Genomic DNA, 44,010 nt, shown 5'->3' on the forward strand with positions numbered 1-44,010 from the left:
GACGATCGAGCGGACGTTGGGCGCCTCGACGATCTCGTCGACGATCGCGAACTGCACGTCGGGGTTCGCGGCGGCCTGCTCGGCCGTCGCGGCGGCGAGCTCGTAGCCGACCGTGAGGACGAAGCCGCAGCCGGTGTCGACGGCGGCCTGGACGTTCGGCGCGAGGTCGCTCTCGGTCGTCGAGACGAGCACGTTGGCCTCGACGCCGAGCTCGGCCTCGGCGCGCTCCATGCCGGCCCAGCTCGTCTCGTTGAAGGAGCGGTCGTTGAGGCCGCCGGAGTTCGTGACCATCTGCGCGCACTCGAGCGACTGCTCCGCATCGCCGGACGCGCCCGGCGCGGCGGTCTCCGCGGGCGGCGGTGCCGAGCAGCCGGCGAGCAGCAGCAGGGCGGCGAGCGCGGGGATGGCGAGCGAGCGGGCCACGGTGTCTCCTTCGAGCGGGTCGGCGCCATCGTAACCGGCGCGCGAGGCGCGCGGTGCCGCCCCGTCGCGCGAGCGCGCTCGCCGGCGCCGAGCGGGGCGGATGCGCCCACGAGGGGCCGGCACGCCGGCCCCGGTCGGGCGCGGCCGCCCCGGTCGAGCGCGGGAGCGCGGCGGCGGCCGCTCAGAGCACGTCGGTGTTGCCCGAGAGTCGCACCGCGTCGACGACCTTCTTCACGCGCTGCGCGTTGGCGGTCGTCGTCACGAGGAGGGCGTCGGGGGTGTCGACGACCACGACGTCCTTGATGCCGACCACCGACACGATGCGGTTCGACTGCGACACGACGATGCCGCTCGCCGAGTCGGCGAGCACCGTGCCGGCGCTGCCGAGGATCGCGAGCCGGCCGCGCCGGCCGCCGTTGTGGAGCTTCGCGACCGCGGAGAAGTCGCCCACGTCGTCCCAGTCGAAGTGGCCCGGGACGACGACCATGTTGCCGCGCGCGGCGGCCGGCTCGGCGACCGAGTAGTCGATCGCGATCTTCTTGAGCTGCGGCCACAGCCGGTCGACCGCGGGGCCGCGCTTCGCGGGCTCGTCCCACACCTCGGCGAGCTCGTCGATGTGCGCCGCGAGCTCGGGCTCCTCGCGCGCGAGCTCCTCGAGCAGCACGTCGGCCCGCGCGATGAACATGCCGGCGTTCCAGAAATACTCGCCGCTCTCGACGTAGCGCCGCGCCCGGTCGGCGGAGGGCTTCTCGACGAACTCGCGCACGATCGCCGCGCTCGGGGCGCCCTCGATCTCGGCCGGCCCGTTCGTGCGGATGTAGCCGAAGCCGATCGCCGGCTCCGTCGGGGTGATGCCGATCGTCGCGACTCTGCCCGATCGCGCCGCCGCGACCCCCTCGGCGACGGCGCGCCGGAACGATCGCTCGTCGTCGATGACGTGGTCGGCCGCGAACGAGCCGACGACGACGTCGGGCTCCCGCCGGCGCAGGATCGCGGCCGCGAGCGCGATCGCGACCGTCGAGTCGCGCGGCTCCGCCTCGAGCACGATGCTCGCGTCGTCGAGCTCCGGGATCTGCGCCTCGACCGCCGCCCGGTGCGCGCGCCCGGTGACGACGACCGTGCGGCCGGGGCCCGCGAGCGGCTGCAGCCGATCGAAGGTCGCGCGCAGGAGCGTCTTGCCGCTGCCGGTGAGGTCGTGGAGGAACTTCGGGGCGTCCGCGCGGGAGAGCGGCCACAGCCGCGATCCGACGCCGCCGGCGGGGATGATGCTGCAGAAGTCGTCGAGGGCGGGCATGCCGACGACTCTAGGGGCCGAGCGCACGGGAGCCGGAGTTCACCCGCCGTTCACCGCTTCCGCGTGACGCGGTCAGGCATCCGCCCTACCGTGGGCCTCGTGCGCATCGAGCGGGTGGCCATCGTGACGGAGAGCTTCCTCCCCACCGTCAACGGCGTGACGACGTCGGTGTGCCGGGTGCTCGACCACCTCGTCGACACCGGCCGCGAGGCGATCGTCATCGCTCCGCGCTGCGGCGCGCCGCTGCACTACCGGGGCGTGCCGGTGCACGAGGTGCCCTCGGTCGCGTACCGGCAGTTCCCCGTCGGGCTCCCGAGCCCGCAGGTCGCCGCGCTCCTCGCGCGCTTCCAGCCCGACGTGCTCCACGCCGCGAGCCCCTTCATGCTCGGCGGCCAGGCGATCGCCGAGGCCGCCCGCATCGGGCTGCCGAGCGTCGCGGTCTACCAGACCGACGTCGCGGGCTTCGCGCGCCGCAACCGGCTCGGCGCGGGCGCCGCCTTCGCGTGGCACGTCATCCGCCTCATCCACAACGCCGCCGACCGCACGCTCGCCCCCTCGAGCGCCGCGATCGCCGACCTCCGGGACGCGGGCGTCAAGCGCGTGCACGCGTGGGTGCGCGGCGTCGACCTCGCCGGCTTCCACCCCGACAACCGCCTCGGTCCCGCCGCGGCGAGCCTCCGTCGCCGGATCGCGCCGGACGGCGAGACGATCGTCGGCTACGTCGGCCGCGTCGCCCCCGAGAAGGGGCTCGAGCGCCTGCGCGCGCTCGAGGGGCTCGACGGCATCCGGCTCGTGATCGTGGGCGACGGCCCCGGCATGGCCGACACCCGGCGGCAGCTCGCTCCCCTCGCGCCGGTCTTCCTCGGCCAGCTGCAGGGCGCGCCGCTCCGCGCCGCGTACGCGGCGATGGATGCGTTCGTCCACACCGGCGCGGAGGAGACGTTCGGGCAGACCCTGCAGGAGGCCGCCGCGAGCGGCCTGCCGGTCGTCGCGCCGCGCGCGGGAGGCCCCATCGACCTCGTCGACCACGCCACGACCGGCTTCCTCTTCGAGCCCGACGACGCATCCGAGCTCCGGAGCGCGATCCGGGCGCTCGTCGAGGACCCGGCGATGCGGTCCCGGATGGGCGAGGCCGGTCGGCGACGCGTGCTCGGCCGGTCGTGGTCGGCGGTGTGCGACCAGCTGCTCGACCACTACCGAGCGGCGGCCCGGCGCGCGCTGCGCGGCGCCGACGGCCTCGTGGACGCCTAGGACGCTCGGGCCCGCGACCGTCCGCCGAGAGCGTCCGCGCCGTCGACCCCGGATGGGGAGCGGACCGGAGCAGCGTGCCCCGCGGGCATAGGATGGAGGCACTAGCCCGGTCAATCCTTGGAGGGAACGCGCGTGTCTGAGACATCGAGCAGCCTCACCCTCCCCGACCCCGCGCCCCAGAAGACCTCGTTCAGCGGCACGCTGTATCGCGGCAACGAGGGCATGTGGTCGTGGGTGCTGCACCGCATCACCGGTGTGGCGATCTACTTCTTCCTGCTGGTGCACGTGCTCGACACGGCACTCATCCGCGTGAGCCCCGAGGCGTACAACGCCGTCATGGCCACCTACAAGAACCCCATCATGGGGCTCGGCGAGACGGTGCTCGTCGGCGCCGTCGTGCTCCACGCGCTCAACGGCCTGCGCGTCATCATGGTCGACGTCTGGCCGTGGGCGACGCGCAACCAGCGCCCGCTGTTCTGGATCGTCATGGGGCTCGTCGTCGTGCTCATGGCGTACTTCGTGCCGAACCACCTCATCAACGTCTTCTCGCCGATGGAGGGTGGCCACTGATGACCGCCACGATCGAGAACCCGAACTACGCCTACCCCGCGCGCTCGAAGCGCGGCCCGAGCTTCGAGAAGGCCGGCTGGATCTTCATGCGCGCCTCGGGCGTCGTGCTGGTCGTGCTGATCTTCGGCCACCTCGCCTACAACCTCATCTGGACGCCGGGCGGCATCCACGCCATCGACTTCGGCTTCGTGGGCGGCAAGCTCGCCGACCCGTTCTGGCAGTGGTGGGACGTCACGATGCTCTGGCTCGCGATCCTGCACGGCTCGAACGGCATGCGCACCATCGTGAACGACTACGTGCACAAGCCGCGCATCCGCCAGATCGCGCTCGGCGCGATCGCGGTCGCCGCAGTGATCCTCATCCTGCTCGGCACGCTCATCACGTTCACGTTCGACCCCTGCCCGCCGACCGCAGACCCCTCGCTGCTGCCGTCGTTCTGCGCAGACCTCTAAGCACGAGATCCGGAGATCCCCAGGTACATGGCTGAGACGAGTTCCGTCACCGACGGCATCCACTACCACCAGCACGACGTCCTCATCATCGGCGGCGGCGGCGCGGGCATGCGCGCCGCGATCGAAGCCGCCCCGAAGGCGTCGACCGCCGTCATCACGAAGCTCTACCCGACCCGCTCCCACACGGGCGCGGCGCAGGGCGGCATGGCCGCCGCGCTCGCGAACGTCGAGGAGGACAGCAACGAGTGGCACACCTACGACACGGTCAAGGGCGGTGACTACCTCACCGACCAGGACTCGGCCGAGATCCTGACGCGCGAGGCCATCGACGCGGTCTACGACCTCGAGAACATGGGCCTGCCGTTCAACCGAACGCCGGACGGCAAGATCGACCAGCGCCGCTTCGGCGGCCACACGCGCGACCACGGCAAGGCGCCCGTGCGCCGCGCGTGCTACGCCGCCGACCGCACCGGCCACATGATCCTGCAGACGCTGTACCAGAACTGCGTCAAGCACGGCGTCGAGTTCTTCAACGAGTTCTACGCGCTCGACCTCATCATGACCGAGACGCCCGAGGGCAAGCGCGTCGCGGGCGTCGTCGCCTACGAGCTCGCGACGGGCGAGATCCACGTCTTCCAGGGCAAGGCGGTCGTCTTCGCGACCGGCGGCTTCGGCAAGATCTACAAGACCACCTCGAACGCCCACACCCTCACGGGCGACGGCGTCGGCATCATCTGGCGCAAGGGCCTGCCGCTCGAGGACATGGAGTTCTACCAGTTCCACCCGACGGGCCTCGCGGGCCTCGGCATCCTCCTCACCGAGGGTGCGCGCGGCGAGGGCGCGATCCTCCGCAACGCCTCGGGCGAGCGCTTCATGGAGCGCTACGCGCCGACCATCAAGGACCTCGCGCCGCGCGACATCGTCGCGCGCTCGATGGTGCAGGAGGTGCTCGACGGCCGCGGCGCCGGTCCGAACAAGGACTACGTCTACCTCGACTGCACCCACCTCGGCGCCGAGGTGCTCGAGACGAAGCTGCCCGACATCACCGAGTTCGCCCGCACCTACCTCGGCGTCGACCCGGTCGTCGAGCGCGTGCCCGTCTACCCGACCGCGCACTACGCGATGGGCGGCATCCCGACGAACAACGACGCCGAGGTGCTCGCCGACAACGAGACGGTCATCCCCGGCCTGTACGCGGCCGGCGAATGCGCGTGCGTCTCGGTGCACGGCGCGAACCGCCTCGGCACGAACTCGCTGCTCGACATCAACGTGTTCGGCAAGCGCGCCGGCAACAACGCCGTCGCCTACGCGAAGACGGCCGACTTCGTCGACCTGCCGGCGGATGCGGCCGACGGCGTCGTGAAGATGCTCGCGCAGCTGCGCGAGGGCACGGGCACCGAGTCGGTCGCCGAGATCCGCAAGGCCCTGCAGGAGACGATGGACCGCAACGCCCAGGTCTTCCGCACCGAGGAGACGCTGCAGACGGCGCTCGCCGACATCGCGAAGCTCCGCTCCCGCTACCCGAACGTGCGCATCCACGACCGCGGGCGGCGCTTCAACACCGACCTGCTCGAGGCCGTCGAGCTCGGCTTCCTGCTCGACCTCGCGGAGGTCGTCGTCGTCTCGGCGATCAACCGCAAGGAGTCGCGCGGCGCGCACATGCGCGACGACTACCCCACGCGCGACGACGTGAACTTCATGCAGCACACGATGGCGTACCGGACGGCCGCCGAGACGGGCGCCAGCCAGGGCATCCGCCTCGACTGGAAGCCGGTGCGCGTGACCCACTACCAGCCGACGGAGCGGAAGTACTGATGAGCGACACCCAGCTGCCACAGGGCGACCCGAAGGGCCAGGACTCGGGCGTGCACCCCGCGCACAGCGGCCCGACCGGCGCGCCGACGCCGATGGCCGACCGCCCCGACACCGCCTCGACCGACGACCAGTCGAGCGCGCACCAGGTCGCCGAGGCCGCCGCGCAGTCGTCGACCGAGCCGAAGCCGGTCGAGAACGAGTACGACGGCGCCGACCGCGAGACGCAGCCCGCCCCGTCGCACGACGTGCCCGAGTCGTTCAACGTGACCGTGATCGTGCGCCGCTACGACCCCGAGGTCGACGACGAGCCGCGCTGGGTCGACTACGACGTCCAGATGTACCCGACCGAGCGCATCCTCGACGCCCTCCACCGCATCAAGTGGGAGCAGGACCCGAGCCTCGCGTTCCGCCGCTCGTGCGCGCACGGCATCTGCGGCTCCGACGCCATGCGCATCAACGGCAAGAACCGCCTCGCCTGCAAGGCGCTCGTGAAGGACTTCGACATCTCGAAGCCCATCTACGTCGAGGCGATCAAGGGCCTGCCGCTCGAGAAGGACCTCATCGTCAACATGGAGCCGTTCTTCGACTCCTACCGCGAGATCCAGCCCTTCCTCCAGGCGGCCTCGAAGCCCGAGAAGGAGCGCCACCAGACGATCGCCCAGCGCGAGCGCTTCGACGACACCACGAAGTGCATCCTGTGCGCGGCGTGCACGACCTCGTGCCCCGTGTTCTGGACCGACGGGCAGTACTTCGGCCCGGCCGCGATCGTGAACGCGCACCGCTTCATCTTCGACTCGCGCGACGAGGCGAGCCAGGTGCGCCTCGACATCCTCAACGACAAGGAGGGCGTGTGGCGCTGCCGCACGACCTTCAACTGCACGGATGCGTGCCCGCGCGGCATCCAGGTCACCAAGGCGATCGCAGAGGTCAAGCAGGCGCTCATCTCGGGCGTCAAGCTCTAGCGAGCCTGCCTTCGAAGGGCCCAGGAGATTGTTAGCCTGGCAACGTATCGTCGCGGCCATGGCTACCGCATCCGAGACCAGGGCCGCGCACTCGAGGAACGGCGCGCCGACGAGCGCCGACCGCGTCCGCGCGTGGGCCGTGCTGCTCGCGCTGCCGATCACGATCGCCGCCGCCGCGCTCGGCGGCGGGCTCTTCGGCGGTCGGGAGATCGGCTCCTCCGCGGGCGGCGCCCTCTCCGACGCCGCGACGCCGATCGCGCCCGACGGCCCCGCCTTCTCGATCTGGAGCGTCATCTACTTCGGCCTCGCGGCCTACGCCGTGTGGCAAGTGCTGCCGAAGCAGCACGCCGACCGCCGCCAGCGGGCAACCGGCTGGCTCGCGATCGCCTCGCTCGTGCTGAATGCGGCGTGGATCCTCGCGGCACAGACCGACGTGCTGTGGCTCACCGAGGTCATCATCGTCGTGCTGCTCGCGGTGCTCATCACGATCTTCGTGCTGCTGCGCCGCGGCCGCCCCGACTCGTGGATCGAGGCGCTCGTCGTCGACGGCACGTTCGGCCTCTACCTCGGCTGGGTCTCGGTAGCGACCGCCGCGAACACCGCGGCGTTCCTCGCCGACCTCGGCGTCGCGCCCTCGCCCTTCGAGCCGTGGGCGATCGCGGTGCTCGCCGTCGTCGCGCTCGTGGGCGTCGCGCTCGCCCTGTGGAGCCGCGGGCGCGTCGCGCCGGCGCTCGCCATGACGTGGGGCCTGTCGTGGATCGCGGTCGGGCGGTTCACCGGCGAGCCGGAGTCGGCGCCGACCGGCATCGCGGCGATCGTCGCCGCCGCGCTCATCGCGATCGCGACCGTCGTCGCGCGCCTCCGCGACCGGCGCCGCTGAGCGGCGCAGCACGGGACGCGGAGCGCGCGATGGGGCAGACTGGCGGCGTGACCAAGACGATCGCCGCGCTCGACCGGCTCGACGCGCTGCGGGCAGCGCTCGACGGCGTCGCGCTGCCGCTCGCCGTCGCGGGCGCCGACGCCGCGCGCGACGCGCGGAAGGCTGCGGTGCGGCAGATCGACGACTACATCCAGCCGCGGCTCGCGCACCTCGACGCGCCGCTGCTCGCGGTCGTCGGCGGCTCGACCGGCGCGGGGAAGTCGACGCTCGTGAACGCGCTCGTCGGGCATCCCGTCACGCGCACGGGCGTCATCCGGCCGACGACCCGGCAGCCGATCCTGCTCCACTCCCCCGCCGATGCCGCGTGGTTCGCCTCGACGCGCATCCTGCCCGGGCTCTCCCGCATCACCGGCGTCGTCCGCGAGGCGCCCTCGCACGAGGCCGGAGACGACCCGGACGCGGCGCTCGTCGGCTCGGTCGTGCTCGTCGCCGACGAGCGCGTGCCGCGCGAGCTCGCGATCCTCGACGCGCCCGACGTCGACTCGATCGCCGACGAGAACCGGCAGCTCGCCGCGCAGCTGCTCGCCGCGGCCGACCTGTGGCTCTTCTGCACGACCGCGAACCGCTACGCCGACGCGGTGCCGTGGCGGCTGCTCGACGACGCCGCGGCGCGCGACATCACCGTCGGCGTCGTGCTGAACCGCGTGCCGCCCGGCGCCGAGGCCGAGGTCGAAGCCGACCTGCGGCACATGCTCGCCGCGCGCGGGCTCGGCGCCGCGCCCGTCTTCGTCGTCACCGAATCCCCGCTCGACGAGCGCGGCATGCTGCCGGCGGGCGCGGCCGCGGCCGTCGGCGGGTGGCTGCGGGGCATCGCCGGCGACCGCGCCGAGCGCGCACGCGTCGCGGGCCGCACGCTCGCCGGGGCGGTCGAGCGGCTCGCGGTCACCGCTCGCGCGGTCGCCGAGGCGCGCGACGAGCAGCTCGTCGTCGTGCGGGACCTGCGCGCGACCGTGCGCACGGCCCACGACGACGCCGCCGAGCGCGTGCAAAACGCGACGCGCGACGGCGTGCTGCTGCGCGGCGAGGTGCTCGCCCGCTGGCAGGACTTCGTCGGCACCTCCGACGTGTTCCGCACCGTCGAGTCCTGGTACTCCCGCACGCGCGACCGCGTCGTCGCGTGGTTCCAGGGCCGGCCGCCGCCCGCGGTCGAGGTCGAGCACGAGATCGAGAGCGGCCTGCACGCCGTCATGGTCGACGAGGCCGGTCGCGCCGCATCCGACGCCTGGTCGCGCGTGCGGCAGAGCGCCGTCGGGCGGCAGCTGACGAGCGGCGTCGACCTCGCCCGTCCGTCCCCCGACCTCTCGGAGCGCGCGAGCCGGCTCGTGCGCGAGTGGCAGCAGGGGCTCATCGAGCTCATCACCGAGCAGGCTGCGGGCAAGCGCACGAAGGCGCGCGTCATGTCGCTCGGCCTCAACGTCATCACGGTCGCGCTCATGGTCGTCGTGTTCGGCTCGACCGGCGGCCTCACGGGCGCCGAGCTCGCGATCGCGGGCGGCTCGGCGGTCGTCGGGCAGAAGCTGCTCGAGACGATCTTCGGCGAGGACGCGGTGCGCCGCCTCGCGGCGCAGGCGCGCGACGACCTCGACGCGCGCGTGCGCGCGCTCATGGACGCCGAGGCGGCCCGCTGGGACGCGCTGCTCGAGCCCGTCGAGCGGGGCACGACGGCGGATGCGCTGCGCGACCGGGCGGCGGAGCTCGAGACCGCGATGCGGTCGGTGGGCGACGCCGCGAGCGAGCCGTCGCGAGAGGTGCAGCGCAGCGACCTCGTCGAGGCCGAGGTGCTCGACGACGACGCCGAGGCTCCGCTCGAGGCGGAGGCCGACGAGGTGCGCGAGCTCGAGCGGCGCTCGGGCTGGGCGCCGCCCCCGGTGCTGCCGCGAGCGCAACCCGGCGCCGACGAGGCGGGCCGGTGAGCGAGCCGACCGTCGACGCGCTGCTCGGCGCGCTCTCGGAGGCGGCCGAGCTCGGCGCGGGCCGCGTGCCGGAGGACGAGCTCGAGGCGGTGCGGCGCATCGTCGCGAGCGCCGCCGAGCGCCGCGCGCTCTCGTCCGAGCACACGGTGGTCGGCTTCTTCGGCGCGACGGGCTCCGGCAAGTCGTCGCTCATGAACGCGCTCGCGGGCGAGGCGATCGCCGCGACGCACGTGCGCCGCCCGACCACGTCGGTGCCGCTCGCCGCCGTCTGGAACCCGACGGGCGCATCCCCCCTGCTCGACTGGCTGCAGGTGAGTGACCGGCGCATCATGGAGCGGCCCTTCGCCCCCGGGCAGGAGCTCTCGCTCATCCTGCTCGACCTGCCCGACTTCGACTCGGTCGCGCTCGAGCACCGCGCGATCGCCGAGCGCCTCGCCGGTCAGGTCGACGTGCTCGTCTGGGTCGTCGACCCGCAGAAGTACGCCGACGCGGTCATCCACCGCGACTTCATCGCGCCGCTCGCGAGCCACGCAGCCGTCACGGCCGCGGTGCTCAACCAGGTCGACCGGCTGCCGGAGGGCGAGGTGGGCCGCGTCGTCGAGTCGCTGCGCGGGCTCCTGCGCCGCGACGGGCTCGGTGACGTGCTCGTGCTCCCGGTCTCGGCGACGACTGGCGCGGGCGTCGACGACCTGCGGCGCGTGATCGCGCGCTTCGCGGCGGAGCGGAAGGCGGCGTCGCAGCGGCTCGCGGCCGACATCCGCACGGTCGCGGGCCGGCTCGAGGCGGCCGGTGTGCCGGGCAAGGTGCGTGCCGCCGACACGCAATCGCTCGAGCGCGGGCTCGCCGCGGCAGCGAACGTCGACGCGGTCGCGAACGCGGTCGCCGGCTCCTATCGCAAGCGCGCCGGGCAGGTGACCGGCTGGCCGCTCACGTCGTGGATCCTGCGGCTCGCGCCGGACCCGCTGCGCCGCCTGCACCTCGCCCCGGGCCGCGACGCGCGGCGCGACGCCGAGCTGCACCGCACGAGCCTGCCGCCGATGAGCGCGGCGCAGCGCGCGCAGGCGGGCACGGCGGTGCGCGCCTACGCCGACACGGCCGCCGCGGGGCTCGGCGACGGGTGGTCGGCGGCGATCCACGAGCACGCGGCGGATGCGCTCGAGTCGCTGCCGCCGGAGCTCGACCGGGCAGTCGCGCGCACCGACCTCGGCGCCCGCGCGTCGTGGTGGTGGCCGCTGCTCGGGGCGATCCAGTGGATCGCGCTCACCGCGGCGGTGCTCGGCGGCGTGTGGCTGCTGCTGCCCGTGCTGCTGCCGCTGTGGGGCATGGTCGCGCCGGTCATCCCGCAGGTCGAGGGCACCGCGACGTGGCTCGACGGCTGGCCCGTCCCGCTCGCCCTGCTCATCGGCGGGCTGGTGCTCGGCGTCGTGCTCGGCATCGTCGCCGCGATCATCGGCGGCGCCGTCGGCGCGGCGCGCCGGTCCCGGGCGAGACGGCGGCTGCGCAAGCAGGTGGCCGCCGTCGCGCGGGAGGTCGTCGTGCTGCCGATCGAGGTCGAGCGCGAGCGGGCCCGCGAGTTCGCGGCCGCGATCGCGCGGGCGCAGGGCTCGCGGAAGCGCTCCCCCGGGGTGGGCTGAGCCTCAGCCGGCGGCAACGGCGGCAGCGAGTTGCCGTGCCTCGGCCGCCGAGCGGGCGCCGAGCACGCGCTCCGCCCGTGCCCGCGCCTCCTCGAGCGTGACGGTCAGCAGCTCGGCGCGCACGTCGGCGATCGCCGCCGCACTCATCGAGAGGGTCGTGACGCCGAGCCCGACGAGCACGACCGCGAGCGCCGGGTCGGCCGCCGCCTCGCCGCAGACGCCCACCGGCTTGCCCGCGCGAGCCCCCGCATCCCCCAGCATCTTCACGAGCCGCAAGACCGCTGGGTGCCACGGGTCCTGCAGCGCCGCGACGGAGCCGAGCTGCCGATCGGCGGCGAGCGTGTACTGCGTGAGGTCATTCGTGCCGATCGAGACGAAGTCGCACGCCTCGACCACCTGGTCGGCGACGACCGCGATCGACGGCACCTCAGCCATCGCGCCGACGACCTCGAGCCCGAGCTCACGGCCGAGCGCGACGAAGTACTCCGCCTCCTCGACGTCGGCGATCATGGGCGCCATCACCCACAGCTCGGCGTCGGTCGCCGCGCCGGCGTTCGCGAGCGCCGTGAGCTGGTCGCGGAGGATCGCCTCGTTCGCCCGCAGCGCGCGGATGCCGCGCAGCCCGAGCGCCGGGTTCTCCTCGTGCGCGTCGTTCAGGAACGAGAGCGGCTTGTCGGCGCCCGCGTCGAGCACGCGCGCGACGACCTTCTTGCCGGGGAACGCCTGCAGCAGCTCGGTGTACGACGCCGTCTGCTGCTCGATGCTCGGCGCGCTCGAGGAGTCGAGGAAGAGGAACTCGGTGCGGAAGAGCCCCACGCCCTCGGCGCCGGTGGCGACCGCGGCCGCCGCGTCCTTCGGCGACCCGACGTTCGCGAGCAGCGGCACCTGGGTGCCGTCGGCGAGCGCTCCGGCGGTGATGGGCGCGGAGGCCGCGGCGAGGCGCGCCTCGCGCTCCGCGAGGGCGGCCTCGACGGATGCGTCGTCGGGCTCGAGCTCGACCGTGCCGGCCCGCGCGTCCACGATCGCGCGCTGCCCGTCGGCGGCCGCATCGAGCAGCCCCACGACGCCGACGACCGCCGGCAGCGACTTCGAGCGGGCGAGGATCGCGGTGTGGGAGGTCGGACCGCCCTCCTGGGTCACGAGCGCGAGCGTCCGCTCGAGGTCGAGGGTCGCGGTGTCGGCGGGCGCGAGGTCGCGTGCGACGAGGATGAACGGCTCGTCCGAGACGGGCACGCCGGGCGCCGGCACGCCGCGGAGCCGCGCGACGACGCGCTGGGCGACGTCGTCGAGGTCGGTCGCGCGCTCGGCCATGTAGCCGCCCATCGCGGTGAGCATCTCGCGGAACTGGGCATACGCATCCCACGTCGCCCGCTCGGCGTTCGCGCCGCCGTCGAGCCGAGAGCGCACGTCGTCGAGGATCGCCGGATCCTGCGCCATGAGCGCCGCTGCCTCGAGCACCTGCTGCGACTCGCCGCCCGCGGCGGCGGCGCGCGCGTTGAGCTCGTCGGCGACGTGCGCGAGCGCCTGCTGCACGCGGGCATGCTCTGCATCGACGTCGGCGGCGAGCGGCTCGTCGCTCGGCAGCGCGAGCGGCTCCGGCATCCTCAGCACCTTCGCGGCAGCGATGCCGCGCCCGACCCCGACTCCTGCGAGCGCACTCATGCTGCAACACTACGCTGGGCTCGCCGAGCGTTGCCACGAGCGTGCGAGGGGGGCCCATGAAGCAGCTGGTCGACCGCGTGATGCGGTCGTGGCCGGTGCGGGCGTGGCAGCGCTTCCTCGAGCTGCGCGGCCCCGTGCTCGCGCAGGGCATGACGCTGCAGGCGTTCCTCTCGCTCTTCGCCGCCCTCTTCCTCGCCTTCTCCATCTTCATGGCGGTGCTCGGCGACAACGTCGTGCTGCGGGAAGCCGTCATCGAGTCGATCGGCGCCGCGATCCCCGGCCTGCTCGGGCCAGAGGGTGCGCTCGACGTCGAGCAGCTCACGGGCTCGAGCATCGTCGGCTACACCGGCCCCATCGCCTCGGTCACGATCCTCATCACCGCGATCGCGTGGATCGCGGTGAGCCGCGAGGGCTTCCGGGCGATGTTCGACCTGGGCCCGGCGCCCTCGAACTTCTTCCTGCTGAAGCTCGGCGACCTCGGCGTCGCGATCGGCATCGGGCTGCTCGTCGTCGTCTCCTCCGCCGTGCTCGTGGTGACGCAGAGCCTCGCCGACGCGCTCGGCCTCGGGTGGACGGCGCAGCTCATCGGCTACGCGGTGCAGCTCGTGCTCGACTCGACGGTCGTGCTGCTGCTCTACCGCTTCGGCGGGCGGCTGCGGCTTCCCGCGAAGCAGATCGTGCCCGCTGCTCTCGCGTGCGGCGTCGCGTTCTTCGTGCTCAAGCAGCTCGCGACCCTGCTGTTCCGCGGGGTCGAGAACAATCCGCTGCTCGCGGGCATCGCCGCGCCCGTCATCATCCTCATCTGGCTCGGCTTCATCATGCAGGTGCTGCTCATCGTGCTCGCGCTCGTCGCGGTCACCGACACGGGCCGCGCCTACACGCGGCTCGTCGAGATCGGCGGGCTCGACGCGACGCTCACGCCCGAGCGGGCGGCGGAGCTGCTCGAGGAGGTGCGGGCCGCTCGCCGCGACGGCGACGACGCCGCGAAGGTGCACCGCCGGCTCGCGAAGCGGCTCCGCTGAGCAGCGCGGGCGCGCCCGCCGCGGCGCCGCCCGTCGGCGCGCCTCGGTAGGCTCGATCGCATGGTCCGCATCGCCTCCGTCAACGTCAACGGCGTGCGCGCCGCCTTCCGCAAGGGCATGGGCGAGTGGCTCGAGGCCGGCGGCTTCGACGTCGTCGCCCTGCAGGAGGTGCGCGCCCTCGACGAGGACCTGCTGCCGCTCGTGCCGGGCTGGCACGTGCTGCACGACCCCGCGACCGCGAAGGGCCGCGCGGGCGTCGCCGTGCTCTCGCGCGAGCCCTCGATCGAGCACCGCACCGACATCGGCCTGAAGACCTTCGACACGAAGGGCCGCTGGCTCGAGGCCGACTTCCTCATCGGTGAGACCCTGCTGGCGGTCGTCTCGGCTTACGTGCACTCGGGCGGCGAGGTCGGCAGCCAGAAGCAGGACGACAAGTACCGCTTCCTCGACTCGATGGCCAAGCGCCTCCCCCAGCTGCGGCAGCACGCCGAGCACGTCGTGGTGATGGGCGACTTCAACGTCGGACACACGCCGCTCGACATCAAGAACTGGAAGGGCAACCAGAAGAACGCCGGCTTCCTGCCCGAGGAGCGCAGCTACCTCGACCGCTTCTTCGGCACCGGCATGGTGACGGGCGTCGACGGCAAGCGCGGCCGCGGGCACGGCTGGGTCGACGTCGGCCGCGCCGCGCACCCCGACCAGGACGGCCCCTACACGTGGTGGTCGCAGCGCGGCAAGGCGTTCGACACCGACACCGGCTGGCGCATCGACTACCACATGGCCTCCCCCGCGCTCGCGGCGGTCGCGCGCGACTACCGGATCGACCGGGCGAGCGCGTGGGACACGCGCTGGTCCGACCACGCCCCCGTCATCGTCGACTACGACCTGTGACCACAGACACGAGGAACGCATCCATGCCCAACCCCCGCCTGTACTCGGGGATGCAGCCCTCCTCGGGCTCGCTCCACCTCGGCAACTACATCGGCGCGCTGCAGCAGTGGCGCGCGATGCAGGGCGATTTCGACGCCTTCTTCTCGATCGTCGACCTGCACGCGATCACGGTGCCGCAGGCTCCGGATGTGCTGCGCGAGCAGGTGCGGACGCTCGCCGCGCAGTACATCGCGGGCGGCATCGACCCCGACCGCTCGTGCCTGTACGTGCAGTCGCACGTCGCCGCGCACGCGCAGCTGCAGTGGCTGCTCGCGACCATCACGGGCTTCGGCGAGGCGAGCCGGATGACGCAGTTCAAGGACAAGACGGTCAAGGGCGGGCAGGAGGCGGCCTCCGTCGGCCTGTTCACCTACCCGATCCTGATGGCCGCCGACATCCTGCTCTACGACACCGAGGTCGTGCCGGTCGGCGACGACCAGAAGCAGCACGTCGAGCTCACCCGCGACCTCGCGGAGCGCTTCAACAAGCGCTTCGGCAAGACGTTCACGGTGCCGAAGCCCGTGATCCTCGCGGGCGGCGCGCGCATCTACGACCTGCAGTCGCCCGAGTCGAAGATGTCGAAGTCGGCCGACAACGACAAGGGCGTCATCTGGCTGCTCGACGAGCCGTCGAAGACGGCGAAGAAGATCCGCTCGGCGGTCACCGACACCGACGGCTCGATCCGCGCCGACCGGGCGTCGAAGCCCGGGGTCACGAACCTGCTCGACATCCTCTCGGCGATGACCGGCACGCCCGTCGCGTCGCTCGAGGCGGAGTTCGCGGGCGAGGGCTACGGCGTCTTCAAGACCGCGGTCGCCGATGCGGTCGTCGCCGAGCTCGCGCCCGTGCGCGAGCGCACGCTCGAGCTGCTCGCCGATCCCGCCGAGCTCGATCGGCTGCTCGCGGCGAACGCCGAGCGCGCCGCCGAGGTGGCCGACGCGACGCTCGCCCGCGCGCTGGGGGCGATGGGGCTGCGATGAGCGCCGCGCCGCTCGCGGGTCCTTCGCTGCCGGTGCTCGGCCGCAAGGTGCTCCTCACGGCGCTTCGCGAGGACGACGTCGACCGGGTCGTCGAGGCGTGCTCGACGGAGCAGGCGCGGCGCTTCCTCGACACCCCCTGGCCCTACGCGCGCGCCGACGCGGAGGGCTTCGTGCGGGGGTTCGCGCCCGCCGGCTGGCGCGGCGAGCACGACGAGCGCGTGTGGGCGATCCGCGAGTCGCTGCGCGGACCGCTCGCGGGCGTGATCGGCCTCCGCACCGAGCGCGGCGAGGTCGGCTTCTGGCTGCACCCCGATGCCCAGGGCAAGGGACTCATGGCGGATGCGCTGCGCACCGTCGTCGGGCACGCGGAGGGCTGCCTGACGTGGCCCGAGGTGCACTGGCGCTGCTACGACGGCAACGTCGGCTCGATGCGCGTCGCGAAGGCGGCCGGCTTCGCCTACCTCGGCACGCTCGAGGGCACGCAGCGCGGCGAGCCGGTGCTGCAGCATCACGCCGTGCGCGTCGCATCGGGCATGCCCGCCGACGCCCGCCCCTGGCCGCCCCTCGACTGACAGCCGCGCTCTTCCGCCCCGCCCGCCGCAGAGTGCCGGAACTCTGCTCTCAGCGTGCCCGTTCGGCGCAGAGTGCCGGAACTCTGCGCTCAGCGGGCCGGTTCCGCGCAGAGTGCCGGAACTCTGCGCGAGGCCGGGCTGCGTCGGGCGGGAATGGGGCGTGCTCGAGGCGAGTTGTAGGGTGGCAAGTGCAACGTGCCCGGGGTCAGTGCAAGTCTGAACCGGCGGTGACAGTCCGCGACCCGAGAGGCCCGCTCGAATCCGAGCGGCCGATCGGCTGAGCTGGTGGAATTCCAGCACCGACGGTGAGAGTCCGGAGGGGAGGCGCACGTGGGGTCGCTCGCGACCCCCGTTCCCCGCGCGCGTTCGGAAGGGAACGGCATGGCAGGCAACGGCACCGCGGGCATCACCGCGGCGGAGCGCGGCGCGATGGCTCGCGCGCGCGAGCTCGCCCTGCTCGGCCCGCGCGGCGTGAACCCGCAGGTCGGCGCCGTCATCCTCTCCCCCGACGGCCGCGTGCTCGCCGAGGGCTGGCACCGCGGCGCCGGCACGCCGCACGCCGAGGTCGACGCGCTCTCGAAGGTCGCGCCCGGCGAGGCCCGCGGCGCGACCGCCGTCGTCACCCTCGAGCCCTGCAACCACACCGGCCGCACCGGCCCGTGTGCGCTCGCACTGCTCGAGGCGGGCGTCGCCCGCGTCGTGCACGCCGCCGCCGACCCCGGCGAGGCCTCCTCCGGCGGCGCAGCGCGCCTCGCGGCAGCGGGCGTCGAGGTCGAGCGGCTCGACGAAACTGAGGGCGAAGCCCTCATCGCCGACTGGCTCTTCGTGCAGCGCACCGGCCGACCGCGCGTGACCGTCAAGTGGGCCCAGTCGCTCGACGGCCGCGCTGCTGCCGCCGACGGCTCGAGCCAGTGGATCACCGGACCTGAGGCGCGCGCCCACGTGCACCGCGAGCGCAGCGCGCACGACGCGATCGCCGTCGGCACCGGCACGGTGCTCGCCGACGACCCGAAGCTCACCGCGCGCATCCCCGGCGTCGACGACGCGCCGCAGCCGCTCCCCGTCGTCTTCGGCGACCGCGCCGTCCCCGACGGCGCCGCCCTCCGCAACCACCCCAAGGGCTTCCGCACCGCCGGTCGCGACCTCGAGGCCGAGCTCCGCGCCCTCGCCGCCGACGGCATCCAGTCCCTCTACGTCGAGGGCGGCCCGACGCTCGCGAGCGCGTTCATCCGCGCGGGCCTCGCCGACCGCTTCACGATCTACCTCGCGCCGACCCTCCTCGGAGGTCCGCGCACCGCGCTCGACGCCATCGGCGTCGGCACCATCGACGAGCAGCGCCGCCTCGCGGTCACGCGACTCGAGCAGCTCGGCCGCGACCTCCTGGTCGAGGCCACGACAGAGAGCGAGCAGTGATGTTCACCGGCATCATCGAAGAGCTCGGCGAGATCGTCTCGTTCGAGCCGCACCGATCCGAGCAGGGCGAGGCGTGGCGCCTCACCGTGCGCGGCCCCCTCGCCGTGAGCGACGCGTCGCACGGCGACTCGATCGCCGTCAACGGCCTGTGCCTCACGGTCGTCGAGCAGACGACGGATGCGTTCACGGCCGACGTCATGCAGATCTCGGTCGACATGTCCACACTGGGCGACCGCCGCGCGGGCGACCGCGTGAACCTCGAGCGCGCCGCCGCGGTCGGCGACCGCCTCGGCGGCCACATCGTGCAGGGGCACATCGACGGCACCGCGACGGTGCTCGCGGTCACCGACGGCGACGGGCAGCGCACCGTGCGCTTCTCGCTCGCGCCGGAGCTCGCGCACCTCGTGGTGCGGAAGGGCTCGATCGCCGTCGATGGCATCAGCCTCACGGTCTCGGCCGTGAGCGAGCCGGGCGAGCCCGAGCAGTGGTTCGAGGTGTCGCTCATCCCCGAGACGCTCGAGTCGACGACGCTCGGCTTCCGCGGCGTCGGCGACCGGGTCAACATCGAGACCGACATCGTCGCTCGCCATGTCGAGCGCATGCTCCAGCGGGAGGACGCACGATGAGCATCACCACGATCGACGCGGCGCTCGAGGCGCTCCGTGCCCGGAAGCCGATCATCGTCGTCGACGACGAGGGCCGCGAGAACGAGGGCGACCTCATCCTCTCGGCGCAGCTCGCGACCGCCGAGTGGATCGCCTTCATGGTGCGCCACAGCTCCGGCTACCTGTGCGCGCCGCTCACGGGCGAGCGGGCCGACGAGCTCGGGCTGCCGCTCATGGTGCTCGAGAACGAGGACTCGCGGCAGACGGCGTACACGATCACGGTCGACGCCGCCGATCGCGACAGCACGGGCATCTCCGCCGACGACCGCGCGCACACGCTGCGCGTGCTCGCGAACCCCGCCGCGACCCCGGCCGACCTCCGCCGGCCCGGCCACATCGTGCCGCTGCGCGCCGTCGAGGGCGGCGTGCGGCAGCGCGCCGGGCACACCGAGGCGGCCGTCGAGCTCATGCAGCTCGCGGGCCTCGAACCGGTCGCCGCGATCGGCGAGCTCGTCGAGGACTCGGGCGAGATGCGCCGACTCCCGTCGCTCATCGCCTTCGGCGACGAGCACGGCCTGCCCGTCATCACGATCGCCGACCTCATCGACTACCTCGACGCGGGTGGCCTGCCGACCGCGTGCAAGGGCGCGAACGAGGAATCGGCGCGCGTGTCGTTCGAGGTCGAGACGAACGTGCCGACGCGCTGGGGCACGTTCCGGATGGCCGCCTACCGCGACCGGCAGACCGGCGCCGACCACGTCGCCATCATCGCCGGCCGGCCTTCGGACGGCGCGCTCGTGCGCGTGCACTCCGAGTGCCTGACGGGCGAGGCGCTCCACTCGCTCAAGTGCGAGTGCGGGCCGCAGCTCGACGCCGCGCTGCAGCAGGTGCAGGAGTCGGGCAACGGCATGGTCGTCTACCTGCGCGGGCAGGAGGGCCGCGGGATCGGCCTCATCAACAAGCTCAAGGCCTACCGCCTGCAGGAGGACGGCCTCGACACGCTCGACGCGAACCTCGCCCTCGGGCTGCCCGCCGATGCGCGGGAGTACGGCGCGGCCGCCGCGATCCTCAAGCAGCAGGGGCTCGGCTCGATCCGGCTGCTCTCGAACAACCCGCTCAAGCAGGCGGAGCTCGAGAAGCACGGCGTCGAGGTCTCCGAGCTCGTGCCGCTGCTCGTCGGCGTCGGCGACTTCAACGAGCAGTACCTGCAGGCGAAGCGCGACCGCATGGGGCACCAGCTGCCTGCGGTCATCACCCAGAACGACGAGCAAGGAGAGCACTGATGGCCGGAGACGGACGCCCCGAGACCCACCGCCTCGACGCGCACGGGCTGCGCATCGCGATCGTGCACGGCCGCTGGCACGAGCGCATCGCGGACGGCCTGCTGGAGGGCGCGCGCCGCGCGCTCGCGGAGACCGGCGCGGAGGTCGTCGAGCTGCCCGTGCCGGGCGCGTTCGAGCTGCCGGTCGTCGCGCAGGGCGCGCTCGAGGCCGGCTTCGACGGCGCGGTCGCGCTCGGCGTGATCATCCGCGGGGGCACCCCGCACTTCGAGTACGTCTCGCACGCCGCCACCATGGGGCTGACGGAGGTCGCCGTGCGCACGGGTAAGCCCGTCGGCTTCGGGGTGCTCACCCTCGAGGACGAGCAGCAGGGCATCGATCGCGCGGGCCTGCCCGGCTCGAAGGAGGACAAGGGCCGCGAGGCGGCCGAGGCGGTCGTCGAGGCCGCGCTCGCGCTCCGGTCGCTGTCGTCCATGCGGCCGTAGCCGGCAGGGACCGAGGTATCAGACACTCGTTACACTGGGCAGGTCGTCCCCCGGAGCCGAAGGTGGCTCCCACGCGGCCGGACCGTCACGAGCGGACCGCTCCACCGCGCGCCAGCACACCCGCGACCACCGCGCGCGCGACGCTTACCAGGAAGCAGCATGTCCATCTCCGCAACCCAGGCGTCCTCCGCGCCGTCCAAGCCGGCCAACTCCCGCGGCCGCGTCATCTTCGCGAGCCTCGTCGGCACGACGATCGAGTTCTACGACTTCTACGTCTACGCGACCGCCGCCGTGCTCGTGTTCCCGCACCTGTTCTTCCCGGCCGGCGATGAGACGACGGCGCTGCTGTCGTCGTTCGCGGTCTTCGGCGCCGCGATGGTCGCGCGCCCGATCGGCTCGATCGTCTTCGGCCACCTCGGCGACAAGCACGGCCGCAAGGTCACGCTCGTCGGCGCGCTGCTCACGATGGGCGTCGCGACGTTCCTCATCGGCGTGCTGCCGACCTACGCGCAGGTCGGCTGGGTCGCGGCCGCCCTGCTCGTGCTCATGCGCCTCGCGCAGGGCTTCGCGCTCGGCGGCGAGTGGTCGGGCGCCGCGCTCGTCGCGACCGAGAACGCCCCGGTGGGCAAGCGCGCCTGGTACGGCACGTTCCCGCAGCTCGGCGCGCCGATCGGCTTCATCATCGCGAACGGGCTGTTCCTCATCATCGCCGCGGCGCTGCCGAGCGACGACCCGTCGATGCCGTCCGAGGCGTTCCTCGAGTGGGGCTGGCGCATCCCGTTCCTCTTCTCCGCCGTCATGGTCATCGTCGGCCTCTACGTGCGCCTCAAGCTCGTCGAGTCGACGGCGTTCTCGAAGGCGAAGTCGAGCGGCGCGGTGCAGCGCCTGCCGCTCGCGACCGTGTTCCGCGACCACTGGAAGGAGCTCATCCTCGGCACCTTCTTCATGCTCGCGACCTACGTGCTCTTCTACCTCATGACGGCGTTCTCGCTCACCTACGGCCGCGCGCCGGTGGACGCGGCGGTGCCGGGCCTCGGGTACTCGTACAACACGTTCGTGCTCATGCTCATCGTGGGCGTCGTCTTCTTCGGCATCTTCACGCTCGTCTCCGGTCCGCTCGCCGACCGCTTCGGCCGCCGCACGACGCTCATCTGGGTGACCGCGGCGATCATGGTCTTCGGCCTGCTGTGGGTGCCGCTCACGGGCGGCGGCTTCTTCGGCGTCATGGCGTGGCTCATCATCGGCATGTCGCTCATGGGCTTCACGTTCGGCCCGATGGGCGCGCTGCTGCCGGAGCTGTTCCCGACGAACGTGCGCTACACCGGCTCGGGCATCTCCTACAACGTCTCGTCGATCCTCGGCGCGGCCGTCGCGCCCTTCATCGCCGTCGCGCTGTGGACGCTCGGCGAGGGCAGCCCCTTCTGGGTCGGCGTCTACCTCGCCGGCGCCGCGCTGCTCACGCTCATCGCGCTCATCGTCTCGAAGGAGACGAAGGACGTCGACATCGAGCGCTGACGCGCGACGGATGCGTGCGGCCCGCTGCCCGGGAGGGTGGCGGGCCGCTTCGCGTCAGCGGGCAGGCGCGACGAGCGTCGGCACGGACGTCACGGTCGCGATGCCGGCCGCGAGGCGCTCCATGTCGGAGCCGGGCGCGTCGTCGGCGCGGTGCTGCCGGATGGCGAGCCGCACGTCGTCGCCGTCCTGCTCGGTCATCGTCGTCTGCACGATGCCGAACGGCGCGAGCGGCGCCTCGACGAGCTCGACCCCGTCGGGCGCGGCGACATCGGGCGCGTTGAGGTTGAGCACGGTGCCGGCCGGCGCGGCGAGCAGATCGGGCAGCACGCGCGCCGCGACCGCGGCCGCCGTCTCCCAGTGCTCCCCGCCGCCCTCGCGGAGGCCCACGTCGAGCGAGACGGCGAGCGCTCGCACGCCGCCCTGGCCCGCGGTGAGGGCGGCGCCGACCGTGCCGGAGTGCAGGATCGCGCTGCCGACGTTCGCGCCGCGGTTGATGCCGCTCAGCACGACGTCGGGCACGGGCCCGAAGGCACCGTGCAGCGCGAGCAGCACGATGAGCGCCGGTGCCGCGTGCACAGCGTGCGCCTCCGCGATGCCCGGCAGCTCCCGCCGCTCGGTGTGCACGGTGCCCTTGCCGCCGGCCGCGGTGACGGCGGTGCCCTCGGTGGCGATGATGGATGCGCTCGCACCCGAGTGCTCCTCGGCGGGCGCGGCGACGACGACCTCGAGCCCCGCCTCCGCGGCGACGAGCGCGAGGGCCGCGAGGCCCGGCGCGTCGATGCCGTCGTCGTTCGTGATGAGCGCTCGCATCAGTCCTCCTCCTCCTGCTCCGGCTCGATCGGCTGCAGCTCGACCCGCTCGGCGATCGCGCGGATGGCGTCGGCGTCGCCCGTCCCGAGGCCGCGGCGGGTCGCGTTGACGGCTCCCGCGGCCGCGCCGAGCCGGATCGCGTCGGCGTGGCTGCCGCCCTGGGCGAGCACCGCGGCGACCGCGGCCGTGTACGAGTCGCCCGCGCCGCGGGTCTCGACCGGCTCGAGCTCCGGCGCGACGACGCGCCACGCGCCCTCCTCGCCGACGACGAGCGAGCCGGCATCGGCCCGCGTGATGGCGACGAGGCCGATGCCCTCGTCGGCGAGCTTCCGGGCGGCGCGCAGCAGCTGCCGCTCGTCGTCGCCGTCGTCGACCCGGCCGTCGGACTCGAGCTCCTCGTGGCTCACCTTGAGCACGTCGACGCCGCCCTCGAGCGCCGCCTCGAGCCGCGGCCCGGCGAGGTCGACGAGCACCGGCACGCCAAGGCCGCGCACGTCGCTCGCGAGCCGCCGGTAGGCGTCGGGCTCGAGCATCGACTCGCCCTCGGGCCCCGAGAGGATGACGAGGTCGGCCTTCGGCGCCTCGCTGAGCGCCGCCGAGTAGAGCGCGTCGAGCTCGTGCCGGGCGAGCGGCTCCCCCTCGGCCTCGACGATCGGCTCGCGGTCGTCGTCGCGGCGGTCGTGCACGTAGGCCGGGCCGATCGCGTCGCGCTCGATCGCGACGACGTCGAAGCCCTCCCGCTCGAGCAGCTGCCGCACGACGACCCCCGTCTCCCCCGCCACCGTGCACACGAGGGCGACGTCGGTGCCGAGCGCCCGCAGCATCCGCCCCTGCCACACGCCCTGGCCGCCGACGTGGACGTGCACGTCGGGGCCGCCGCGGAACTCCTCGATCGTGACGGTGAGCAGCGGCGCCGGGGCGAAGATCATCACGCGTGCCATGGCGACACAGCGTAGGCGCGCTCGCTGGGCGTCAGCGCAGGAACAGCGCCCGCAGCCGCGCGGTCGTGAAGACGAGCCCGACGAGGATCATGACCGCGAAGTAGGTCAGGTGCAGCAGGATCGACGGCTGCACGAGCCCGGTCGTGAGCTGGCGGATCATGTCGACGCCATGCCACAGCGGCAGCGCCTGGATGACCCACTGCACGCCCTGCGGGTAGACCTCGATCGGGAAGAACGTCGCCGAGAGCAGGAACATCGGCATCATCACGACCCACACGTAGTCGAGGTGCTGGAAGGTCTTCATGTAGCTCGTGATCGCCATGCCGAACGACGCGAACGCGAACGCGATGACGAGCGCCGCCGGGATCGCGAGCACGGCCGTCCACGCGAGGTTGAGGCCCATGAGCGTCGTGACGAGCATGAAGCCGCTCGCGTAGAGGAGGCCGCGGAAGAGCGCGAGCAGGATCTCGCCGAGCGCGACGTCGAGCGGGCCGAGCGACGTCGAGAGCATCTGCTGGTAGAGCTTCGCGTAGTTCATCTTGAAGAACACGTTCATCGTCGAGTCGTAGACGGCGCCGTTCATCGCGCTCACGGCCATGAGGGCCGGGGCGATGTAGGCGGCGTACGGCACCTCCGTGCCGTAGAACTCCACGCCGCCGATGAGCGCGCCGAGGCCGATGCCCATCGAGAGCAGGTAGAAGACCGGCTCGAAGAAGCCCGTGACGACGATGAGCCAGTTGTTGCGCGCGATGACGCGCAGGCCGCGCGCGACGACCGAGCGCGTGTTGCCCGCATAGATGCCGCGGAGCGGCCCGCGCACGGCGGGGGCCGGGGCCTCGAGCAGCAGCTCGCTCACCTGTCGAGCCGCTTCCTGAAGGTGCGGATGGAGAGCAGGCAGCAGAGGAGCGCGATCGCGACGAGGTAGCCGACGTGCACGAGCAGCATCGCCGGCTCGATCGCCGCGCCGTAGAGCGCGGTGCGGCCGAGCTCGACCGCGTGCCAGAGCGGCGAGATCCAGCCGATCCACTGGAGCAGGAGCGGGAGCGTCTCGAGCGGGAAGTAGGTGCCCGAGAAGAGCGTGAGCGGCACGACGACGAACCGCTCGATGAAGGAGAGCTGGCCGCGGTCATCCGTCTGGGTCGAGACCCACGACATGACCGCGAATCCGAACGCGGTCGCGAGCAGCAGCCCGATGCCGATGAGCACGAGCGCGCCGCCGGCGGTGCCGAGCTGCAGCACCATCATCACGATCGCGAACGCGGTGAGCGGCAGCAGGACGCGCACGAGCACCGAGAGCTGGAAGCCCAGCACGATGTGCGCGGCGGAGATGGGGGTGCCGCCCATCGAGAAGAACATCGGGAACCACTTGAAGCCGCCGAAGACCCCGTAGGTGTTCTCCTGCGCCGCCGTCTGCATCGCCGCCGCGAGCGCGAGCGCCGGCGCGACGAAGACGATGTAGGGCACGCCGTCGACGCCCTGCTCCCCCTGGTTCGCGTCGACGAGCATGCCGAGGCCGAAGCCGAGGCCGACGATGTAGAGGAACGGCTCGCCGATGCCGAGGCCGACCCACGAGAAGACGTAGGAGCGCATGGCGCGGATGCGGTGCTCGGCGACGAACCACCAGCCCCACGTGCGCGAGCGGCGGGCGACCGCGCCGTGGTCGACGCCGCCGGCATCGGCGAGCGTGCGCGTGGGCATCGACTCGCTCATTCGATCAGCGACCTTCCCGTGAGGCGGAGGAAGACGTCCTCGAGGCTCGAGCGCCGCACGAGGCTCGTGATGGGGCTCAGCCCGCGCTCGTGCACGGCCGACATCGCCGCCTCGCCGTCGTGGTCGTAGACGAGCACGCGGTCGGGCAGCACCTCGATGCGCTGGCCGATGCCGGCCATCGCCTCGGCGGCCTGGCCGTTGCGGGCCGAGCCGAAGCGCACCTCGAGCACCTCGCGCGTCGAGTACTCGCGGATGAGCGCGGCCGGGCTGCCCTCGGCGACGATCGTGCCCTTGTCGATCACGACGAGCCGGTCGCACAGCTGCTCGGCCTCGTCCATGTAGTGCGTGGTGAGCACGAGCGTCGTGCCCTCCTCCTTGAGCCGGAAGAGCCGGTCCCACAGCACGTGCCGCGCCTGCGGGTCGAGGCCGGTCGTCGGCTCGTCGAGCAGCATCGCCTTCGGCGCGTTGATGAGGCCTCGCGCGATCGTGAGGCGCCGCTTCATGCCGCCCGAGAGCCCGTCGACGCGCGCGGTGCGCTTCTCGGTGAGCTGCGCGAACTCGAGCAGCTCCTCTGAGCGGCGCTTGACGTAGTCGAGCGGCAGCCCGAAGTAGCGGCCGTAGACGATGAGGTTGTCGACGACCCGCAGCTCCTCGTCGAGCTGGTCGGCCTGCGGCACGATGCCGAGCTGCGCCCGCACCTCGGGCCCGTGCGTCTCGGGGTCGAAGCCGAGCACGCGGAGGTCGCCCGCCGAGCGCGTCGACGTCGCGGCGATCATCCGCATCGTCGTCGACTTGCCCGCGCCGTTGGGCCCGAGGAAGCCGAATGCCTCCCCCGGCTCGATCGCGAAGTCGATCCCGTCGACTGCGGTGAAGTCGCCGTACTGCTTGCGGAGTCCGGTCGCCTCGATCACGGGTGCTGGCACAAGGCCCCACAGTAGACCGTGCCGCCCACGCGCGGACGAGCACTCGTTGTCAACGTCGGTTGACGCACCCCCTCGTGTCAACTACGGTTGACGCATGGACGAGGCGACGGCGACCGGTGAGCAGCCCCGTGGGGTGCTCGAGGAGCTCGCGGCGCTCGCCGCGACGCGGCGCGCTCTCGAGCGCGAGGAATCGGCGCTCGCGAGACGCGCGAGAATGGAGGGGTTCCCCTGGCAGGCGATCGCCGACGCGCTCGGCGTGAGCCGCCAGGCGGTGCACAAGAAGCACGGCAAGCGGTGACGGCCGCGCACGACGACGGAAGCGAGACATGAGCGAGCGACGCGGGATGCTCCGACGCCGGGGCGACGACGGACCGCGCGCGAGCGTGCGCGAGCTGATGCCCTACCTCTTCCCGAAGAAGGGGCTGCTCGCGGGTGCGATCGCGCTCTCCGTGCTCGGCGCGGCGTTCGCCCTCGCCCAGCCGCTCATGGCGCAGGAGCTCATCGCGCGCGTCGAGCAGTCGCGGCCGCTCGAGTGGCTGCCGTGGCTGCTGCTCGCGGTCGTCGTGATCGGCGCGGTCGTCGACGGCTTCCAGCACTTCCTGCTGCAGCTGCTCGGCGAGCACGTCGTGCTGCGCACGCGCCGCACGCTCGTCGGCTCGATGCTGCGGCTGCCGATCGCCGAGTTCGACGCGCGCCGGGTCGGCGACCTCGTGAGCCGCGTCGGCAGCGACACGACGCTGCTGCGCGCGGTGCTCACGCAGGGCCTCGTCGAGTCGATCGGCGGCGTGCTCACGCTCGTCGGCGCCGTGATCGCGATGCTCATCATCGATCCGCTGCTGCTCGGCCTCACCGTGCTCGTGCTCGCGGTCGCGATCGGCGCGATGCTCGTCGTCATGCCGCTCCTCACGCGTGCTTCCGGCGCTGCGCAGGAGCAGGTCGGGCACCTCACGAGCGCGCTCGAGCGCGCGATCAGCGCCGTGCGCACGGTGCGCGCCGCGGGTGCGACCGCGCGCGAGGTCGACGGCATCGGCGAGCGGGCGGGCGACGCCTTCCGCGCGGGCGTGCGGGTCGCTCGCATCTCGGCGCTCGTCGTGCCGATCTTCGGCATCGCCGTGCAGCTCGCGTTCCTCGTCGTGCTGGGCGTCGGCGGCCTGCGGGTCGCGACGGGCGAGATCGCCATCTCGCAGCTCGTCGGCTTCCTGCTGTTCCTGTTCCTCATGATCATGCCGCTCGGCCAGCTCGCCGGCGCGATCTCGGCGGTGAGCGTCGCGCTCGGCGCGCTCGGCCGCATCCAGGAGATCGTGCGGCTCCCGTCCGAGGCGGATGCGGATGCGCGCGTCGCGCTCGAGCCTCGCGCGGGTGCGCCCATGGTCGCCTTCGACGGCGTGAGCTTCGCCTACCCCTCGGCCGACGAGCCGCGCACCGTGCTCGAGGACGTCTCGTTCGAGGTGCCCGCAGGCTCGCGCACGGCGCTCGTCGGCCCCTCGGGTGCGGGCAAGTCGACGACGTTCGCGCTCATCGAGCGCTTCTACGACGCGACCGCCGGCCGCGTCGTCGTCGGCGGCAGCGACGTGCGCGACGTCGATCGCGAGAGCCTCCGCTCACTCATCGGCTACGTCGAGCAGGATGCTCCGGCGCTCGCCGGCTCGCTGCGCGAGAACCTCCGGCTCGGCGCGCCCGACGCGACCGACGAGCGGCTGCTCGAGGCGCTCGACGCGGTCAACCTCGGCGACCTCGTGCGCCGCTCGCAGCAGGGCCTCGACACCGAGGTCGGCGAGGCCGGCGTGCTGCTCTCGGGCGGCGAGCGGCAGCGGCTCGCGATCGCCCGGGCGCTGCTCGCGGCGACGCCCGTGCTGCTGCTCGACGAGTCGACCGCCAACCTCGACGCCCGCAACGAGGCGTCGCTCAAGGCCGCGCTCGACGTAGCGAGCGAGGGCCGCACGACGCTCGTGATCGCGCACCGGCTCGCGACGGTCGTCGACGCCGACCAGATCGTCGTGCTCGACGGCGGCCGCGTGCTCGCGCGCGGCACCCACGAGGAGCTGCTCGACGCGTCCCCGCTCTACCGCGAGCTCGCCGCGCACCAGCTGCTCGCCCCCGCCGCACTCGACTGATCGGAGGACGCCCATGGCCGCACCCGCCCTGCTCGACTCGCGCCTGCCGATCGTGGCGGCGCCGATGGCCGGCGGACCGACCTCGACCGCGCTCGCGACCGGAGCGGCGCGGGCGGGCGCGTTCCCGTTCCTCGCCGCCGGCTACAAGACGACGGCGGCCATGGCCGCCGAGATCGAGCGGATGCGCGAGCTGGGCCTGCCGTTCGGCGTCAACCTGTTCGTGCCGGGCGAGCAGGCCTGGGACGCCGCGGCCCTCGACGCGTACGCGCAGCGCATCCGTCCCGAGGCGGTCGCGCTCGGCGTCGACCTCGGCGTGCCGCCCGCTCGCGACGACGACGAGTGGGACGCGAAGGTCGCGCAGCTGGTCGCGCACCCGGTGCCCGTCGTGTCGCTCACCTTCGGGCTCCCGCCGCGCCGCGACATCGGCGCCCTGCAGGCCGCCGGCACCCGCGTGCTCGCGACGGTCACGACGGCAAGCGAGGCGCGAGCCGCCGCGGAGGCGGGCGTCGACGGACTGATCGTGCAGGGCACGGACGCCGGCGGCCACTCGGCCACGCACGACCCGGGGCGCGCGCTCGAGCCCGTCGCGACGGAGCGGCTCGTGCGCGACGTGCTGGTCGCCGCCGAACTGCCCGTCGTCGCCGCGGGCGGGGTCGACGGCCCCCGCGCGGTGCAGGGGCTCCTCTCGGCCGGCGCCGTCGCGGTCGCGGTCGGGACCCTGCTGCTGCGCACCGACGAGGCCGGCACGTCGCCGACCCATCGAGCGGCGCTGGCCGATCCGCGCTTCGACGAGACGGTCATCACGCGCGCCTTCACCGGGCGGCCGGCTCGCGCGCTGCGGAACGCCTTCATCGATCGCCACGGCGCCGAGGCGCCGCTCGCCTACCCCGCGGTCCACCACCTCACGCGCGAGCTGCGTCGCGCGGCGAGCGCGGCCGGCGATGCCGATCGCCTGCACCTGTGGGCGGGCAGCGGCTACCGCAGCGCCCGCAGCGGACCGGTCGCCGACGTCATCCGCTGGCTCGCCGGATCCGCCTGAACCGACGCGACGAGGCCGCCCCCGCTGCGGGAGGCGGCCTCGATCGCGCTCAGGACGTGAAGCGCACCGATTCGGTCGGCGCGGTGTTCACCGTGAGGCTGAACACGTCGGGCCGCGCGTAGTGGCCGACGGCGTCGAAGTCGAGGTGCGATCGGACCTTGGCCGCCTGATCGATCTCGGCGTACAGGATCGCCTCCTCGTCGAACACCGGGCCGGCGAGCACGCTACCGCTCGGGTCGATGATGACGCTGCCGCCGCGCATGAGGGTGTCGCCGCCCGGCAGCTCGTACTCGACGGGGTGGTCCGCCGGGAAGGCGTCCCTCATGATCACCTGGCAGCTCGAGAGCACGAAGGTCCGGCCCTCGATCGCCACGTGCTGCATGGTCGACTGCCAGGTCGGGCGGTCGTCCGCGGTCGGCGCGCAGTAGATCTGCACGCCCTTCGCGTACATCGCCTGCCGCATGAGCGGCATGTAGTTCTCCCAGCAGATGACCGTGCCGACGCGGCCTCCGGGCGTCTCCATCGTGTCGAGCGTCGAGCCGTCGCCGAAGCCCCAGACGAGGCGCTCGGTCGCGGTGGGCATGAGCTTGCGGTGCTTGCCGACGAGGCCCGCCGCCGGGTCGATCATGAGCGCGGTGCAGTAGAGGGTGTTGCCGAGCCGCTCGATGATGCCCATCACGAGGTGCACGCCGTGCTCGGCGCTCGCGCGCTCGAGCCGGCCGACCTCCTCGCCGTCGAGCGCTATCGCGCCCGAGACGTAGCGCTCGTACTCCACGCGCCCGGCGTCCGTCCGCGTCCCGATCGCGGTGCCGAAGGACGTGCCCTTCGGGTAGCCGCCGATGAACGCCTCGGGGAAGACCGCGAGCTCGCCGCCGTTCGCGGCCACCTCGGCGATGAGCCGCTCCGCCTTCGCCGTCGCCGCGTCGGCGTCGAACGGGACCGATGCAGCCTGCACGACCGCGACCTTGTACATGATGGAGCTCCTGTCTTCTCGATCAGCCGCGCGAGATGTCGCGGCCCTTGGTCTCGGGCAGCAGCGGCCACAGCACGGCGAGCGCGACGATGCCGACGGCGATGACGTAGAACGCCGGCGAGATCAGCAGGCCGGTCGCCGCCACGAGCGACGCCGCGATGAGCGGGCCGGGGCCGGCGAGCAGCGCGTACGCGACGTTGTAGCCGATCGCCGAACCGGTCGCACGCACCGACGCGGGGAACACCTCGACGAGCAGCACGTTGTTCGTCACCGCGGCCGCCGCGACGAAGAGGGCGAAGGGCACGAGCCCGACGATCACGAGCCACGGGTTGCCCGTGTTCATGAGGGCGAACGCCGGGATGGCCCAGATCACGAGGCCCGCGATGCCGATGTGGTTCACCGGCTTGCGCCCCCAGCGGTCGGCCGCCATGCCCATGAGCGGGTTGAAGATCACGTAGATGACCATGACGACGGCCGTCGCCCACAGGGCCTCGAAGCGCTCCATGCCGACCGCGCCGGTGAGGTGGTTGTTGGCGTACGTGACGAGGTAGTAGAGCGCGACGCCGAAGATGCCGGCGAAGGCGAGGGTCATGACGAACGCGCGCGCCTTGTCGCCGCGGCTCGTGTGCTCGATCTCGTTGGCCTTGCGCTTGCGCTCGAGCTCCTCGTAGACCGGGGTGTCCTCGAGCTTGCGGCGGATGTAGACGGCGACGACCGCCATGAGGAACGAGGCGACGAACGGGATGCGCCAGCCCCACGACTCGAGGGCGGACTGCTCCATGACGGCGGTCAGCAGCACTGCGGTGAGCGTGCCGACGAGGAACGCGAGGCCGGCCGTCGCGGTGATGAGGCTCGCGTAGAGCCCCCGCTTCCCGGCGGGCGCGCTCTCGCCGATGTAGGCGGCCGCGCTCGTCCACTCGCCGCCGACCATCATGCCCTGCAGCAGGCGCAGGATGACGACGATGATGGGCGCCGCGATCCCGATGGCTGCGAACGACGGCACGAGGCCGATGAGCGCTGTGATGATGCCCATCCCCATGACGGTGATGATGAGCACGGCGCGGCGACCGAGCCGGTCGCCCATCGGGCCGAGGAACAGGGCGCCGATGGGGCGCGAGAGGAAGCCGACGGCGAAGACGGCGAGGGCGGAGAGCATCTCGGCCGTGGGGTTGCCGGACGGGAAGAACTGCGCACCGATGATCGCGGCGAAGTAGCCGTAGATGGCGAAGTCGAACCACTCCATGAAGTTGCCGATGCCGACCGCGACCATGCGCTTCCGGCGATCGCTCTTCGAGAGCTGGCGGATGGTTGGCGTGCCGATCTCCTGATCGACGGTGTGCTGCGACATGTGATCTCCCTTGGTCCACTCGCGCGGTGTGATCACATTATCGTCATACGGTAATACTGTCGAGCCGGCTTCGCGGCGGCGCACGAGAGAGGGCGAGCGGTTCCCCGCTCGCCCTCTCTCGTGCCGCCGTGCGGCCCGTCGCCGCTAGGCGAACGGGTTGGGCATGAGCGTGTACTTCGTCTCGAGGTACTCGTGGATACCCTCGGCGCCGCCCTCGCGCCCGAGGCCCGACTGCTTGACGCCGCCGAACGGACCGGCCGCGTTCGAGACGACGCCGACGTTGAGCCCCATCATGCCGGTGTCGATGAGGTCGATCATCCGCTGGCCGCGCTTCGTGTCCTCGGTGAAGACGTAGCCGACGAGGCCGTACTCGGTCGCGTTCGCGAGGCGCACGGCGTCCTCCTCGGTCGAGAAGCGCTGGATCGCGACGACCGGGCCGAAGATCTCCTCGATCGAGACGGCCATGTCGGGCGTGACGCCGTCGAGCACGGTCGGCTCGAAGAACGAGCCGGGGCCGTCGATCGCCTTGCCGCCGGTGACGAGGGTCGCGCCGTCGCCGACCGCCGACTCGACGAGCCGCACCGCGTTGTCGACGGCCTTGTCCTCGACGAGCGGGCCGATCTGCACGCCCTCCTCGGTGCCGCGGCCGATCTTCATCGCCTTGACCGCCTCGCCGATGCGGCGCGAGAACTCGTCGGCGACCGACTCGTGCACGATGAAGCGGTTGGCCGCGGTGCAGGCCTGGCCGATGTTGCGGAACTTCGCCAGCAGCGCGCCCTCGACCGCCTTGTCGAGGTCGGCATCCTCGAAGACGACGAACGGCGCGTTGCCGCCGAGCTCCATCGACGACTTCAGCACGTTGTCGGCGGCCTGCTTCAGCAGCTGCACGCCGACCGGGGTCGATCCCGTGAACGAGACCTTGCGCAGGCGCGGGTCGGCGAGCAGCCGCTCGGAGAGCGCGCCGGTCGACTTGGTCGTGATGACGTTCACGACGCCCTTCGGCAGACCCGCCTCCTCGAGCAGCGCGACGAGCGCGAGCGTCGTGAGGGGCGTGAGCGTCGCGGGCTTCACGACCGCGGTGCAGCCCGCGGCGAGCGCCGGGCCGAGCTTGCGGGTCGCCATCGCGAGCGGGAAGTTCCAGGGAGTGATGAGGAAGCACGGGCCGACGGGGCGGTGCGTGACGATCATCTGGCCGGTGCCCTCGGGCGTCATGGAGTAGCGACCGTCGATGCGCACGGCCTCCTCCGAGAACCAGCGCAGGAACTCGCCGCCGTAGGCGACCTCGCCGCGGGCCTCGGCGAGCGGCTTGCCCATCTCCATCGTCATGAGGAGCGCGAACTCCTCCTTGCGCTCCTGGAGGAGGTCGAAGGCCTTGCGCAGGATCTCGCCGCGCACGCGCGCGGGCGTCCGGGCCCAGGAGTCCTGCGCCGCGACGGCCGCGTCGAGCGCGCGCACGCCGTCCTCGACCGAGCCGTTCGCGATCTCCTTGATCACCTCGCCGGTAGCGGGGTCCCTGACCTCGATCGTGCCCTGCTCACCGTCGACCCATTCGCCGCCGATGAAGAGCTTGCCGTGGATGCCGTCGAGCACCTGCATCTCGGTGGTGGTCGCGCTCATGCGAACTCCTTCAACTGGTTGTGTCCATCGTATCCGCCGGGGGTCGCTCGCTCCGGAGCACGCGAGCGATCGCCCGCTCGAGGTGCGGCGCGAACGCCGCGGGGTGCTCGGCGTGCGGGAAGTGGCCGAGCTCGGGCATGAGCTCGAACGACGAGTTCGGGATGCGGTCCGCAAGCTCGCGAGATGCGGCTGGTGGCACGCTCGTGTCGAAGGCGCCCGACAGCACCGCGACGTGCGGCGACTCGGGCGTGAGCAGGTGCTCGACCTCGTCGAGATCCCACTGCTGGTATCCGGTGATGTCGGCGTCGTAGACGCCGTAGGCGCCGGACGAGTAGCCCCACCACACGCGGTCGCGGTGCTCGAGCGGCGAGGCCGGGTTCATGAGCCCGTAGGTCCACTCGGGCACGTGGAGCGCCTGGTTGACGACCGCGGAGCGGAGCGCCGGCGTGCTGCGGCCGCGCACGCTGGGGCCGGCCTGGCACGAGACAGCGCCTGCGAAGCGGTCGGGGTGCAGCGCGATCGCCCGCACGACGGCCGCGCCCGCCATCGACGGGCCGAGCAGGATGGGCCGCCGCAGGTCGGCGGCATCCGCGATCGCGACGATGAGCTGGGTGTACGTCGCGGGATCGAGCCGGTACTCGAGCGGATCGACGCCGGGCACGGGCGTCGACTTGCCGTGCCACGGGAGGTCGACGGCGATGAGCTCGAAGCGGTCCGTGACATCGGTCTCGGCGACGAGCCCGTGGTACTGGCTCGAGTCGCTGCCGGCGGTCGCGAGGCACAGCACTTGCGGGCCGGTGCCGGCGCGCTCGACGAAGACGTCGGATGCGCCCTGCGGCCCGTCGATGCGGACGTACTGCCCGCGCAGCGACAGCGGTCGGCGCTCGGGGGCCCGGGGCGCGGCGGCCGCCGGGCGGATCGCCTCGACGATGCGGCGCACGAGGTGCAGGTGCTGCGCGAAGGCGAGCTCGTCGCCCTCGACGCGCGCACGGCCGTCCCGCACGAGTGCGAGCACGTGCTGATCGCCCGCGCTCGGCTCCGCGGCGAGCAGCGCCGACCACGCCTCGTCCGCCATGGCGATCGAGCAGTCGGCGGCTCTGCCCGCGGCGACGCGCCCGTCGTGGAGGCGGAGGACGTGCTCGCCGCTGCTGTCGCGCAGCGCGATCGTGACGTCGGCACCGCGGCTCGCGGCGGCGAGGCGCGCGTCGGCGCGGCAGCGCTCGACGACGTCGGCGGGCAGGCTCACGCGCGCCGGCCGATCACGCCGGCGAGCCCCGGCAGCGGCTCGCCGAGCGGCTCGAGCCCATCGAGCGTGCCCGCATCGTGGCCCGTGAGCACGAGCGCTGCGTCCGTCTCGCGGATCCGATCGAGCACGCGGTACGACTGCGGCACGTCGGCCATCGACACGAACGGCATGTCGCGCTCGAGCTCCTCGACGAAGTGCGCCGCGTCGCTCGCGATCAGCACCGTGCCGGCGCTCGTGGCGACCGACACCATGGCCTGGCCCGGGGTGTGGCCGCCCACCTCGACGAGCTCGACCCCCTCGGCGATCGTCGCCGTGCCCGAGAAGGGGCGGAGCCTTCCCTCCGCCTCGGCGCGCAGCAGCTCCTCGATCTCGGCGGGATCGCCGAAGTGCGAGAAGAGCGGCCGGTCGGCGACGTCGCTCGTCCAGAAGTCGAGCTCTGACCGGGCGATGTGGATCTCCGACGACGCGAACGCCGGCAGGTTCCCGATGTGGTCGTAGTGCGCGTGCGTCACGACGACGGGCACGCCGGAGCCCGGCTCGATCCCGAGGCGCCGCAGCGCATCCACGGGGTCGATGAGGATTTCGCGGCCGCGCGCGGTCGCCCCCGCCTCCGAGTACCCGGTGTCGACCACGATGGCCTCATCGCCGCGGCGGAGCACCCACAGGAAGTAGTCGAGCCGGAACGGCCCGTCGTCCTCCCCGTAGAAGGCGTAGTTGAGGAAGACCTCGCTGCGTCGGGTGCTGCGCGTGCCGTGGCGGATGACCACGACCTCCCACGGCTCGTGCGATGCCATGGCGCGAGCTACTCGCCCGAGCCGGAGCCGCCCTCGTGGACGGCGACGGTCGGCTCGATGCCATCGGCGCCGACGACCTCCCGCCATGCCTCGAAGCCGGTCTGGAACGCGACGATGCCCGCCTCGGGCAGGGCGATCTCGATCGCCTCGAGGATCTCGGTCGGCGTGAGGCCGAGGTCGAGCGCGACTCGGATGTGCGACTGGATGTGGCCCTTCGAGGCGCGCATGACCGTCAGCGAGACGATGAAGATGAGCTCCTTCGTCTTGCGGTCGAGCGTGCGCTGGTCGAGGTAGGCGGCGGAGACCATGTGGTTCGCCGCCTGCAGCACCGGGAAGTCCTGCTTCGCCATCACCTTGTGGTAGTCGAGGACGTAGCCGCGCTTGCGCGCCATGTCGTCGATGTACTCCTGCGGGTCGATGTCCGTCATCGTGCGTGCCCTTCGTCGATGGAGATCCCGGTCGCCCGCGTGTACACGCGCGCGATCTCGGTGTGGTCTGCGTGCTCGCCGAGCGCCGATCGGCCCTCCGAGAGCGTGTCGAACGCCGCGCCCGTGACCGGTGCGAATCCGACCTCGTCGGCCATGCGCCTCGCGATGCCCATGTCCTTGAGCATGAGGTCGTACGCGAACTTCGAGGCGTACGTGCCGGGCAGGATGTGCTGCGGGAACTTGACCTGCGTCGCCTGGCTCATGCCGGTCGAGGCGTTGAGCACCTCGATCATCGCCGCCGGCTCGATGCCGAAGTGCTTCGCGATGAGCACCGCCTCCGTCGCGGCCGCGATGTTCGTCGCGCTGACGAGGTTGTTGAGCGCCTTGGCCGCGTGGCCGGCGCCGGCGGGCCCGACGTGGACGATCGAGCTGCCGACCGTCTCGAGGTGCGGCATGGCGCGCGCGACCGCGTCGTCCGTGCCGCCCGCCATGATGGTCAGCTCGCCCGTCTCGGCCTTCGCGATGCCACCGGAGACCGGCGCGTCGACGTAGTCGACGCCGCGCTCCCCCGCGGCGGCGGCGAGCGACCGCGTGCTCCCCGGCTCGCTCGAGCCCATGTCGATCACGAGCGACCCTGCGGGCAGGCGCTCGAGGAGCGCGCCCTCGCCGGTGAGCGCGTCCTCGACGTGGCGGCTCGTCGGGAGCATGAGGATCACGGCGTCGACGTCGGCGCCCTCGCTCGCGAGGTCGACCACCGGCCGGGCGCTCGAGCCCTCGACGACCGCCGAGACGGCGTCGGGGAACACGTCGAAGACGTGCGTCTCGAACGCCTCCGCGTGGAGTCGCGCCATCGGCGCGCCCATGCGCCCGAGGCCGAGGAAGAGGGTGTGGCTCATGCGATGTCCTTCGCGCGGGTGCTGAGGTGGTCGAGGGCGATGCTCGATGCGGCCATGACGTGCGCGACGGAGAGCCGGTAGGCCGCCTCCTCGTCTCGCCGCGCGATGGCGTCGACGACGGCGCCGAGCTCGGCGCGCATCGCGGCCTGCCGGTCGGGCGCACCGAGCGTCACGGCGCGCAGCTGGCTGATGCGCGCCTGCACGTTGGCCAGCTGCTCGCCGATGATGTGGTTGCCGCTCGCGGCGATGAGCGCGACGTAGAAGCCGTTCTTGATGGCCAGCAGCGCGTCGATCTCGTCCGGGCGCTGCTCCGGGATCGAGTCGAAGGCCGCCTGGAGCGCGGCGATCTGCGCGTCGTCGGCGTTGCGCGCCGCGAGCCGCGCGGCGGTCGCCTCGAGCGCCGCGCGCACCTCGTAGAGCTGCCGGGCCTCGTCGAGCGTCAGCTCGGCGACGACCGGGCCGACACCCGGCTGGATGCGGATGAGCCGCTCGCTCTCGAGCTGCCGCAGGGCCTCGCGCACGACGGTCCGGCTGACGCCGAGGCGCTGCTCGATCGCCTTCTCCGTGATGCGCGCGCCCGGCACGAGCTCCCCGCGCACGATCGATGCGCGCAGCACCTCCACCGCCTGCTCCCGCAGGGGCGCAGCCTTCCGTTCCAGCATCGACGCCGCCTCTCGCTCACACCAACCGTATTATCGTCATACGATCGGCGCAAGCCGCGACCGCGCACCCGAGGTCAGCGCGACGCGGCGGCGCTCACCTCCGAGTCCGATCGGTCCGCCGCGGGAGTGCGCGGCTCCTTCGCGAGCTTCGACGGCCACCAGGTCTTCGGCCCGATCTCGAGCGCGAGTGCTGGCACGAGCAGCGAGCGGACGAGCGTCGTGTCGATGAGCACGCCGAGCGCGACGATGATCGCGAGCTGCAGCAGGAACAGCACCGGGATGACGCCGAGCGCCGCGAAGGTGGCCGCGAGCACGACGCCCGCCGAGGTGATGACACCGCCGGTCACGCGCAGGCCGCGGAGCACGCCCGCGCGGTGGCCGCGCTTGCCGACCTCCTCGCGCACGCGGGTCATGAGGAAGATGTTGTAGTCGACGCCGAGCGCGACGAGGAACACGAACGCGAACAGCGGCACCGCCGGATCCATGTCGGGGATCCCGAGCCACTGCAGGATGATCGCGCCGACGCCGAGCGCCGTGTAGTACGACAGCACGGTCGTGGCCAGCAGCACCGCCGCAGCCACGATCGAGCGCAGCAGCACCATCAGGATGAGCCCGATGACGAGCAGCACGATCGGGATGATGACGGCGCGGTCGCGCGAGGATGCGTCGTTCGTGTCGATCGCAGTCGCGGTCGTGCCGCCGACGATCGCATCGTCGGTGACGTCGTGCGCCGCCGCGCGGATCTCGCGCACGACCTCCTGCGCCTCGGTCGAGTCGGGGGCGTCGACGAGCGTCGCCTGCAGCAGCACGCTGCCGTCGACGACGGTCGGCTCGAACGCCGCGAACGGCGACGCGGGATCGGCCGGCCACGGGAGCGTGCCCGAGGGCGAGTCCTCGCTCGCGAGCGCGAGGCTCTCGACGCCGTCGATGTCGGCGACCGCCTCGGCGACCGCGTCGAGCTCGCCCTCGGGCGTGACGACCTGCGTGGGCGTGCCGGAGCCGCCCGGGAAGTGCTCCGAGAGGAGCGCCTGGCCGTCGCGAGCCTCCGACTCCCCCACGACGAAGTCGCTCGACGGCACGCCCTCGGCGCGCAGCTGCGTGACGCCCAGCGCGCCGGCGCCGAGCACGAGCGCCGTGACGATCCACACGGAGCGGGCGCGACGGTCGACGAGGTTCGAGACGGCGCCCCACAGGCCCTTGCCGTCGGGCTTGACGCGCGGCTTCTCGGGCGTCGGCGCGACCGGCCAGAAGGCGACGCGGCCGAACGCGAGCAGCAGCGCCGGCAGGAGGGTGAGGCCGGCGAGGATCGAGGCGGCGATGCCGATCGCGGCGACGGGGCCGAGCTGCTGGTTCGAGACGAGGTCGCTCAGCAGCAGGCACAGGAGGCCGGCGATGACGGTGCCGCCCGAGGCGATGATGGGCTCGAACGAGCCCTTGAGCGCCGAGAGCGTCGCCTGCCACCTCGACTGCGTCTGGCCGAGCGCCTCGCGGAAGCGAGCCGTGTAGAGCAGGCCGTAGTCGGTCGCCGCGCCGACGACGAGGATGAAGAGGATGCCCTGCGTCTGCCCGCTGAGCGTGAGCACCTCCGCCTTCGCGAGCTCGAAGACCACGAGGATCGCGAGGCACAGCGCGGCCACCGAGGTGAACAGCACCAGGATCGGCAGCAGCGGCGAGCGGTACACGATCACGAGGATCACGAGCACGGCACCGAGGGCGACGAGCAGCAGCAGCCCGTCGATGCCGCCGAAGGCCTCGGCGATGTCGGCGGTGAAGCCCGCCGGTCCCGTGACCTTCGACTCCACGCCCGCGCCGAGGTCGGTGTCGGCCACGAGCGCGCGCAGCTCGCCGACGAGGTCGCCGACCTCGCCCGACTCGCCCGAGCTGTCGAGCAGCGCCACGATCTGCGCCGCCTGCCCGTCCTCGCTCGGCACGACGGGCGATGCCTGGACGACGCCCTCGAGCCCAGCGATCTCCTCCTGGAGCGCGGCGATGGACTCGACCGCGCTCGCGTCGAGCTCCTCGTCGGACGCCGCGACGACGATCGCGGGGATCTCGTCGTCGCCGAGGAACTCGCCGAGCTGCTCCTGCACGAGCGTCGACTCGGCGCTCGAGGGCAGGAAGCTCGTCTGGTCGTTCGAGACGACGCTCGAGAGGCTGCCGAAGGTCGGGCCGCCCATGCCCGCGGCGGCGAGCCAGCCGAGGATCAGGACCGCGGGCAGCAGGACGCGCAGCCACCGGGGGACGCGGGAGGACGAGGAGCGGGGCGTGGATCGTGTGGACACTTAGCCAGTCTATCTGTTAGGCGGTCTATGCAAAGCCAAGACGCGAAGATCTTTGCAGGGTGCCGCGCAGAGCGGCAGCACCAGTCAGCCTATATGTAGTGAGGCTACAGACCCTCGCTCAGTGGCGGCGCGTGACCTGCACGCCGCCGTCGCGCATCTCGTCGAGGGCGGTCTGGCGCGTCTCGGGCGAGACCGCCGACGTGAGCGCGTCGATGACGGTCACCGAGATCCCCGCGAGCGCCGCGTCGAGCGCCGACGCCTTCACGCAGTAGTCGGTCGCGATGCCGACGACGTCGAGCTCGTCGATGCCCTGCTCCTCGAGCACCTCGCCGAGCGTCCCGCCGTCGTCGGTCGTGCCCTCGAACGCCGAGTACGCGGGCTTCCCCTGCCCCTTCTTGACGTGGACGTCGATCGCGAGGGCGTCGAGCGCGGGGTGGTAGTCGGCGCCGGGGGTGCCGGCGACGCAGTGCACGGGCCACGTGCCGACGAAGTCGGGCTGGCCGGCGGCGAAGTGGCCGCCGTTGTCGTTGTCGGCGTCGTGCCAGTCGCGGCTCGCGACCACGAGGTCGTAGGAGTGCGTGCGGAGGTGCTCCGTGATGGCGGCGGCGACCGCGGCGCCTCCCTCGGTGCCGAGCGCGCCGCCCTCGGTGAAGTCGTTCTGCACGTCGACGATCAGGATGCCCTTGGCCATGGCCCCAGGGTAGACGCGCTCCTGGAAGCGCGCCGCACCGCCTCCTAGAGTGGCGCCCATGGTGTCGCGCACGGCCAACTTCTGCTTCGACGCATCCGACCCGATCGCGCAAGCGCGGTGGTGGGCACAGGTGCTCGACGACTTCGAGATCTCGCCCGAGGGCGCGTGGAGCGAGGCCGAGGCGGAGCTGCGCGGCCCCGGCGGCCGCTGGCTCGAGTTCCTCAAGGTGCCCGAGCCCAAGGTCGTGAAGAACCGCATGCACATCTGCCTCCGCCCGGTCGGCACGACGTGCGACGCGGAGGTCGAGCGCATCGTCGGCCTGGGCGCGAGCGTCGTCGACGACCGCCGCGGATTCGAGGACGGCGGATGGGTCGTGCTGGCCGACCCGGAGGGGAACGAGTTCTGCGTGCTCGCGACGCCGGCCGAGGAGGCCGGCATCGCTCGCACTTAGCTCGGGCGGAGACGACGAAGGCCCCGCGGATGCGGGGCCTTCGTGCTGGTGCCGCCTCGGAGAATCGAACTCCGGACCTATTCATTACGAGTGAATCGCTCTGCCGACTGAGCTAAGGCGGCGTGCCGAGGCACGATCAACGATACTACCGCATGCCCGGAGCCCTCGACGAACGCTTGACCGGCCCGCGCGCGCTCCCCCAGGCTCGAGGCATGACGGCGACCGCGTGGCAGCTCCGACGGGCCGAGCCCACCGCATCCGACCTCGAGCAGGTCGACGCGTGGTGGCGCGCGGCGAACTACCTGAGCGTCGGGCAGATCTACCTGCTCGCGAATCCGCTGCTGCGCGAGCCGCTCGAGCGCGAGCACCTCAAGCCGCGGCTGCTCGGCCACTGGGGTACGACGCCGGGCCTCACGTTCGTGCAGGCGCACCTCAACCGCGTCATCCGCGAGCGCCGCCAGCGCACGCTCTTCGTCACCGGTCCCGGTCACGGCGGCCCGGGGGTCGTCGCGGCCACCTACCTGGAGGGCGTCTACAGCGAGCGCTACCCCGACGTGAGCCTCGACGCAGGCGGCATGCAGCGGCTCTTCCGGCAGTTCTCGTTCCCCGGGGGCATCCCGAGCCACGCGGCGCCCGAGACCCCCGGCTCGATCAACGAGGGCGGAGAGCTCGGCTACTCGCTCGCGCACGCCTACGGCGCGGCGTTCGACGATCCTGACCTGCTCGTCGCGTGCGTCATCGGCGACGGCGAGGCCGAGACGGGGCCGCTCGCCGCGTCGTGGCACAGCAACAAGCTGCTGAACCCCGCCGCCGACGGCGCCGTGCTGCCGATCCTGCACCTCAACGGCTACAAGATCGCGAACCCGACGCTGCTCGCCCGCATCCCCGAGGATGAGCTCGTCGCGCTCATGCGCGGCTACGGGCACGAGCCGCTCGTCGTCGAGGTCGGCGCCGACGGCGAGCCGCCCCTCGAGGCGCACGCGCGCTTCGCCGCGGTGCTCGACGACGCCGTCGACCGGATCGCGACGATCAAGGCGGATGCGGCGGCGGGCCGCCTCGCCGCTCGCCCGGCCTGGCCGATGATCGTGCTGCGCAGCCCCAAGGGATGGACCGGGCCGCGCGAGGTCGACGGCACCCGGGTCGAGGGCACGTGGCGCGCCCATCAGGTGCCGCTCTCCGGCGTGCGCGACGACGACGCGCACCGGGAGCTGCTCGCCGAGTGGCTGCGCTCCTACCGCCCGGACGAGCTGTTCGACGACCGCGGCGCGCCCGTGCCGCTCGTGGCGAGCCACGCCCCGGAGGGCGAGCTGCGGATGGGCGCGATCCCGGTCGCGAACGGCGGCGAGGTGCGCGAGCCGCTGCGACTCACCGACTTCCGCGACCACGCCGTCGAGGTGCGCGCCGACGCGCGCGGCGCGGAGGACGCCGAGGCGACCGCGATCCTCGGCGCCTGGCTCGCCGAGGTCATCCGCGACAACCCCGAGACGTTCCGCATCTTCGGACCGGACGAGACCGCATCCAATCGCCTCGCGCCGAACGTCTACGCGTCGACCGACCGGCAGTGGAACGCCGAGACGCTGCCCGGCGACGAGCACCTCGCGCCGACCGGTCGGGTGATGGAGGTGCTGAGCGAGCACCTCTGCCAGGGCTGGCTCGAGGGCTACCTGCTCACCGGCCGCCACGGGCTGTTCAACACCTACGAGGCGTTCGCGCACATCGTCGACTCGATGGTCGGCCAGCACGCGAAGTGGCTCGAGTCGGCCGCGCGAGTGCCGTGGCGCGAGCCGATCGCGAGCCTCAACACCCTGCTCTCGAGCCACGTGTGGCGGCAGGACCACAACGGCTTCAGCCACCAGGACCCGGGCTTCATCGACGTCGCGCTCAACAAGAGCCCGGAGGTCGTGCGCGTCTACCTGCCGTTCGACGCGAACACCCTGCTCTCGACTGCCGACCACTGCTTGCGCTCGACCGGCTACGTCAACGTCGTCGTCGCGGGCAAGCAGCCGGCGCCGCAGTGGCTCTCGATGGCCGAGGCGACCGCGCACTGCGAGCGCGGGCTCGGCGTGCTGCCGTGGGCGGGCACCGAGATGGCGGATCGGGCCCCGGATGCCGTGCTCGCGGCCGCGGGTGACGTCCCGACGCTCGAGGTGCTCGCCGCCGCGTCGCTGCTGCGCGAGCGCGTGCCCGAGCTGTCGCTGCGGGTCGTGAACGTCGTCGACCTCACCCGCCTGCAGAGCGAGGGGCAGCATCCGCACGGATTGCCCGACGCCGAATTCGACGCGATCTTCACGCGCGACCGGCCGGTGGTCTTCGCGTACCACGGCTACCCGTGGCTCATCCACCGGCTCACCTACAAGCGCGCGGTGCACGACGACCTGCACGTGCGCGGCTACGTCGAGCGCGGCACGACGACGACGCCGTTCGACATGGTCATGCTCAACGACCTCGACCGCTACCGGCTCGCGATGGACGTCGTCGAGCGCGTGCCGGGCCTGGCAGAGTCGTGCGCGGACGTGCTCGAGGAGTGGGCGGATGCGCCTGCTCGCGCCCGTGCCTACACGCGCGAGCACGGCGTCGACATTCCGGAGGTCGCCGACTGGCTGTGGCAGGGCGGCGGGCCGGCGGAGTAGCGCTCCGAGGTCGCGCCCGCGGATTAGCGGCGCAGCACGATCCTGGGCGTCGGCAGCAGATCGGCGCGTGCGGGATGCTGGCGAGCACGGCCGTGCCGCTCGAGCAGTGCGCGGAGCCGCCGCTCGGTCACGATGCTCGGCTGCCGGTGTCGCCGGGGTGGCCGGATGGATCGGGCGACCGGCTCCACCGAAACCGAGGCGGCAGGCTCCGCGGGTGGCTCGACCGCCGGCTCGCCGCCGGGCTGGGGGAGCTCGGGCAGCTTCACCGCGAGCGATGCCGGCGCGGCTGCTTCGAGGCTCTGCGGCAACTCGGGCGGTGTCTGCAGGCCCGCGAATGCGGCGACGGCGGTGCGGGTGCGGGCGGGCTGGAGCTCGGCGATGATCCGCCACTGGCCTGGCCCCGGTCCCGCCTTCTCGACTCGCAGTCGGCCGGCGTGGATCTCGTGGTGGTGAAAGCTGCAGACGAGGATGCCGTTGTCGATGTCGGTCTTGCCGCCGAGCTGCCAGGGCACGATGTGGTGCGCTTCGCACCAGGCGGCCGGCATGCCGCAGCCGGGCACGCGGCAGCCCTTGTCGCGCTTGGCGAGCGCGCGCCGCTGCGCGCGGTTGAAGATGCGCTTGGTGCGGCCGAGCCACAGCGGGTGGCCGTGCTCGTCGACGATCAGCTGCTCGATCGCGGCGTGGCAGAGGAGCTGGTCGATGCCCTCGATCGGGACCAGGCAGCCGGTGTGCTCGAT

Annotated in this window: 41 protein-coding genes, 1 tRNA gene and 1 riboswitch (1 of these 43 only partly in view); of the genes, 22 read left to right on the plus strand and 20 right to left on the minus strand. The window is 72.7% G+C overall.

Going from position 1 to position 44,010, the window contains the following annotated elements; translation table 11 throughout:
• Positions 1-423: the 5' portion of a BMP family lipoprotein gene (locus H508_RS0107735; protein WP_026373629.1), read on the minus strand. Its footprint begins 651 nt before the window's first position; the window shows 423 of its 1,074 coding nt (coding positions 1-423); its start codon is at positions 421-423; its stop codon lies beyond the left edge, outside the window.
• A 181-nt stretch (positions 424-604) separates the two neighbouring features.
• Positions 605-1,717: a mannose-1-phosphate guanylyltransferase gene (locus H508_RS0107740; RefSeq protein WP_026373630.1), complete on the minus strand. Its 1,113-nt coding sequence runs from the start codon at positions 1,715-1,717 to the stop codon at positions 605-607.
• 99 nt (positions 1,718-1,816) lie between these two features.
• On the opposite strand from H508_RS0107740, the gene H508_RS0107745 reads away from it, so the two are divergent.
• From H508_RS0107745 to H508_RS0107780, 8 genes are all read left to right on the plus strand, one after another.
• Positions 1,817-2,968: a glycosyltransferase family 4 protein gene (locus tag H508_RS0107745; protein WP_026373631.1), complete on the plus strand. Its 1,152-nt coding sequence runs from the start codon at positions 1,817-1,819 to the stop codon at positions 2,966-2,968.
• 132 nt (positions 2,969-3,100) lie between these two features.
• The gene (sdhC, locus tag H508_RS0107750) at positions 3,101-3,538 is read left to right on the plus strand and encodes a succinate dehydrogenase, cytochrome b556 subunit (RefSeq protein ID WP_084155202.1); all 438 of its coding nucleotides are present in this window, start codon (positions 3,101-3,103) and stop codon (positions 3,536-3,538) included.
• Positions 3,538-3,990, plus strand: coding sequence for a succinate dehydrogenase hydrophobic membrane anchor subunit (locus tag H508_RS0107755; RefSeq protein ID WP_026373633.1), 453 nt, complete (start codon positions 3,538-3,540; stop codon positions 3,988-3,990). Before sdhC ends, H508_RS0107755 begins: the two co-directional genes overlap by 1 nt.
• Before the next feature lie 27 nt (positions 3,991-4,017).
• On the plus strand, positions 4,018-5,805 hold the full coding sequence (sdhA, locus tag H508_RS0107760) for a succinate dehydrogenase flavoprotein subunit (protein ID WP_026373634.1): 1,788 nt from the start codon (positions 4,018-4,020) through the stop codon (positions 5,803-5,805).
• The gene (locus tag H508_RS15290; protein ID WP_425393455.1) at positions 5,805-6,767 is read left to right on the plus strand and encodes a succinate dehydrogenase iron-sulfur subunit; all 963 of its coding nucleotides are present in this window, start codon (positions 5,805-5,807) and stop codon (positions 6,765-6,767) included. The genes sdhA and H508_RS15290 overlap by 1 nt, the downstream gene beginning before the upstream one ends.
• A 58-nt stretch (positions 6,768-6,825) precedes the next feature.
• Positions 6,826-7,647: a TspO/MBR family protein gene (locus H508_RS0107770; RefSeq protein WP_026373635.1), complete on the plus strand. Its 822-nt coding sequence runs from the start codon at positions 6,826-6,828 to the stop codon at positions 7,645-7,647.
• Positions 7,648-7,694: 47 nt separating this feature from the next.
• Positions 7,695-9,620 carry a dynamin family protein gene (locus H508_RS15295; RefSeq protein WP_245569477.1) on the plus strand — a complete coding sequence of 642 codons (1,926 nt, stop codon included), beginning with the start codon at positions 7,695-7,697 and terminating at the stop codon, positions 9,618-9,620.
• The gene (locus H508_RS0107780; protein WP_026373636.1) at positions 9,617-11,254 is read left to right on the plus strand and encodes a GTPase; all 1,638 of its coding nucleotides are present in this window, start codon (positions 9,617-9,619) and stop codon (positions 11,252-11,254) included. The genes H508_RS15295 and H508_RS0107780 overlap by 4 nt, the downstream gene beginning before the upstream one ends.
• A 3-nt stretch (positions 11,255-11,257) precedes the next feature.
• On the opposite strand, the gene ptsP is transcribed toward H508_RS0107780, so the two are convergent.
• Positions 11,258-12,916, minus strand: coding sequence for a phosphoenolpyruvate--protein phosphotransferase (gene ptsP / locus H508_RS0107785; protein ID WP_026373637.1), 1,659 nt, complete (start codon positions 12,914-12,916; stop codon positions 11,258-11,260).
• Between the two features lie 56 nt (positions 12,917-12,972).
• Here ptsP and H508_RS0107790 point away from each other — a divergent pair, with 56 nt between their 5' ends.
• From H508_RS0107790 to H508_RS0107830, 9 genes are all read left to right on the plus strand, one after another.
• Positions 12,973-13,938, plus strand: coding sequence for a YihY/virulence factor BrkB family protein (locus H508_RS0107790; RefSeq protein ID WP_026373638.1), 966 nt, complete (start codon positions 12,973-12,975; stop codon positions 13,936-13,938).
• Between the two features lie 60 nt (positions 13,939-13,998).
• Positions 13,999-14,829, plus strand: coding sequence for an exodeoxyribonuclease III (locus H508_RS0107795; RefSeq protein ID WP_026373639.1), 831 nt, complete (start codon positions 13,999-14,001; stop codon positions 14,827-14,829).
• A gap of 23 nt (positions 14,830-14,852) precedes the next feature.
• The gene (trpS, locus tag H508_RS0107800) at positions 14,853-15,848 is read left to right on the plus strand and encodes a tryptophan--tRNA ligase (protein WP_084155204.1); all 996 of its coding nucleotides are present in this window, start codon (positions 14,853-14,855) and stop codon (positions 15,846-15,848) included.
• Positions 15,845-16,420, plus strand: coding sequence for a GNAT family N-acetyltransferase (locus H508_RS16770; protein WP_051222977.1), 576 nt, complete (start codon positions 15,845-15,847; stop codon positions 16,418-16,420). The genes trpS and H508_RS16770 overlap by 4 nt, the downstream gene beginning before the upstream one ends.
• Before the next feature lie 191 nt (positions 16,421-16,611).
• A riboswitch (FMN riboswitch) is annotated at positions 16,612-16,754 on the plus strand.
• A gap of 47 nt (positions 16,755-16,801) precedes the next feature.
• Positions 16,802-17,833 (plus strand): bifunctional diaminohydroxyphosphoribosylaminopyrimidine deaminase/5-amino-6-(5-phosphoribosylamino)uracil reductase RibD, encoded by a 1,032-nt coding sequence (ribD, locus tag H508_RS0107810; protein WP_026373641.1) that lies wholly within the window; start codon positions 16,802-16,804, stop codon positions 17,831-17,833.
• Positions 17,833-18,459 (plus strand): riboflavin synthase, encoded by a 627-nt coding sequence (locus tag H508_RS0107815; protein WP_026373642.1) that lies wholly within the window; start codon positions 17,833-17,835, stop codon positions 18,457-18,459. The genes ribD and H508_RS0107815 overlap by 1 nt, the downstream gene beginning before the upstream one ends.
• A complete protein-coding gene (locus tag H508_RS0107820) occupies positions 18,456-19,721 on the plus strand; it encodes a bifunctional 3,4-dihydroxy-2-butanone-4-phosphate synthase/GTP cyclohydrolase II (protein ID WP_026373643.1) in 1,266 nt (421 codons plus the stop codon). The genes H508_RS0107815 and H508_RS0107820 overlap by 4 nt, the downstream gene beginning before the upstream one ends.
• A complete protein-coding gene (gene ribH / locus H508_RS0107825) occupies positions 19,721-20,203 on the plus strand; it encodes a 6,7-dimethyl-8-ribityllumazine synthase (RefSeq protein WP_026373644.1) in 483 nt (160 codons plus the stop codon). Before H508_RS0107820 ends, ribH begins: the two co-directional genes overlap by 1 nt.
• 159 nt (positions 20,204-20,362) lie before the next feature.
• A complete protein-coding gene (locus tag H508_RS0107830) occupies positions 20,363-21,718 on the plus strand; it encodes an MFS transporter (protein ID WP_156906019.1) in 1,356 nt (451 codons plus the stop codon).
• Positions 21,719-21,772: 54 nt separating this feature from the next.
• Here the strand turns inward: H508_RS0107830 and surE are convergent, their stop codons facing one another.
• Genes surE through H508_RS0107855 form a run of 5 tightly spaced genes read right to left on the minus strand, consistent with a single transcriptional unit; the run spans position 21,773 to position 26,102 of the window.
• Complete coding sequence (gene surE / locus H508_RS0107835) at positions 21,773-22,528, minus strand: 5'/3'-nucleotidase SurE (RefSeq protein ID WP_035254265.1); 756 nt, start codon at positions 22,526-22,528, stop codon at positions 21,773-21,775.
• The gene (locus H508_RS0107840) at positions 22,528-23,469 is read right to left on the minus strand and encodes a 1-phosphofructokinase family hexose kinase (protein WP_026373647.1); all 942 of its coding nucleotides are present in this window, start codon (positions 23,467-23,469) and stop codon (positions 22,528-22,530) included. Before H508_RS0107840 ends, surE begins: the two co-directional genes overlap by 1 nt.
• A gap of 31 nt (positions 23,470-23,500) precedes the next feature.
• Positions 23,501-24,325: an ABC transporter permease gene (locus H508_RS0107845; protein ID WP_026373648.1), complete on the minus strand. Its 825-nt coding sequence runs from the start codon at positions 24,323-24,325 to the stop codon at positions 23,501-23,503.
• On the minus strand, positions 24,322-25,167 hold the full coding sequence (locus tag H508_RS0107850; RefSeq protein WP_026373649.1) for an ABC transporter permease: 846 nt from the start codon (positions 25,165-25,167) through the stop codon (positions 24,322-24,324). Before H508_RS0107850 ends, H508_RS0107845 begins: the two co-directional genes overlap by 4 nt.
• 8 nt (positions 25,168-25,175) lie before the next feature.
• The gene (locus H508_RS0107855) at positions 25,176-26,102 is read right to left on the minus strand and encodes an ABC transporter ATP-binding protein (protein ID WP_026373650.1); all 927 of its coding nucleotides are present in this window, start codon (positions 26,100-26,102) and stop codon (positions 25,176-25,178) included.
• A 94-nt stretch (positions 26,103-26,196) separates the two neighbouring features.
• Between H508_RS0107855 and H508_RS0107860 the strand changes: the two genes are divergently transcribed.
• Genes H508_RS0107860 through H508_RS0107870 form a run of 3 tightly spaced genes read left to right on the plus strand, consistent with a single transcriptional unit; the run spans position 26,197 to position 29,255 of the window.
• Positions 26,197-26,400, plus strand: coding sequence for a hypothetical protein (locus H508_RS0107860; protein WP_026373651.1), 204 nt, complete (start codon positions 26,197-26,199; stop codon positions 26,398-26,400).
• Positions 26,401-26,428: 28 nt separating this feature from the next.
• The gene (locus H508_RS0107865) at positions 26,429-28,216 is read left to right on the plus strand and encodes an ABC transporter ATP-binding protein (protein WP_026373652.1); all 1,788 of its coding nucleotides are present in this window, start codon (positions 26,429-26,431) and stop codon (positions 28,214-28,216) included.
• Between the two features lie 13 nt (positions 28,217-28,229).
• Complete coding sequence (locus H508_RS0107870) at positions 28,230-29,255, plus strand: NAD(P)H-dependent flavin oxidoreductase (protein ID WP_026373653.1); 1,026 nt, start codon at positions 28,230-28,232, stop codon at positions 29,253-29,255.
• Positions 29,256-29,304: 49 nt separating this feature from the next.
• On the opposite strand, the gene H508_RS0107875 is transcribed toward H508_RS0107870, so the two are convergent.
• From H508_RS0107875 to H508_RS0107920, 10 genes are all read right to left on the minus strand, one after another.
• The gene (locus H508_RS0107875) at positions 29,305-30,228 is read right to left on the minus strand and encodes a carbon-nitrogen hydrolase family protein (protein WP_021009871.1); all 924 of its coding nucleotides are present in this window, start codon (positions 30,226-30,228) and stop codon (positions 29,305-29,307) included.
• 22 nt (positions 30,229-30,250) lie between these two features.
• Positions 30,251-31,576 carry an MFS transporter gene (locus H508_RS0107880; RefSeq protein WP_021009870.1) on the minus strand — a complete coding sequence of 442 codons (1,326 nt, stop codon included), beginning with the start codon at positions 31,574-31,576 and terminating at the stop codon, positions 30,251-30,253.
• Positions 31,577-31,720: 144 nt separating this feature from the next.
• The gene (locus H508_RS0107885) at positions 31,721-33,193 is read right to left on the minus strand and encodes an NAD-dependent succinate-semialdehyde dehydrogenase (RefSeq protein WP_021009869.1); all 1,473 of its coding nucleotides are present in this window, start codon (positions 33,191-33,193) and stop codon (positions 31,721-31,723) included.
• Positions 33,194-33,203: 10 nt separating this feature from the next.
• Positions 33,204-34,439: an alpha/beta fold hydrolase gene (locus H508_RS0107890; RefSeq protein ID WP_026373654.1), complete on the minus strand. Its 1,236-nt coding sequence runs from the start codon at positions 34,437-34,439 to the stop codon at positions 33,204-33,206.
• Positions 34,436-35,233: an N-acyl homoserine lactonase family protein gene (locus tag H508_RS0107895; RefSeq protein WP_021009867.1), complete on the minus strand. Its 798-nt coding sequence runs from the start codon at positions 35,231-35,233 to the stop codon at positions 34,436-34,438. Before H508_RS0107895 ends, H508_RS0107890 begins: the two co-directional genes overlap by 4 nt.
• 8 nt (positions 35,234-35,241) lie before the next feature.
• Positions 35,242-35,661: a carboxymuconolactone decarboxylase family protein gene (locus H508_RS0107900; RefSeq protein WP_021009866.1), complete on the minus strand. Its 420-nt coding sequence runs from the start codon at positions 35,659-35,661 to the stop codon at positions 35,242-35,244.
• A complete protein-coding gene (locus H508_RS0107905) occupies positions 35,658-36,557 on the minus strand; it encodes an NAD(P)-dependent oxidoreductase (RefSeq protein ID WP_026373655.1) in 900 nt (299 codons plus the stop codon). Before H508_RS0107905 ends, H508_RS0107900 begins: the two co-directional genes overlap by 4 nt.
• The gene (locus tag H508_RS15305; RefSeq protein ID WP_035254268.1) at positions 36,554-37,219 is read right to left on the minus strand and encodes a GntR family transcriptional regulator; all 666 of its coding nucleotides are present in this window, start codon (positions 37,217-37,219) and stop codon (positions 36,554-36,556) included. Before H508_RS15305 ends, H508_RS0107905 begins: the two co-directional genes overlap by 4 nt.
• A 74-nt stretch (positions 37,220-37,293) precedes the next feature.
• Complete coding sequence (locus tag H508_RS0107915; RefSeq protein WP_026373656.1) at positions 37,294-39,501, minus strand: MMPL family transporter; 2,208 nt, start codon at positions 39,499-39,501, stop codon at positions 37,294-37,296.
• 118 nt (positions 39,502-39,619) lie between these two features.
• Positions 39,620-40,192: an isochorismatase family protein gene (locus tag H508_RS0107920; protein ID WP_026373657.1), complete on the minus strand. Its 573-nt coding sequence runs from the start codon at positions 40,190-40,192 to the stop codon at positions 39,620-39,622.
• Between the two features lie 58 nt (positions 40,193-40,250).
• Here H508_RS0107920 and H508_RS0107925 point away from each other — a divergent pair, with 58 nt between their 5' ends.
• Entirely contained in the window at positions 40,251-40,643 is a 393-nt protein-coding gene (locus H508_RS0107925) for a VOC family protein (protein ID WP_026373658.1), read from the plus strand.
• A gap of 46 nt (positions 40,644-40,689) precedes the next feature.
• On the opposite strand, the gene H508_RS0107930 is transcribed toward H508_RS0107925, so the two are convergent.
• Positions 40,690-40,765 (minus strand) — tRNA-Thr (locus H508_RS0107930).
• A gap of 90 nt (positions 40,766-40,855) precedes the next feature.
• Between H508_RS0107930 and H508_RS0107935 the strand changes: the two genes are divergently transcribed.
• Positions 40,856-43,273, plus strand: a complete 2,418-nt coding sequence (locus tag H508_RS0107935; RefSeq protein WP_026373659.1) for a phosphoketolase family protein — start codon at positions 40,856-40,858, stop codon at positions 43,271-43,273.
• Positions 43,274-43,296: 23 nt separating this feature from the next.
• On the opposite strand, the gene H508_RS0107940 is transcribed toward H508_RS0107935, so the two are convergent.
• A partial coding sequence (locus tag H508_RS0107940) for an HNH endonuclease signature motif containing protein (RefSeq protein ID WP_026373660.1) occupies positions 43,297-44,010 on the minus strand: 714 nt, incomplete at its 5' end.

Origin of the sequence: Agrococcus lahaulensis DSM 17612, assembly GCF_000425105.1 — a bacterium.
GTDB classification, from domain to species: Bacteria; Actinomycetota; Actinomycetes; order Actinomycetales; family Microbacteriaceae; genus Agrococcus; species Agrococcus lahaulensis.

Coding starts and splice junctions, on each gene's coding strand:
- H508_RS0107740 (WP_026373630.1), bottom strand. CDS start 1,717: ATGCCCGCCCTCGACGACTTCTGCAGCATCATCCCCGCCGGCGGCGTC.
- H508_RS0107755 (WP_026373633.1), top strand. CDS start 3,538: ATGACCGCCACGATCGAGAACCCGAACTACGCCTACCCCGCGCGCTCG.
- sdhA (WP_026373634.1), top strand. CDS start 4,018: ATGGCTGAGACGAGTTCCGTCACCGACGGCATCCACTACCACCAGCAC.
- H508_RS15290 (WP_425393455.1), top strand. CDS start 5,805: ATGAGCGACACCCAGCTGCCACAGGGCGACCCGAAGGGCCAGGACTCG.
- H508_RS0107770 (WP_026373635.1), top strand. CDS start 6,826: ATGGCTACCGCATCCGAGACCAGGGCCGCGCACTCGAGGAACGGCGCG.
- ptsP (WP_026373637.1), bottom strand. CDS start 12,916: ATGAGTGCGCTCGCAGGAGTCGGGGTCGGGCGCGGCATCGCTGCCGCG.
- H508_RS0107790 (WP_026373638.1), top strand. CDS start 12,973: ATGAAGCAGCTGGTCGACCGCGTGATGCGGTCGTGGCCGGTGCGGGCG.
- H508_RS0107795 (WP_026373639.1), top strand. CDS start 13,999: ATGGTCCGCATCGCCTCCGTCAACGTCAACGGCGTGCGCGCCGCCTTC.
- trpS (WP_084155204.1), top strand. CDS start 14,853: ATGCCCAACCCCCGCCTGTACTCGGGGATGCAGCCCTCCTCGGGCTCG.
- H508_RS16770 (WP_051222977.1), top strand. CDS start 15,845: ATGAGCGCCGCGCCGCTCGCGGGTCCTTCGCTGCCGGTGCTCGGCCGC.
- ribD (WP_026373641.1), top strand. CDS start 16,802: ATGGCAGGCAACGGCACCGCGGGCATCACCGCGGCGGAGCGCGGCGCG.
- H508_RS0107815 (WP_026373642.1), top strand. CDS start 17,833: ATGTTCACCGGCATCATCGAAGAGCTCGGCGAGATCGTCTCGTTCGAG.
- H508_RS0107820 (WP_026373643.1), top strand. CDS start 18,456: ATGAGCATCACCACGATCGACGCGGCGCTCGAGGCGCTCCGTGCCCGG.
- ribH (WP_026373644.1), top strand. CDS start 19,721: ATGGCCGGAGACGGACGCCCCGAGACCCACCGCCTCGACGCGCACGGG.
- H508_RS0107830 (WP_156906019.1), top strand. CDS start 20,363: ATGTCCATCTCCGCAACCCAGGCGTCCTCCGCGCCGTCCAAGCCGGCC.
- surE (WP_035254265.1), bottom strand. CDS start 22,528: ATGCGAGCGCTCATCACGAACGACGACGGCATCGACGCGCCGGGCCTC.
- H508_RS0107840 (WP_026373647.1), bottom strand. CDS start 23,469: ATGGCACGCGTGATGATCTTCGCCCCGGCGCCGCTGCTCACCGTCACG.
- H508_RS0107850 (WP_026373649.1), bottom strand. CDS start 25,167: ATGCCCACGCGCACGCTCGCCGATGCCGGCGGCGTCGACCACGGCGCG.
- H508_RS0107860 (WP_026373651.1), top strand. CDS start 26,197: ATGGACGAGGCGACGGCGACCGGTGAGCAGCCCCGTGGGGTGCTCGAG.
- H508_RS0107865 (WP_026373652.1), top strand. CDS start 26,429: ATGAGCGAGCGACGCGGGATGCTCCGACGCCGGGGCGACGACGGACCG.
- H508_RS0107870 (WP_026373653.1), top strand. CDS start 28,230: ATGGCCGCACCCGCCCTGCTCGACTCGCGCCTGCCGATCGTGGCGGCG.
- H508_RS0107875 (WP_021009871.1), bottom strand. CDS start 30,228: ATGTACAAGGTCGCGGTCGTGCAGGCTGCATCGGTCCCGTTCGACGCC.
- H508_RS0107880 (WP_021009870.1), bottom strand. CDS start 31,576: ATGTCGCAGCACACCGTCGATCAGGAGATCGGCACGCCAACCATCCGC.
- H508_RS0107885 (WP_021009869.1), bottom strand. CDS start 33,193: ATGAGCGCGACCACCACCGAGATGCAGGTGCTCGACGGCATCCACGGC.
- H508_RS0107895 (WP_021009867.1), bottom strand. CDS start 35,233: ATGGCATCGCACGAGCCGTGGGAGGTCGTGGTCATCCGCCACGGCACG.
- H508_RS0107900 (WP_021009866.1), bottom strand. CDS start 35,661: ATGACGGACATCGACCCGCAGGAGTACATCGACGACATGGCGCGCAAG.
- H508_RS0107905 (WP_026373655.1), bottom strand. CDS start 36,557: ATGAGCCACACCCTCTTCCTCGGCCTCGGGCGCATGGGCGCGCCGATG.
- H508_RS15305 (WP_035254268.1), bottom strand. CDS start 37,219: ATGCTGGAACGGAAGGCTGCGCCCCTGCGGGAGCAGGCGGTGGAGGTG.
- H508_RS0107920 (WP_026373657.1), bottom strand. CDS start 40,192: ATGGCCAAGGGCATCCTGATCGTCGACGTGCAGAACGACTTCACCGAG.
- H508_RS0107925 (WP_026373658.1), top strand. CDS start 40,251: ATGGTGTCGCGCACGGCCAACTTCTGCTTCGACGCATCCGACCCGATC.
- H508_RS0107935 (WP_026373659.1), top strand. CDS start 40,856: ATGACGGCGACCGCGTGGCAGCTCCGACGGGCCGAGCCCACCGCATCC.